Genomic DNA, 56,401 nt, shown 5'->3' with positions numbered 1-56,401 from the left:
GCGCAGCCGGTCGCCGTCCACCCCGGGCCGGACCCTGGCGGTGCAGGTGGCGAGGATGCCGCGCGACATCGGGGCGAGGGTCGGGGTGAAGGAGACGGTGACCGGCTCGCCCGCCACGGCCGAGAGGTTCTGCACCATCTCGGGGGTGTGCCGGTGGACGCCGCCGACGCCGTACGGGCTCATCGAGCCCATCACCTCGCTGCCCAGCAGGTGGGGCTTGGGCGCCTTGCCCGCGCCGGAGGTGCCGCTGGCGGCGACGACCACCACGTCGGGCTCGGCCAGTCCGGCCGCGTACGCCGGGAACAGCGCCAGCGACACGGCCGTCGGGTAACAGCCGGGGACCGCGACGCGCCGGGACCCCGACAGCGCCTCGCGGGCCCCCGGCAGCTCGGGGAGGCCGTACGGCCAGGTGCCGGCGTGCTCGCTGCCGTAGAACCGCTTCCAGGCGGACGCGTCCTCCAGCCGGAAGTCGGCGCCGCAGTCGATGACCAGCGCCTCGTCCCCGAGCTGCTCGGCGACGGCCGCGGACTGGCCGTGCGGCAGGGCGAGGAAGACCACGTCGTGCCCGGCCAGCGCCTCGGCGGTCGTCGGCTCCAGCACTCGGTCGGCCAGGGGCGCCAGGTGCGGCTGGAGCGCTCCCAGGCGCTGTCCCGCGTTGGAGTTGCCCGTCAGGGTGCCGATCTCGACCTCGGGATGCCCGGCCAGCAGACGCAGGATCTCTCCGCCCGCGTATCCGCTCGCCCCGGCCACCGCCGCTCGTACCGCCATCGATTCCCTCCTCGCCGATGGCATGACTATACGCAGGTCGGCAGCTTTATGCAATCAAGTATGCAGAGGACCGCATAGGAATGCTGTGGCCGAGAGTTTCAGTCGGGGGACGAGCACGCTCGCCGGCGGATCCTGGTCCCGTAACGCCGTGTTGTGATCAGTTCCGAAACAGGGCCCCGGTTGCCAGTCGGGTGGTGCTGCTGTGCGAATGAGCGCTTCCGCCGGCGAGCGGACCGATCCCGCCCCCGGCGCACAAGCTCTCGCTGCCCGAATCGGCCGAGACGCCGCAGCCCGGCCCACCCGGGGCCATGGCGCAGAGCGCGCAAGGCCCCGGGTGCCAGGGGTGTCGTTGAGGCTCCGCGCGTCAGGACGGCGTCAGGACGGGGCGAGGACGCAGAACTCGTGGCCCTCCGGGTCGGCCAGGCACGTCCACGGGACGTCGCCCTGGCCGAGGTCGAGGTCGGTGGCGCCGAGGGCCCGCAGCCGGGCCACCTCCGCCGCTTTGTCGTCACCGGGGTACGGCAGCAGGTCGAGATGGACGCGGTCCGGCACGGTCTTCACGCCGGGCGTGCGGAGGAACTCGAGATACGGGCCGACCCCCTTGGGGGAGCGCAACACCGCATGGTCGTCGGTCACCTCGTGCAGGGTCCAGTCCGTCGCCTCGCCCCAGAACCGGGCCATGGCCCGCGGATCCGCGCAGTCGACCACCACCACGGCGATCGGCCCGGTGTCCCGGTGGACCTCCCGGGGCTCCAGCACGCAGAACTCGTTGCCCTCGGGGTCGGCGAGGACCGTCCACGGCACGTCGCCCTGGCCCACGTCGGCGGGCGTCGCACCGAGAGCCTTCAGGCGCGCGACCAACTCCGCCTGATGGGCCGCAGAGGTGGTGGCGAGATCGAGGTGCACACGGTTCTTTGCCGTCGTCTTGGGTTCCGGGACGGGAACGACGTCGATGCCGACGACGACCGGGTCCGGCCAGACCAGGCCGCCGACGGGTCCGACGTAGGTGGTCACGCCGGGGCTGTAGGCACTCCAGCCGAGCGCCTCCGCCCAGAACCGGCCGACCGCCGAGGCGTCGAGGGCCTTTATGTTCACCTGCACAGGTCGCAGTGTCATGCCGGCGATCCTATGCACCCGCTCCGCAACGACATCCGCACCGCCGCCGAGCGGAGATCGACTCTCCGACCGACGCAATGGCCGGCTCGCCGACCGGAGCGCTCGGCCCCGCCAGGTGAACCGCTCACTCGCCGGATGAAGCGCCGGGTCGCACTGGCCCCGGCCCCTTGCGGCCACTCCTGCTGACGTCGGGCCGCCTCGCCACGGCACTCACGCACGGTGAACGTCCACCGTCACGACCCGCCGGCCGAAGGCCTCGGTCACGGATGCCGTGCCGGAGCGCCCGGTCGGCCGACCCGACCCGGTGCCGCCGGCCGGTGCGGTTCCGCGGTGCCCTTCGGCCCGCCGCGGCCGGACGCCGGGCACCGGCCCACCGGCAGGTCCTCCCGGTGGGCCGGTCGCCGGTCCCGGAGCCTTCCGGTCACCGGCTCCCTGAGCCGCCGCCGGGCCGGTGAGGCGGCGACGGTGGCGGGTCAGCCCACGGACCCTCGCCTCCGGCGCCCGGCCGGTCCCGATCCCGGCGATGGCCGCGGCGAACTCCTCCGCCAGGTGGCGAGGAGGCCGGTGGTGCGGGCCAGGGGCACCCCGCCCTCGGCCAGGGCGCGCGGTGGAGGAACGGGTTCGCCCGTTGACGTCGTGGAGACGTCCCGGCGGGGGCTGCCGCGTGGGGCGTGGAGTGGTGTTCATGGGCCGATGGTCCGACCCTGACGCAGGGGCGGGGTCAAGCCGGGGCCCGGCGGCACCTCCCGGGAGGCCCCGGAGGGCGGGGGCGGAAAGCGGGTTGAAGTTGACGTTGCGTAAACCCCTAGCGTCGTCATCGCCGACGGATCGGAGGCCCACGGCGATGGAATGGTCGATTCAGGAGATCGCCCGCTCGGCCGGGACCACCAGCCGCACCCTGCGTCACTACGACGCCATCGGGCTGCTGCGTCCCAGCCGGACCGGGCACGGCGGACACCGCTACTACGACGAGCGCGCGCTGGTGCGGCTCCAGCGGATCCTGCTGCTGCGCGAGCTGGGCCTGGGGCTGGCCGCCATCTCCGACGCCCTCGACGGACAGCGGGACGAGGCCGCCGCGCTGCGGACCCATCTGAAGCTGCTCGAACAGGAGCGGGAGCGGCTGGAGCGGCAGATCGAGTCGGTACGGACGACACTGGCCAAGTTGGAAGGAGGCGAACCTCTGATGCCGGATGAGGTTCTCGACGGTTTCGACCACACCCGCTACCGGGACGAGGTGATCGAACGCTGGGGGCGCGAGGCCTACGAGCGGGGCGACCGCTGGTGGCGGTCGCTGTCGGAGGACGACAAGAAGGAGTTCCAGCAGCGGCAGCTCGACATCGCCACCGACTTCGCCCGCGCCCACCGCGCCGGTCTCGCGCCGGACAGCGACGAGGTGCAGGCGATCGCGCGGCGGCACTACGAGTGGGTCGCCATCGGCTGGCAGGGCAGGCGCCCGACCGCCGAGCAGTTCGCCGGGCTCGGGCAGATGTACGTCGACGACCCGCGCTTCACCGCCGCCTACGACCGGCACGGCGAGGGCACGGCGGCCTTCGTCCGGGACGCGATGAAGGCCTACGCCGAGCGCAGCCTGTGATCCCGGTGGGGGGCGCGGCGCGGGTCGCCGCGCCCCCCACCGCCGTCCTCAGGGATCCATGCTGAGCGTCCAGTCCCCCGCCCACCCGGTCAGGGTGATCGCCGACAGCGGGTGGGCGTCGACGCGCCAGTACGTGTGCGGGGGTGCCTTCAGGGCGTAGACCGCGGCCGCGCGGAGCACCGTGGGTTCGACGACCGCGGCGATCAGGACGTCGTGGTCGTCGCCGCCGTCGCAGCCCGGCCGGGTGTCCAGCCAGCCGCCGATCCGCACGATGAAGGAGAGCAGCGACTCGCCGCCGTGCGGGGTCGCGTAGGGGTCGGCGAGCCAGGCGTCCACGGCCCGCGGCTCGCGCGCGGCCACCTCCCTGAACGTGCGGCCGCGCCAGCGGCCCATGTCGCACTCGCGCAGCGCGGGCTGGGCGATCGGCCGCAGGCCCAGCACCTCACCGGTCTCCCGGCACCGCATGGTCGGCGAGCAGTAGCGCAGCTCGGCGCCCGCCAGGTGCGCGTACACCGGGATGGCCCGCTCGGCCTCCCGCCATCCGGCGGCGTCCAGGGGCCGGTCGTCCTCGAACCGCACGTCCAGCAGGGAGGAGCTGCGAGCGGCGGCGAGCAGCGTGATCCGGAGGTGCATTACCGGATGGTAGAACCGTGAACCGGATTGTTCGACGGTCGATCGGCGGTCTTTTCCGGCCATACCTTTCCGGTCACCGGAGCCTCTCGGGCCACCTGGGCCGCAGGGGTCACTGCAGTCCCAGGGTCATCCACCGCCCGGGGTCCTCCAGCGTGCGGAACCCGACCTTCTCGTACAGGCCGTGCGCGTCGTCGGTCGCCAGCATGACGCGGCGCAGCCCGTACGGCTTCAGGTGGTCGCGGACGGCCTCGACCAGCGCCGTCCCCAGGCCCCGGCCGCGGGCGGCGGGGGCGACGTAGACGTCGCAGAGCCAGGCGAAGGTGGCGCGGTCGGTGACCACGCGCGCGTAGCCGGCCTGCTCGCCGGTGACGGTGTCGTACGCCCCGAAGTTGAGCGATCCGGCAATGGCCAGGTCCTGCTTCTCGCGGCTGCGGCCGAGTGCCCAGTAGGCGTCGGTGGACAGCCAGTGGTGGACGCGGGCGGCGTCGAGGCGGGCGGGGTCGGCGGAGATCTCGTACGGCACGTCCATGGCGGGAGCCTGGCAGCCGGGCCGGACGGCCGTCGACCGGTTTTCGCCGGGCGGGAGCCGCCGCGCGGCGGAATCAGCGTGCCGGGTCCGGCGCGGCGGGTTCAGCACGACGGGTTCAGCGCAGCACCTCCTCGCACGCCGCCCGCAGCCGGCGCACGCCCTCGTCGATCTCCGCCTCGCCCGCGGCCGGGGCGAAGCTCAGCCGGAGGTGCGGGGCGGCGGACTCCGCCGCGAAGTACGGCCGGCCGGAGGCCACCGACACCCCGGCGCGCAGGGCGGCGGACGCCAGGGCGGTCTCGTCGGTGCCGTCGGGGAGGCGCAGCCACAGGTGGTACCCGCCCCGGGGCGCCCGCGGCGGCGCGAGCGCGGGGAGTTCGCGGGCCAGCGCGGCGAGCATGGTCTCGCGGCGGCGCCGCAGCTCGCCCGCCACCGTGCGCAGATGGCGGTCCCAGGCGGGGGTGCCGACCAGTTCGAGCGCCGCCTCCTGCAGGGGGCGCGGCACGAAGAAGCTGTCGACGACCTGGATGGCCCGCAGCCGCTCCAGCACCGGGCCGCGCGCGGCGAGGGCCCCGACGCGCAGATTGGGTGAGGCGATCTTGGTGAGGGAGCAGACGTGGACGACCGTGCCGTCGGGGTCGTCGGCGCGGAGCGTGGGCGGCAGCGGGCCCGCGTCCTCGTGCGCGAGGTGGCGGGCGAAGTCGTCCTCGACCACGAAGGCCCCGGCCGCCCGGGCGACCCGCACGGTCTCGCGGCGACGGTCGGCGGAGAGGACGGTCCCGGTCGGGTTCTGGAACAGCGGCTGGCAGACGAAGGCCCGGGCGCCGCTGGCGCGGAACGCCTCGGCCAGCAGGTGCGGCCGGACGCCCTCGCCGTCGACCGGGACGGGCACCGGGCGCAGTCCGGAGGCCCGGGCGGCGGCGAGGATGCCGGGGTAGGTCGGGGACTCCACGAGCACCGGGGCGCCCGGCGGGGCCAGGGCGCGCAGCGCGGTGGTCAGGGCGCTCTGGCCGCCGGCGGTGATCAGCACCTCGGCGGCGGTGACGGCTCCGTCCGGTCCGCCGATCTGCCGGGCGAACCAGGCCCGCAGCGCATCCACTCCCTCCAGCGGCGGACGGTCCCAGGCGCCCGGCCGCCGCCCGGCGCGGGCGAGGGCGGCGGCCAGGGCGCGTTCGGGCCGCAGGGATGCGGGCAGGTAGCCGCCGCTGAGTTCGATGACGCCGGGCGGCGGGACGGTGAGGGTGGCGAGCACACCGCTGGCGTCCGCCCCGCGCGGGACCTGGTCGGGGGACGCCTCGGCGCTGAGGGCGATCTCCTGCCAGGAGGTGTCACCGCTGCGGGGGGACACCGCGCGCGGCCGTGCGCGGAAGGCGCCGGCGCCGGGCCTGGTGACCACCAGGCCCTCGGCGGCGAGGACGGCCAGGGCGCGGGAGACGGTGACGGGGCTGACGCGGTAGCGGCCGACGAGTTCCCTGCTCGGCGGCAGCTTCTCACCCGGAGAGTAGCGGTCCAGTTCTTTACGCAGGGAAGTGACCAGCTCGTCGACACTGCTACGCTGATACATGAAAGCAAACGATAGCGCTACTCTTACCGGCTCGATAGCGGTCCCCGCCGCGGAGACGACCGCGTCCGGCGGGGACGGTGCCGGGCGGGACGCGCGCCGGGGCGGGGGCGACACCAAAGGCATCGCCCTGGCCGCCCTCGGCGTCGCCGCCTTCTCCCTCACCTTCCCGGCCACCGTCTGGGGCCTGGAGGGCCTGGGTCCGTGGACGGTGACCAGCGCCCGCGTCGCGCTGAGCGCCCTGCTCGCGGGCGTCGCGCTGGCCCTCGCCCGGGTGCCGGTGCCCGCGCGCCGCCACTGGCCCGGCCTGGCCGTCGTGGCCGGAGGATGCGTACTCGGCTTCCCGCTGCTGACCACGCTGGCGCTGCAGACCTCCTCCACCGCCCACGCCGCGGTGGTCGTCGGCCTGCTGCCGATGACCACCGCGGTCTACGCGGTGCTGCGGACCGGCAGCCGCCCCTCCCCCGCCTTCTGGGCCGCCGCCGTGGCGGGGGCCGCCGTCGTGGTCGCCTTCACCCTGCGGGAGAGCGGCGGCGCCCTCTCCACCGGGGACCTCTTCCTCTTCGCCGCCCTGCTGGTGTGCGCCGCCGGCTACGGCGAGGGCGGACGCCTCGCGCGCGAGATGCCGGGCTGGCACGTGATCTCCTGGGCGCTGGTGCTCTGCCTGCCGCTCTCGGTGGTCGGCACGGCCGTCGCGGTGTCCGCCGAACCCGTACGGCTCACCGCGCACGCCGTGGCCGGGCTGCTGTGGCTGGCGGTCGGCTCGCAGTTCCTGGGGCTGGTGGTCTGGTACCGGGGGCTGGCGCGCGCGGGCGTCGCCCGGGCCAGCCAGTTGCAGCTCGCCCAGCCCCTGCTGACGCTGGTGTGGGCCGTGGTGCTGCTGGGCGAGGACCTCTCCCCCGCCGCTCCCCTGACGGCCCTGGCCGTCCTGGTCTGCATCGCGGTCACCCAGCGGGCCCGCGGCTGAGCCGGCCGCGCGGGGCCGCGTCCGGGAGGTCGGCCGCCCTCGTCGCGCCTAGAATCGTACCCATCCAGGAAAAATGCCCCGTAAATCTACAGAAGGGACTACTGATGCAGGCGAACGAGGGCGACCTGCTGGTGGTGCACGGCAGGATCGTGGGGCAGCACGACAGGGTCGCGGAAATCGTCGAGGTGCTGGGAACGAACGGCGAGCCTCCGTACCGGGTGCGGTTCGAGGACGGGCACGAGACCGTGATGTCTCCGGGGCCCGACTCCGTGGTGCGGCACCACGCCGAGCCCCGGTGACACCGGCCGGGACGGGAACCGGCGGAAAGCCGGGAGACTAACGGGGCGGCCGGACCCGGCAGCGGTAGTGGTCCTCGACCACCTTGCTCATCGCACCGATCGGGTCCGCCGCCACGTGCTTCGCCGAGAAGTAGACGTTCCCGCGCACCTCGGGGTGGTCCCGGCAGAACGTCAGGTGGCGGGAGAGCTCGGCCGGGTCGTGCCAGGCCGGGCCCTGGGCCGGGTCGGCCACCTTGTACAGCGCCTCCCCGATGTAGAGGTCGACGCCGGTGCCCCGCACCACGTCCGCCCACCAGGGCACCAGCTTGGCGTAGTCGGCGGCGGAGAAGCCGATGTTCCAGTAGACCTGCGGCACGACGTGGTCCACCCAGCGCTCGCGCACCCACGTGCGGGTGTCGGCGTACAGGTCGTCGTACGTCTCCACCCCCGCCCGGGTGTCGGAGCCCTGCGGGTCGGTGGCCTTGTTGCGCCACACGGCGAAGGGGCTGACCCCGAAGCGCACGCGCGGCTTGGTGCGCTTCAGGCGCTGTGACATCTCGCGCACCAGCAGGTCGATGTTGTTCCGCCGCCAGGCGGCCCGGTCCGCGAAGCCGCCGCCGTACCGCTCGTAGGCCGCGTCGTCGTCGAAGACCGCGCCCGCCACCGGGTACGGGTAGAAGTAGTCGTCCCAGTGCACGGCGTCGACGTCGTAGCGCTCCACCGCGTCGAACATCGCGTCCTGCACGAAGCGGCGGACCTCGGGCAGCCCCGGGTTGTAGTAGAGCTTCCCGCCGTAGGCCACCACCCAGTCCGGGTGCCGCCGCGCCGGGTGGTCCGCGACCAGCCGCCCCGGGTCGGCGTGGTTGGCCACGCGGTACGGGTTGAACCAGGCGTGCAGTTCCAGCCCGCGCCGGTGCGCCTCGCGCACGGCGAAGCCCAGGGGGTCCCAGCCGGGGTCCCTGCCCTGGGTGCCGGTGAGGTACTGCGACCACGGCTCGTGGGGCGAGGGCCACAGCGCGTCCGCCGTGGGCCGCACCTGGAGGATCACCGCGTTGAGGCGGCGCTCGACCGCCGTGTCCAGGTGGGCCAGCAACTGGGCCTGCTGCTCGGATGCGGTCAGCCCCGGCCTGGCCGGCCAGTCGATGTTGGAGACCGTCGCCACCCACACGCCGCGCAGTTCGGGCTGCTGCCCCTGCCGGCCGCGGACGCCCAGGGGCTCCCGGGCCGCCGCGACCCCGGCTCCGGGTCCGGCTCCGGTCAGCAGCGCACCGGAGAGCACCCCGGCCGCCGCCGCGCTGAAGGTTCTTCGAGTGAAACGGCCCACTGTGCCTCCCGCTGACGACGCCTCACCCGATCATGCGGGCCGGATGCCGGGCGGGCAACCGCGCACACCGGGACGGCAAGCGCTTCACCATGCGCCCCCACCCGCTTGCGCCCCCCTTGACACCCTCCTTCCGCGGACGCCGTCCGGCCACCGGCACCGCACCACGCACCCCGGGGGCACTCCCCTCCACCGGCCCGTCCCCGTACCGCCCCGTGGCGGACCGGCGCGGGGAGGACGTGCCCCTGCGCGGAAGAGGACCGGTGGCCCGCCGACCGCCTCCGCGGCCCCCACCGCCGCCCCGACCGGTCCCCCGCGCCGCGCGGCGGGGTAACGTCGGTCGGCGAGGGAGGCGCCGTGGCCGGAACCACACGGAGGCGGCGTCCCGGACCAGTGGATGAGCGAAAGGCACGATGTGACCGACATCGAACGCGTCGGAGTGGTGGGCTGTGGCCAGATGGGCTCGGGTATCGCCGAGGTGTGCGCGCGGGCCGGCCTGGAGGTCAAGGTCGCCGAGACCACCGGCGAGGCCCTGGAGATCGGGCGCACCCGCCTGGTGAACTCCCTGGACAAGGCCGTGGCCCGCGGCAAGCTGGGCGAGGCGGAGCGCGACGCCACCCTGGAGCGGCTCTCCTTCACCACCGACCTTGGGGAGTTCGCCGACCGCGACCTGGTGATCGAGGCGGTGGTGGAGAACGAGCAGGTCAAGACCGAGATCTTCCAGATCCTGGACCAGGTGGTGACCCGCCCGGACGCCATCTTGGCCTCCAACACCTCCTCCATCCCGCTGGTGAAGCTGGCCGTGGCGACCACCCGCCCGGACCGGGTGATCGGCATCCACTTCTTCAACCCCGCGCCGGTGCAGAAGCTCGTCGAGCTGATCCCCGCGCTGACCACCTCCGACGACACCGTCGCCCGGGCCGAGGCCACGGTCGTCAAGGTGCTCGGCAAGCACGCCATCCGCGCCCAGGACCGCTCGGGGTTCGTGGTCAACGCGCTGCTGATCCCGTACCTGCTCTCCGCGATCCGGATGCTGGAGTCGGGCATCGCCAGCCGCGAGGACATCGACAACGGCATGGAGCTGGGCTGCGCCCACCCCATGGGCCCGCTCAGGCTCTCCGACCTCATCGGCCTGGACACCGTCGCCTCGGTCGCGCACTCGATGTACGAGGAGTACAAGGAGCCGCTGTACGCCGCCCCGCCGCTGCTGCTGCGGATGGTCGACGCGGGCCGGCTGGGCCGCAAGACGGGCGCGGGCTTCTACACCTACGGCTGAACGCGGCCGGCCGCCACGCGGACGACGGCGGGGCGCCCCCTCCCGGGGCGCCCCGCCGTCGTGCGTGCGGGCGTCGGCCGCGGGCGCTACGCGCCGCGCAGCACCGCGCCCGTGCGCTCGACCGCCGCCGCCACGGCCGCCTCGCGCGCGGCGGAGGCCTCCTCGGCGGTCAGCGTGCGGTCGGGGGCGCGGAAGCGCAGCGCGTACGCCAGGGACTTCTTCCCCTCGCCGAGCTGCTCGCCGGTGAAGACGTCGAACAGCCGCAGCGACTCCAGCAGGTCGCCCGCGCCCGCGCGCAGCGCCGCCTCGACCCGGGCGGCCGGCACGGAGGCGTCCACCACCAGCGCGACGTCCTGCGTGGCCACCGGGAAGGTGGACACCAGCGGGGCCTGCACGGGGCCGGAGGAGGCGCGCTCCAGCAGGTCGAGGTCGATCTCCATCGCGCAGGTGCGGGCGGGCAGGTGCATCGCCTTGATCACGCGCGGGTGGAGTTCGCCGGCGTGGCCGAGCAGCGTGCGCTCGCCGTCGATCTCGGCGCGGAGCGCGGCGCAGCGGCCGGGGTGCCAGGGGGCGTACCGGTCGGCCTCCACGATCAGCTCCACACCGGCCTCGCGGGCGACGGTGCGGGCCGCCTCGACGGCGTCCGCCCAGGTGGCCGGGCGGCCCTTGCCCCACCAGCCGTCCTGCTCGCGCGGGCCGGCCAGGACGACCGCGGCCCGGCGCGGCTGCCGCGGCAGCGCGGCGCCCAGGGAGGCGAGCTCCTCGTCGGTCGGGCGCCGGTCGACCGGCAGCCGGACGGCGGGGGCCTCCTCGCCGGTGGGCAGGAAGACCAGACCGGTCTCGAACAGCGCCAGCCCCGCCTGGCCGCCCTGGGAGCCGCGGCCGTCGTTGCGCCGCAGCGCGGCGAGCAGGCCCGGCAGCAGCGTGGTGCGCAGCGCCGGCTCCTCGTCGGAGAGCGGGTTGACCAGCCGTACGGTGCGGCGGCGGGGGTCGTCCGGCTCCAGGCCGAGCTGGTCGAGGACGGCGTCGCCGACGAACGGGTAGGTCGGCGTCTCGACGTAGCCCGCCCCGGCCAGCGCGCGGCCGACCCGGCGGCGCAGGCGCTGCCGTTCGGTCAGGCCCCGGCCGGACGGCAGGCGCGGCAGGGTGGAGGGCAGGTTCTCGTAGCCCTCCAGCCGCATGACCTCCTCGGCCAGGTCGTTGGGGTCGGTGAGGTCCGGCCGCCAGGACGGCACGGTCACCGTCAGCTCGTCGGAGCCGTAGACGTCGCAGCCCACCTGCAGCAGGCGGCGTACGACGGTCTCCCGGCCGTAGGTGACGCCCGCGACCCGGTCCGGGTGGTCGGCGCGCATCTTGATGGTGTGCGGGCCGCCGGGCGAGACGATCTCGGTGACGCCCGCCTCGGCGGTGCCGCCCGCCAGCAGCACCAGCAGGTCGACGGTGCGCTGGGCGGCCGCGGAGGTGGCCTGCGGGTCCACGCCGCGCTCGAAGCGGCGGGACGCCTCGGAGGACAGCTTGTGGCGGCGGGCGGTGCGGGCGATGGAGACCGGGTCGAAGTGCGCGGCCTCGATGACGATCTCGGTGGTGCCCGCCGTGCCCTGGGCGTCGGCGATCTCGGTGTCGGCGCCGCCCATCACCCCGGCCAGGCCGATCGGCCCGCTGTCGTCGGTGATCACCAGGTCCTCGGGGTCCAGCTCGCGCTTGGTGCCGTCGAGGGTGGTGAGCTTCTCGCCCGGCCGGGCGCGGCGCACGCCGATCGTCCCGTTGACGCGGGAGCGGTCGTAGGCGTGCAGCGGCTGGCCGAGTTCGAGCATCACGTAGTTGGTGATGTCCACCGCCAGCGAGATCGGGCGCATCCCGGCCTTCTGCAGCCGCCGCTGGAGCCAGATCGGGGAGCGCGCGTCGGGGCGCACCCCGGTGACCGTGCGGGCGGTGAAGCGGTCGCAGCCCCGCCGGTCCTCGATCGTCACCGGGTGGCCGTGGGCGTTGGGGGCGGGCACGTCCAGCAGCGCCGGGTCGCGCAGCGGCAGGCCGTAGGCGATGGCCGTCTCCCGGGCGATGCCGCGCATGGACAGGCAGTAGCCGCGGTCGGGCGTGACGGCGATGTCGAGCACCTCGTCGACCAGCTCCAGCAGCTCGATCGCGTCGGTGCCGACCTCGTGCTCCGGCGGGAGCACGATGATGCCCGAGTGGTCGTCGCCCATGCCCAGCTCGCTGGCCGAGCAGATCATGCCCTCCGACAGCTTGCCGTAGGTCTTGCGGGCGCTGATCCGGAACCCGCCGGGCAGGCTGCCGCCGGGCAGGATCACCACGACCTTGTCGCCCACGGCGAAGTTGGTGGCGCCGCAGACGATGTTCTGCGGCTCGCCCGTGCCGTTGGCGTCGCCGACGTCGACCTGGCAGTACCGGATCGGCTTCTTGAACCCCGTCAGCTCCTCGATCGCCAGGACCTGGCCGACGACGATCGGCCCCTGGAGCCCGGCGCCGAGCTGTTCGACGGTCTCGACCTCCAGTCCGGCGGCGATCAGCTTCGCCGCGACGTCGCGGCCGGTCTCACCGGCCGGCAGGTCGACGTACTCCCGCAGCCACGAAAGCGGGGCCCGCATCAGATCTCCATCCCGAACGGCCGGGTGAACCGGACGTCACCTTCGACCATGTCTCGCATGTCCTCGACGTTGTGGCGGAACATCAGCATCCGCTCGATGCCGAACCCGAAGGCGAAGCCGCTGTAGCGCTCCGGGTCCACACCGCACGCGGTCAGCACCCGCGGGTTGACCATGCCGCAGCCGCCCAGCTCGATCCAGCCCTCGGAGGAGCAGGTGCGGCAGGGACGGTCGGGGTTGCCGACGGACGCCCCGCGGCAGGCGAAGCACACCATGTCCATCTCGGCGGACGGCTCGGTGAACGGGAAGTACGACGGGCGCAGCCGGGTGCCCAGGCCCTCGCCGAACAGGGACCGGACCATGTGGTCGAGGGTGCCCTTGAGGTCGGCCATGGTCAGCCCCTCGTCCACGGCGAGCAGCTCGACCTGGGAGAAGACCGGGGTGTGGGTGGCGTCCAGCTCGTCGGTGCGGTAGACGCGGCCGGGGCAGATCACGTACACCGGCAGGTCGCGCTCCAGCAGGGAGCGGATCTGCACCGGCGAGGTGTGGGTGCGCAGCACCACGCCGGACTCCCCGGACCCGCCGTCCTTCCCCTCCGGCCCCTGCACGAAGAAGGTGTCCTGCATCGTGCGGGCCGGGTGGTCCGGGGCGATGTTGAGGGCGTCGAAGTTGAACCACTCGGCCTCGACCTCGGGCCCCTCGGCGACCTCGTAGCCCATCGCGACGAAGACGTCCTCGATGCGCTCCGACAGCGTGGTCAGCGGGTGGCGGGCACCGGCGGGCACGCGGTCGAAGGGCAGCGTGACGTCCACCGCCTCCTCGACCAGGACGCGCTCGTCGCGTTCGGCCTCCAGCTCCTCCTGGCGCCGCTTGAGGGCCTGGCTCACCGCCCCGCGGGCCTGGCCCACGCGCTTGCCCGCCTCGGCCCTGGCGTGCGGCGGCAGGGCACCGATCTCGCGGTTGGCCAGGGCCAGCGGCGAGCGGTCGCCGGCGTGGGCGGCCTTCACCTCGCGCAGCGCTTCCAGATCGCCCGCGGCGGCGATCGCGGCGATCGCCGCGTCCCGTGCCCGGTCGATCTCTTCCGGTTTCAGTGCATCGACCTCGACAGGGTCGTACGACTTGTTGGGTGCCGACATCTCTTCCCGTGCTTTTCGGTTGGCCCGTGCTTTCGGTTGGCTGCTTTCGCTCCGCCTCGGCGCTCCGGCACCTCGTATCGGCGGAGCCGGGCCCCGGGCCGCTCGAAGGTGCCGGTTGTCGAGTCTACGGCGCGTACACGATCGCGATGACGCCAAGGAGCCCGTGGGAGCCGCTCAGGCCAGGAAGGCCGGGGCGCCCACGGGCAGGGTAAATCGGAACTCGGCGCCGCCCGCGGGCGAGCGGCCGACCGTGATCGTCCCGCCGTGGGCCTCGACGATGCCCTTGACGATGTACAGGCCCAGCCCGGTGCCGCCGCGCTTGCTGCCGCGCCAGAAGCGGGTGAAGACGCGGCTCATCGACTCCTCGGGGATGCCGGGGCCCTCGTCGCTCACCGTGACCGCCGTTCCTTCGTCGCCCGTCTTCGTCCGTGCCGGTGCCACCTCTATGGTGATGGTTCCCGCGCCGTGGCGCACGGCGTTTTCCAGCAGGTTGCCGAGGACCTGGTCGATCTTGTCCGGGTCCGCCCAGAGGGCCGGCAGCGGCCGGGTGATCCGGCACGCGAACCGGCCGGGGTCCTGGCCGGCGGCGACGTGCGCCCGCAGGTGGCGGTCGACGGCGGCGGCCATGTCCACCGGCTGGCGGCGGATCTCCAGCCGCCCGGAGTCGATGCGCGAGATGTCCAGCAGCTCGGTGATCAGCCGCGTGACGCGGTCGGCGTCGGCGTCCACGGTCTCCAGCATCAGCCGCTTCTGGTCGTCGGTGAACCGCTCCCACTTGGCGAGGAGGGTCGCGGTGAAGCCCTTGACGGAGGTGAGCGGCGAGCGCAGTTCGTGCGCGACGGTGGCGATCAGCTCGGCGTGGCTGCGCTCCGTGCGCCGCCGGGCCTCGGTGCCGCGCAGGGTGACCACCAGCCGGTGGACCGGGCCGGTGCGGTGGCGGCGGACGTACCGCGCGGAGACCAGCACCTCCCGGCCCCCGGGGAGCAGGAGGTTGCGCTCGGGCTGGCCGGTGCGGATCGCCAGGCCGCCGTAGGGGTCGGTGAGCTTCCACCAGCGGCGCCCGTCGAGGTCCTCCAGGGGCAGGACGTGTTCGACGGGGCGGCCCAGCGCCTCGGCCCGGGGCAGCGCGGTGATCCGGACGGCGGCGGCGTTGAAGCAGACGACCCGGCCCCGGGCGTCGGCGACGACCAGCCCGTCGGGGAGGTCGTCGGGGTGCAGCCCGAGGGCGTCCGGCGGCGGGACGGAGCACCGGGCCGGCGCGGAGGAGGGGCTCTGCGGGGCCTCACCGGAGGCGGCGCGGGACACACCGCCGTCCTGGCCGCCGGAAGTCCTCACGTCCATCCCCGCTCACCCCCTTTCGGGCTCCGGGCACGCCACCCTACTAGCTCGGCGTGACGGAGCGGCACCCTCCGGCAGCGCGCTGCGCACGGGCCGACGCATAGAGGCACACGGCGGCGGCGGTGGCGAGGTTCAGGCTCTCCGCGCGCCCGTGGATGGGGACGCGCACCACCTCGTCGGCGAGTGCGCGGGTCTCCTCCGGCAGCCCCCACGCCTCGTTGCCGAAGACCCAGGCGGTGGGGCCGCCCATGCGTCCCTCGTCCAGTTCGGTGTCCAGGTCGCGGTCGCCCGCGCCGTCGGCGGCCAGCACCCGCACCCCGGCCGCGCGCAGCCCGGTCACGGCCCGTTCGACGGGCACGCCGACGGCGACGGGGAGGTGGAAGATGCTGCCGACGGAGGCGCGTACGGCCTTGGGGTTGTACAGGTCCACCGAGGCGTCGGTGAGCACCACGGCGTCGGCGCCCGCCGCGTCCGCGCAGCGCAGCACGGTCCCGGCGTTCCCGGGGTCGCGGACGTGGGCGAGGACGGCCACCAGGCGGGGGCGGGAGGCCAGTACGCGCTCGAAGGGCAGGTCGAGGAAGCGGCAGACGCCGACCAGGCCCTGCGGCGTGACGGTCTGGGAGAGCTCCGCGATCACCTCGTCGGAGGCGGTGCGCACCCGGGCGCCCGCGGCCCGGGCGGCGGCGACGATGTCGGCGTGCCGCTCGGCGGCCTCCAGGGTGGTGAACAGCTCGGTGAGCGTGGGCTCGCCGCCGCTGCGGTGGCCGATCGCCTCGCGCACGGCCTGGGGGCCCTCGGCGAGGAAGCGGCGCTCCCGGCCGCGGGTGTTGCGGCGGGCCAGCCGCCGGACGGCGGTGACGCGCGGGGAGCGCGGGGAGGTCAGTTCCGGGGCGGCGGCCATGGCGCGGCGTTCTCGCTTCTCGGGCTTCTTCTGCGGGCGGGGCGGGGCTTCCACGGGGCGGGGCGGGTCAGGGCGTACGGGGCCGGGGCGGGCGGATGCGGGGGAAACGACCGGACCCGCGGGCGCGGGGCCCGCGGGTCCGGTGGCGTCCTGCTGCCGTCGTCAGGCGGCCTTCGGAGCGTTGACGTCGCTCGGCAGCGCCTTCTGGGCCACCTCGACCAGCGCGGCGAACGCGTTCGGGTCGTTGACCGCGAGGTCGGCCAGGATCTTGCGGTCCACCTCGACCTCGGCGGCCTTCAGACCCTGGATGAAGCGGTTGTAGGTGATGCCGTTGGCGCGGGCGGCGGCGTTGATGCGCTGGATCCAGAGCTGCCGGAAGTCGCCCTTGCGGCGCTTGCGGTCGTTGTAGTTGTAGACGAGGGAGTGGGTGACCTGCTCCTTCGCCTTGCGGTACAGGCGGGAACGCTGACCGCGGTAGCCGCTGGCCTGCTCGAGGATCGCCCGGCGCTTCTTGTGGGCGTTGACCGCCCGCTTGACGCGTGCCACGTTTCTACTCCTTGTCGCGGGGCCGGCGCGGTGCTCCGGTCGCCGTTGCCACGGCGCCGCCGGCCCGGAAATTCGATGGGGTCCCGGTCTTCGAGGTCCTTCGCCCGGCCGATCGGGGGATCAGCGGGCGGCGGGGCTCACTTGCCGAGAAGCTTCTTGACCTTCTTGGCGTCGGCCGGAGCCATCTCGGTCTTGCCGGCGAGGCGGCGCGTCAGCGTGGACGGCTTGTGCTCGAGAAGGTGGCGGCGGCCGGCGCGCTGGCGCATCACCTTGCCGGAGCCGGTGATCTTGAAGCGCTTGCGTGCACCACTGTGCGTCTTGTTCTTCGGCATGTCGCCGTTCTCTCCTCGTCGGTGCCTCCCCCAGGGCCTCTGGCCTGGGAGGCGCCCCCGGCAGCACCGACCGTAAATCGGCGTGCGGAAGCGTCAGCTGTTTCGGTTGCTGTACGGAGTCCGGGGACCCCGCGGTGGTCCGGCGGCCGGCGGGCCGGCCGCCGGATCATGCCTCGGCGCGCTCCTCGGCGGGGGCCTTGTCCCCCCGCTGGCGGCCGGCCTTGCGGGCGGCCTGCGCCTCGCGGGCTTCGGCCATCGCCTCGGTCTTCTTCTTGTGCGGGCCGAGGACCATGATCATGTTTCGGCCGTCCTGTTTGGGGCTGGACTCCACGAAGCCCAGGTCCTGGACGTCCTCCGCGAGCCGCTGGAGCAGCCGGTAGCCCAGCTCGGGACGGGACTGCTCACGGCCGCGGAACATGATCGTGATCTTGACCTTGTCCCCCTGCTTGAGGAACCGGACGACGTGACCCTTCTTGGTGTCGTAGTCGTGCGGATCGATCTTCGGCCGGAGCTTCATCTCCTTGATGACCGTGTGCGCCTGGTTCTTGCGCGCCTCACGGGCCTTCATGGCCGACTCGTACTTGAACTTCCCGTAGTCCATGAGCTTGCACACCGGCGGACGGGCGTTCGCCGCGACCTCGACCAGGTCGAGGTCGTACTCCTGCGCAAGCTCCAGGGCCTTGGCAAGCGGCACGATGCCGACCTGCTCGCCACTGGGACCGACGAGTCGCACCTCGGGGACGCGAATCCGGTCGTTGATGCGGGGCTCGGCGCTGATGGGGCCTCCTCGGTTGCACCACGCGGTTGCCTGGCGGACAGCCGCGCACGGTTTGCGTTTCGGTATGACCACCGGACCAAGACGCGGAAAACGCCCCGGACGGGACGCAGGCGGGGCTCCTCGATCGAGCGGGAGCACCGCCGCGGTACACCGCGGGGCGCAGCCTGACCTCTTGACCCGCCGACCCGGAGGTCGGTCAGGTGGGAGCTTCGGAGCCTCCACTTGCGGGCCGGATCGCGCTCCTGCCGCGGTGTGCGGCGGTGGACACGGTCCGACCGGTCGATTTCCCAGCATAGCAGGGTCGCGGGCGTGCGCTGCCGCGGGTGCGGTGCGGGCGCCCGGCGGCCGGGACCTAGGCTGGGGCGCACCGTCCAGCAGGGAGCGAAGAGCAACGATGAGCGACACCAGCGACGTCCCGTCCCCCTCCGGGTCCGGCCGTCCGCCGGCGGCCGACCGGTCGCCCGACTTCGAGACGATGACCCGCGACATCGCGGACGTGCCCGCGGTCGAGGTGATCACCACGGTCGCGGTGCACCTGATGAGTTCGGCCGCGGTCAACCTCGGCCTGGCCGAGGGCGGCGAGGAGCACAAGGACCTGGACGAGGCCCGCAAGCTGATCAACGCGCTGGCCGGGCTGGTCACCGCCGCCGCGCCCGACATCGGCACCTACCACGCGGCGCCGCTGCGCGACGGGCTCAAGTCGCTCCAGCTCGCCTTCCGCGAGGCGTCGGTGGTGCCGGACGAGCCGGGCCAGGGGCCGGGCGAGAAGTTCACCGGCCCGGTCCTCGGCCGGTAGCCGGAGCCGGCGGCCGGGGGCGTGCGGCACGCCCCCGGTTCAGTCGCGGTCGTACAGCGGCCTGCCCGGCAGCGCGCCCTCCGGCGGCAGCAGGGCCAGGTCCAGGCCGCGCAGCAGACGGGCGCGCAGCGTCTCGTCCGCCGCCAGACGGGCCGCGATCCGTCCGGCGACCTCGCGGACCGGCGCGCCGGGGTCCAGGCGCAGGGCCAGCACGCCGTCGGTGTCGCCGCCGGGGGCCAGCCGGGCGGCGCGCACGGCGGGCTCGGCGGCCAGCGCCCCGCGCAGCGCCTCGACGACGGCCGGATCCGCCAGGGGGTCGGCGACCTCGGTGCGGCCCTCGGCCAGGGCGCGCAGCGCGGGGCCGGTGAGCTGGTAGGTGACCGGCCCGGCGAGGTCCAGGACGAGGGTGTCGGCGCCCTCCTGGGCGACGGCCCGGAGCGCCTGGTGCAGCGGGACGGCGACCGGGCGGGCGTCGGGGCGCCAGCGGGCGAGGCTGTCGGTGGAGGTGAAGGCGGGCAGGGCCTTCCGGCCGCCGGGCGCGTTGAGCGTGGGCACCGCCATGTCGCTGGTCTTCTCGCGGCGCAGGCCGTCCTCGCCCTCCTCCACCTCGCCGAGCACGGCGACCACCGGCACCAGCAGCCGGGCCTTGGCCAGCGCGGCCAGGACCTCCGGTTCGGCGGTGCGGTCCCGGGCCCAGGCGGCCAGGGCCCGGCTGAGGTCGGGGTCGGCGGAGCCGTCGTCGCCGGCGAAACCCGGATCGGGGATGTTCTTGAGCGCCACACGACGAGGGTAGCCCCGTCATCCGACGGGCCGGCCCCCGGTCCGCCGGGACGTGCGGGCCCCCCGGTACAGCAGCACGGCGCACCCCACCAGCAGGGCGCCCGCGGCCGCGGCGGCGGGCGCCAGCCAGCCGCCGGGTCCGCGCTCGGGCGCCGGGCCCGGGCCGAAGTACTTCCCGGGGTAGGACTCGGCCGCGGGCCGCTGCCGGCGCGGTTCGACGTTCGCGCCCAGCTCGATGGCGGCGGCCGGGTCGACGATGCCGGTGCCCAGGTCGTCGCTGCGCCCGCCGGGCGGGGTGTCGCGGGCGGTCTCGGCGATCAGTTCCTTCACCTGGGCCGGGCTGAGGTCCGGGTGGGCGGCCCGGACCAGGGCCACGCAGCCGGAGACGAAGGCGGCGGCGGCGCTGGTGCCCCAGCCCTCGTAGTACCTGCGGTCGGGGTAGGTGATGACCACGTCGTCGCCGGGGGCGCTGACGGTGGCGTACCAGCGGCGGGTGGAGAAGGGGGCGCGGGCGCCGGTGCGGTCCACGGCGGTCACGGCGATCACGCCGGGGTAGGCCGCCGGGTAGGAGGCCCGGTCGCCGTTCTCCCCGCCGTTGCCCGCGGAGGCGACCACCACGGCGCCCTTGCCCAGCGCGTAGCGCACGGCGGCGTCCTCGGCCGGGTCGGGGTGGGCGGAGGCGCTGTCGTCGCCGAGCGAGAGGTTGATGACGTCGGCGCCGTGGTCGGCGGCCCAGCGGATGCCCTCGGCCAGGGCGCCGCCCCGTTCCTCACGGGCCTTCTTCCGCTGCGGGTCGCCGTCCTCCAGCAGCACCCGTACGGGCAGGATCCTCGCCTCGGGGGCGACGCCGAGGACGCCCTGGCCGTCGCCGGGGCCGTGGCCGCGCCCGGCGATGATCCCGGCCATCGCGGTGCCGTGCCGGGCCCAGTGGCGGTCCCCCTCGCGGGCGCCGAAGCCGATGAGGTCCCTGCCCTCCAGCACCCGGCCCCTGAGGTCGGGGTGCCCGGCGTCGACGCCGGTGTCGAGGACCGCGACGGTGATGCCCTCGCCCTTGGTGGTCTTCCACGCCTCGCGGGCGCCCACCGCGTCCAGGCCCCACTGCCGGTCGCGGATCTCGTCGGCGCGGGCGGCGGGCGCGGCGGCCAGGAGGGACGCGCAGAGTACGCAGAGCACCGAGAGCACCGAGAGCAGTACCGGCAGTACGGCGGTGCGGCGGGCACGGGCGGAGGCACGGGCGGGGACGGGGTGCGGGGGGTTCACGGAGATCTTCACCGGAGGGTTCACGGGGACGTGCGGGGCGGTCATCGGTCCTGTCCGGTCCCCTCGGCGGCTCCCTCGGCGACGATGCGGCGCAGGCCGCGCTCGACGCGGTCGGCGATGCCGCGGGCGTCGTGGCCGAGGCCCGCCTGGGCGGGTGCGGTGGTCTGGCCGTCGATGACGGCCTCGTCCGCCGGCTGCGGGTCGCCGGCGGTGCGGCCGTCGGCGAAGCCGGAGACGGCGTAGACCACGACGGGTGCGTCGGTGAGCGGCCGGACCGTCCAGCTCGCGCGCTGGGCGTCGCCGAAGCGGGCGGCGGCGGTCCCGCGCGCGGCGTACGGGCGGGGCATCAGGTCGGTGCGCCGCTGGAGGTCCTCGCGGTCGAACCGCTCGTGCAGGGCGCGCATGCCGGCGGCGTCCGCCTCGGTGAACAGCAGTCCGACCGTGGTGACGCTGCTGCTGGTCTCGTCCACGTAGGTGGCGCGCAGCAGCCGGGCGCAGCCGACCGGTGAGAGCGCCTTGGCCAGCAGCGGGTCGAAGGCGCCCGTGCAGTCGCCGTCGGGGGCGACCGCGACCCGGATCCAGTGCCGGTCGGCCCCGCCGGGTCCGGCGCCCTCGCCCCGCAGGGTGCGGGGGAACAGGGTGTCGACGGGTATCTCGTGCCACAGCGAGCGCGCCCCGGCGTAGCCGACCGCGGCGGGTTCGCCGGGGTCCCCGGTGAGCCAGGTGCCGGCCGCGGCCCCGCCGAGCAGCCCGAGGCCCAGGACGAGGCAGACGGCCGCGGCGGCCGTACGGGCCGGTCCGCGGGCGGGGCGTCCCGGGGAGGGCGCGGCGTGCGGCGCGACGGCCGGCGCGGCCGGGAGGACGGGCGGCGGCCCGGTCGGTATGGAGGACGCGGTGGCCGCGGTCCGCGGTGGTACGACGGGTGGGAGCGGAGCCCGGACCGGGTCGGCCTCAGTGCTCACCAGCACCCCCTCGCGCTCTGTGCCGCCCCGTCGGCTCCCCTTGGGGGCAGGCCGGTTCGTATCCGGACATCACGCCGCCGACCAGCGGTCGGCGGCGGTGTGCGCGTCACTCTACGGGGAACGGGCATGGTCACGGCAACCCGCGTCCCGCGGCGCCCCTCGGCACGGGGCTGTCCCGGCCCGGCGGACTCTGGCAAGCTGCCGAAATGGCCTACGCGACCGCCGATCCCGCAACCGACCGGGCCCGTTACGACCGGGCCACCGCCCACCTCGACGCGCCGCTGGCGATCGTGGACCTGGCGGCGTTCGACGCCAACGCCGCCGACCTGGTGCGCCGCGCCGGCGGCAAGCCGGTCCGGGTGGCGAGCAAGTCCGTGCGCTGCCGGGCCCTGCTGGAACGCGTGCTGGAACGGGACGGGTTCGCCGGGGTCATGGGCTTCACGCTCGCCGAATCGCTGTGGCTGGCCCGCTCCGGGATCACCGACGTCCTGCTCGCCTACCCGTCCGTGGACCGGGCCGGGTACGCCGAGCTGGCCGCGGACCCCAAGCTGGCCGCGGCCGTGACGGTGATGGTCGACGACCCCGCGCACCTGGCCCTGATCGACGCCGCCCGCGGCGGCGGGCGGGAGGAGATCCGGGTCTGCCTGGAGCTGGACACCTCCCTGCGGCTGTTCGGCGGCCGGGTGCGGATCGGCGCCCGCCGCTCCCCGCTCCACTCCCCCGCCCGCCTGGCCGAGCTGGCCCGCTCGGTGGTGCGCCGCCCCGGGTTCCGGCTGGTGGGGCTGATGGCGTACGAGGGGCACATCGCGGGTGTGGGCGACGCGGTGGCCGACCGTCCGCTGCGGTCGCGGGCGGTGCGGCTGATGCAGTCGGCGGCGCGGCGCGAGCTGGCGGAGCGGCGCGCGGCGGCGGTGCGGGCGGTGCGCGCGATCGAGCCGGAGCTGGAGTTCGTCAACGGCGGCGGCACCGGGAGCGTGCAGCACACCGCCGCCGAGGAGGCGGTCACCGAGGTCGCGGCGGGTTCGGGCCTGCTGATGCCGCGGCTGTTCGACCACTACTCCTCCTTCTCCGGCCGCCCGGCGGCGCTGTTCGCCCAGCCGGTGGTGCGCCGGCCCGGGGTGGGCGTGGTGACGGTGCTCGGCGGCGGCTATCCGGCCTCCGGCCCCGCGGGCCGGGACCGGCTGCCGGTGCCGTACCTGCCGCCCGGGCTGCGCTACGACCCGCGGGAGGGGCCGGGCGAGGTGCAGACGCCGCTGCTCGGGCCGCCCGCGGACGACCTGCTGATCGGGGACAGGGTGTGGTTCCGGCACGCCAAGGCCGGTGAGCTGTGCGAGCGCTTCGAGGCGCTGCACCTGGTCGAGGGCGACCGGGTGGTGGCGACGGTGCCGACCTACCGCGGCGAGGGCCGTACCTTCCTGTGAGCCGCCCGTCCGGCTCACCGCGTCACGGCCTCCTCCACCTCCCTGAGCGTCCCGGGTTCCACCAGCCCGGTGTCCTCCAGGACCTCCATGTGGTCCAGGACGGTCTGGTTGGCCTGGCGTGCGTGGCGGCGGATCAGGTCGTTCCGCGTGGCGGCGCGCACCTCGCCGATGGTGGCGAAGATCTTGCCGTGCGAGGCGCGCAGCACGTTGGCGAAGAGGCGGTCGAACTCGGCGCCGCGGGCGTTCTCCATCTCCCGCACCCACCGCTGCTGTTCGGCGGTGGCCTCGTTGGGGATGGTGACGCCGAGGATCCTGGCGTCCTCGCGCACGAGCTGGTCGAGCTTGGCGTGGCCGTCGATCAGGTGCCGTCCCGCGCGTTTGACGGCCTCGCTGGAGGCATGGGTCCGAGCCAGTCTGCCGGCGGGGATCTCCCACAGTCCGGCCTGCCGGACCTTGACGAGGAAGTCCCTGTCCACGTCGGTGACCGGTCCCGCGCCGCCCGTGCCGTCCCCGCTGCCGTCCGAGCCGGGGGCGGCCGGGTGGTGGTTCTCCCCGGCCCGGCTGCTGCCCGTCTGCAGGGAGACCAGCACGGGGACCGCCACGAGCGCGAGCAGGGCCGCGACGGCGGTGGCGACCACGCGTGGCGGCACCCGGCGCATCGCGGCGGCACGGCGACTGGAACGGTTCGGGCGCATGGCTCCTCCTCGTGGCGCTGCTCGTCCACCGGCGGTACGGGAGGGCCGGGCGGGGCGTTCACCACCGCCGGAAAACACTCACGGAGGTGAGCGGAGAACGGGCGGGGACGGGCGCCGCGGGGGTGCGGACCGGGGGGTGAGCCGCCGTCAGACCTCCATGCCGGGGCCCCCGGTGGCCCTGACGCCCGCCACGATCCGGTCCATCTCGCCGACGTCGGGGGCCTCGGCGTGGATGTCGAAGCCCAGGCGCAGCAGCATCATCCGTCCGCTGCCGTCGGGGGCGGGGAAGACGACCGACTCCACGTACGCGTCGGGTTCGGACCCGTTGGTGATCCGCCAGCGGACCCGGTGGCCCTGCCGGCCCGCGACGGTGACCTCGCCGGAGGAGACGACCTCGTGGCTCCTGATCCCGCCGTAGGCGCGGGTGTCGTAGGACTCCTCGGCGTTGCGGGCGATGTCCTCCTCGGCCATCGCCTTGGCGTCGGTCCCCGTCAGGCCGGTGGCGGGACGCAGGGAGACCCCGCCGCGGACGCAGGTGAGGGTGGGGTCGCCCGGGCACCGGTAGGAGCCGGTCGACAGCCAGATGCCCTGGTCGGTCTCCGTCTCGCGCCAGCCCTCGGGCACGGGCACGCTGACGCCGTTGGCCCGGTCGACCGCGGTGTCCGGGGTGTCCGGGGTGCCGCTGCCCGGTCCGCCGTCCGGTTCGCCGTCGGACGGCCCGCCGTCGTCGGGCGTCCCCTCGGGCGTCCGGTCGGCGCCGGCGCCGGGCCCGGGCCGTGCCCGGCGGTCGCCGGACCCGTCGGAGCCGCCGAGCAGGAGCAGTGCTCCGGCGACGAGGGCGGTCACCACGACCGCGGCGGCGATGACGGCGGCCACCAGCGGGCCGCGCGGCGGCCGTCCCCCCGCGTCCGGGGGGAGGACCGCCGGTTCGTACGCGCCGGGAGGGACGCGGGTGTGCCCCGTCCAGGCGGAGCCGTCCCACCAGCGTTCCGGTGCCGGTCCGGGGCCCGGGTGCCCGGGGTCCGGGTACCAGCCGGGCGGTGTCGTCATGCTCACGCTGTGAACAGTACTGGCAACGGGTCCCGGGTAGGACAGGTGTGCTACAGCGGGGTCACGTAGGCGCCCGAGATGCCCCCGTCCACCAGGAATTCGGCGGCGTTGACGAAGGAGGAGTCGTCGCTGGCCAGGAAGGCGACGGCCGCGGCGATCTCCTCCGGCTCGGCGAAGCGGCCCACGGGGACGTGGACCAGGCGGCGCTGGGCGCGCTCGGGGTCCTTGGCGAACAGCTCCTTCAGCAGCGGGGTGTTGACCGGGCCGGGGCACAGGGCGTTGACCCGGATGCCCTCGCGGGCGAACTGCACGCCCAGCTCGCGCGACATCGCCAGCACCCCGCCCTTGGAGGCGGTGTAGCTGATCTGCGAGGTGGCGGCGCCCATGACGGCGACGAAGGAGGCGGTGTTGATGATGGACCCCCGGCCCTGGCGCCGCATGTGGGGCAGGGCGTACTTGCAGCACAGGTAGACCGAGGTGAGGTTGGTCTCCTGGACCCGCCGCCAGGCGTCCAGTCCGGTGGTGAGGATGGAGTCGTCGTCGGGCGGGGAGATGCCGGCGTTGTTGAAGGCGACGTCGACCGAGCCGTAGGTGTCGTACGCCGTGGCGAAGAGCGCCTCGACCTGTCCGGGGTCGGTGACGTCGGTGGGGACGTAGAGCCCGCCGGTCTCCTCGGCGGCGGCCTTGCCGCGCTCGGGGTCGATGTCGGCGCAGACCACGTGCGCGCCCTCGGCGGCCAGGCGGCGGGCGCTGGCCAGTCCGATGCCGCTGCCCGCCCCGGTGACGACGGCGGTGCGGCCCACCAGGCGGCGGCACACGGGGGCCGCCGCCCCGGGGGTGTTCTCCGGGGTCCCCGTCCCGGCTCCGGCTGTCTCGGTCACTGCTGCTCCTCGGTGCTGATGAAGACGTTCTTGGTCTCGGTGAAGGCGGCCAGCGCGTCCGGGCCCAGTTCGCGGCCGAGGCCGGACTGCTTGTAGCCCCCGAAGGGGGTCCAGTAGCGCACGCTGCTGTGGGAGTTGACGGAGAGGTTGCCCGCGGCGACGGCGCGCGCCACGCGCAGGGCGCGTCCGGCGTCGCGGGTCCACACCGAGCCGGACAGGCCGTAGTCGGTGGCGTTGGCCAGCCGTACGGCGTCGGCCTCGTCGTCGAAGGGGAGGACGACGGCGACGGGGCCGAAGATCTCCTCCACGGCGGTGCGGTCGTCCGGGCGGCCGGGGGTCAGGACGGTCGCCGGGTACCAGTAGCCCGGGCCGGAGGGCACCTCGCCGCGGATGGCGGCGGGGGCGTCCTCGGGGACGTAGGAGCGCACCCGTTCGCGCTGGGCGGCGGAGATCAGCGGGCCCATCAGGGTGGCGGGGTCGGCCGGGTCGCCGGCCGTGAACGCCTTGACGGCCGGCTCCAGCAGTTCCAGGAAGCGGTCGAGGACCGGGCGCTGGACGAGGATGCGGCTGCGGGCGCAGCAGTCCTGGCCGGTGTTGTCCAGGAAGGAGGCGGGGGCGGCGGCCGCGGCGCGCTCGATGTCGGCGTCGGCGAAGACGATGTTGGGGCTCTTGCCGCCGAGTTCGAGCGTCACCCGCTTCACCCGCGCCGCGCAGCGGGCCATGATCTCCTTGCCGACGGCCGTCGATCCGGTGAAGACGACCTTGGCGGTGCCCGGGTGGTCCACCAGCGCGGCGCCCGTGACCGGACCGGCGCCGGGCAGCACCTGGAACAGGTGCTCGGGCAGGCCGGCCTCCAGGGCGAGTTCGGCGAGTCTGAGGGCGGTGAGCGGGGTGGTCTCGGCGGGCTTGAGGAGGACGGCGTTGCCCGCGGCCAGCGCGGGGGCGGTGCCCCAGGCGGCGATGGGCATGGGGAAGTTCCAGGGGGCGATGACGGCGACGACCCCGAGCGGCTCGGCGAAGGTGACGTCGATGCCGCCCGCGACCGGGATCTGACGCCCCGTCAAGCGCTCCACTCCCCCGGCGGCGTACTCCAGCAGGTCGCGGACGTTGCCCGCCTCCCAGCGCGCGTTGCCGACCGGGTGGCCGGCCTCGCGGACCTCCAGGTCGGCGAGTTCGCCGAGGTGGTCGTCGACGGCGGCGGCGAAGCGGCGCAGCAGCCGGGCGCGGTCGCCGGGGGCGAGCGCCGCCCAGCGCTCCTGGGCGGCGGCGGCCCGGCGGACGGCCGTGTCGACGCCGGCGGGGTCGGTGGCGGGGACGGTGGCGATCACCTCCTCGGTCGCCGGGTTGACCACGTCGTGCTCGTGCGCGTGCTCGGCTCGGGTCACGGTCTCGGGCAAGGTCGTATCCCTTACATGCGTTCGAAGGAGCGGTAGCGCTCCCAGTCCGTGATGGCCGTGTCGTACGCCTCCTGCTCGACGCGGGCCATGTTCGCGTAGTGCTCGACCACCTCGTCGCCGAAGGCGTCCCGCGCCAGCCCGCTGGCCTCCCACAGTCCGGCGGCCTCGCGCAGTGTGGCCGGGACGCGTTCGGCGTCGCCGCGGTAGGCGTTGCCGGTGCAGGGCCCGGGGAGTTCCAGTGCGTGGTCGATGCCGTACAGGCCGGCCGCGATCATGCCCGCGACCGCCAGGTACGGGTTGACGTCCCCGCCCGGGAGGCGGTTCTCCAGCCGGTGGGAGGCGCCGTGGCCGATGACCCGCAGGGCGCAGGTGCGGTTGTCGGGCCCCCAGGCGACGGCGGTGGGTGCGAAGGAGCCGGGGCGGAAGCGCTTGTAGGAGTTGATGTTGGGGGCGTAGAGCAGGGTCAGTTCCCGCAGGGCGGCGAGCTGCCCGGCCAGGAAGTGCCGCATCAGCTCCGACATGCCGTACGGGGCGTCGTCGTCGGCGAGGACCGGCCGCCCGTCGGCGTCGCGCAGCGAGAGGTGGATGTGACAGGAGTTGCCCTCGCGCTCGTCGTACTTGGCCATGAAGGTGAGCGCCATGCCCTCCTGGGCGGCGATCTCCTTGGCCCCGGTCTTGTAGACGGAGTGCTGGTCGCAGGTGGTCAGCGCGTCGGTGTAGCGGAAGGCGATCTCGTGCTGGCCGAGGTTGCACTCGCCCTTGGCCGACTCCACCGTCATCCCGGCCGCGCCCATCTCGTTGCGCAGGCGGCGCAGCAGGGGTTCGACGCGGCCGGTGCCGAGGACGGAGTAGTCCACGTTGTACTGGTTGGCCGGGGTCAGTCCGCGGTAGCCGCGCTCCCAGGCCGCCTCGTAGGTGTCGCGGAAGACGATGAACTCCAGCTCGGTGCCCGCGTACGCCCGCCAGCCGCGCTCGGCGAGCCGGTCGAGCTGGCGGCGCAGCACCTGGCGCGGCGAGGCGGCCACGGGCGAGCCGTCGTGCCAGGCGAGGTCGGCGGTGATCAGCGCGGTGCCCGGGTTCCACGGCGTCAGCCGCAGGGTGCCGGGGTCGCCGCGCAGGACGAAGTCGCCGTAGCCGCGCTCCCAGGAGGACATGGCGTAGCCGTCGACGGTGTTCATGTCGGCGTCCACGGCGAGCAGGTAGTTGCAGCCCTCGGTGCCGTGTTCGAGCACCTCGTCGAGGAAGAACCGGGCGGCGAACCGCTTGCCCTGGAGCCTGCCCTGCATGTCGGTGAACGCCAGGACGACGGTGTCGACCTCCCCGGCGTCCACGCGCTGCCTCAGTTCCCCGACTGTGAGCGGGGGTCTGCGGTCTGCCAAGGTGAGGCCTCCTGTCGCTAGCCGGAGCCATAAGGTATTCACACAGACCTTTGAATGGGAAGTAGGTGCCCATGAACGAATCCCCGAGCGGCGCGGTCGGCGCACCGGGGCGGACCGCGGACGGCACGGCCCCGGACCGGCTGGCGCACGTCCTGCGCCCGGTGCGGGCGGGCAACGGCTTCGAGGAGGCGCTGGAGCAGATACTCCAGGTCATCCGGCTCGGCCTGGTGCCCTCCGGCGGACGCCTGCCCGCCGAACGGGAGCTGGCCGAACGGCTGGGCATCAGCCGGGTGACGCTGCGGGACGTGCTGCGGGTGCTCCAGGACGAGGGCCTGGTGGAGAGCAGGCGCGGCCGGTACGGCGGCACGTTCGTACGGCCCCCCGCCCCGGCGGACGCCACGGGCGGGCGACCGCGGCTGCCGGCCGGGGTGACCTGGGCGGAGGTGGAGGACACGCTGCGCTTCCGGGAGGTGCTGGAGGTGGGCGCGGCCGAACTGTGCGCCGCCGAGGGGCTGACCGGTGAGCGGGCGCGGCGGCTGCGCGACGCGCTGGCCGCCACCGGCGACGCGCCCCTGTCCGACTACCGGCGCCGGGACACGCTGCTGCACCTGACCCTGGCCGAGCTGTGCGGCTCGCCCTCGCTGGCGGCCCGGTACGCGGCGGTGCGGGCCTCCCTCAACGACCTGCTGGACCGCATCCCGCTGCTGGTGCGGAACCTGGAGCACTCCCAGCGGCAGCACACCGCGCTGGTCGAGGCGGTGCTGGAGGGCGACGCGGAGGGGGCGCGCGAGGTGATGCGCGAGCACTGCGCGGGGACGGCCGCGCTGCTGCGCGGCTTCCTGGCCTGAGCCGGCCCGGGGCGCGTACCGCCCGGCCGCACGCCCTGGCCCGCGCTCCCCACGCCGATCGCGGCGCCGTCTTCGCGCACGGGGCTTGCGCGGCACCCCGGGGAGACGCAAAGGTATGCGGCCACACCTTTGCCTCGCGCCCACGCGTCCACCCCCACCCACCCCCACGCCCCACGGCAGCCTCACGGCAGGAGCGGCCCATGACCGACGGCACCCGGCCCCGCACCGTACCGCCGACCACCGCCGGCCGGGAGCCCCCGCCCTCCCCCGGGGACGACTACCTGCGGCGCCGCTCGCTGCGCCGCGGCAGTGCGGGCCCGCTGCTGCTGACGGGACTGGGCGTGGCGTACGTCGTCTCCGGCGACTACGCGGGCTGGAACTACGGCCTGGCCGAGGGCGGCTTCGGCGGGCTGGCCGCCGCCACCGCCCTGATGGGCCTGATGTACGCCTGCCTGGTCTTCTCGCTCGCCGAGCTGTCCTCGGTGCTGCCGACCGCGGGCGGCGGCTACGGCTTCGCCCGGCGCGCGCTGGGCACCTGGGGCGGGTTCCTGACGGGGACGGCCATCCTCATCGAGTACGTCCTGGCGCCCGCCGCCATCGCGGTGTTCATCGGCGGCTACGTGGAGTCCCTGGGCCTGTTCGGCCTGACCTCCGGCTGGCCGGTCTACCTGGCCTGCTTCATCGTCTTCATCGGAGTGCACCTGTGGGGCGTCGGCGAGGCCCTGCGGTTCAGCTTCGTGGTGACGGGCATCGCGGTGGCCGCCCTGGCCGTCTTCGCCGTCGCCGCCTTCTCCGCCTTCGACGCGGGCTCCCTCACCGACATCGCGGGCGAGGGGGACGCCGTCGGCGCGAACTCCTGGCTGCCGTTCGGGCTGCTGGGCATCTGGGCGGCCTTCCCGTTCGGCATGTGGTTCTTCCTGGGCATCGAGGGGGTGCCGCTGGCCGCCGAGGAGACCCGCGACCCGGCCAGGACGCTGCCGAGGGCGATGGCCTGGGCCATCGGCGTCCTGGTGGTGCTGGCCGTGGTCACCCTGCTGGCCGCCGCCGGCGCCGCGGGCTCCGACGCGCTCAAGGACGCCGACAACCCGCTGGTCGCGGCCCTGGAGGCGGACGGCGGCGGGCCCACCACGCTCAGCCGGATCGTCAACTACGCCGGGCTGGCCGGGCTGGTGGCCTCCTTCTTCTCCCTGATCTACGCCGGGTCGCGGCAGCTCTTCGCCCTCTCCCGCGCCGGCTACCTGCCCCGCTTCCTCTCCCTGACCAGCCGCCGCAAGGCCCCCTGGCTCGCCCTGGTCGTGCCCGGGGCGCTGGGCTTCGGCCTGGCGGCGTACACCGGGGACGGCGCGCGGATGCTCAACATCGCGGTGTTCGGCGCCTCGGTGTCGTACGTGCTGATGGCGCTGTCGCACATCGTGCTGCGCCGCCGCGAGCCGGGGCTGCACCGGCCGTACCGCACGCCGGGCGGCGTCCTCACCTCCTCGGTGGCCTTCGTGCTGGCGTGCACCGCGGTGGTCGCCACGTTCCTGGTGGACCCCGGGGCGGCGGGCATCGCCCTGCTGCTGTACGCCGTGGCCGCCTGCTACTTCGGCCTCTACAGCCGCCACCGCCTGGTGGCGGCCGCGCCGGAGGAGGAGTTCGCGGCACTGGCCGCGGCGGAGGCTGAGTTGGACCGTGACTGACGTCGTACCGTGACCGACGCGGACCCGGCCGTCGCCGGGACGACCGGCGCAGACGGCCACCACAGCCGAACCGCGCAGACGACCGCCACGGACGTGGCCGACAGACACAGGAGACGCCCGTGCCCGCCCCGCTCATCGGTGTCAGCACCTACCTGGAGTCCTCGGTGCGGTGGGGGGTGTGGCGGCAGCCCGCCGCGCTGCTGCCCGCCGGGTACCACCGGCTGGTCCAGCGGGCCGGCGGGCTGGCCGCGCTGCTGCCGCCGGACGACGCCCCCGGGGCCGCCGCCGCGGCGGTGGCGCGGCTGGACGCCCTGGTGATCGCGGGCGGCCCGGACGTGGAGCCCGTGCGGTACGGGGCCGCCCCGGCACCGGAGACCGGGCCGCCCGCCCGGGAGCGGGACGCCTGGGAGCTCGCCCTGATCGACGCGGCGCTGGCCGCCGGGCTGCCGCTGCTGGGGATCTGCCGGGGGATGCAGCTCCTCAACGTCGCCCTGGGCGGCACGCTGGTGCAGCACCTGGAGGGCCACACCGGCCCGCCCGGGGTCTTCGGCGCGCACACCGTCACCGTGGTGCCGGGCACCGGGCTGGCCCGGGTGCTGTCGGGCCCCGGCGCGGCGGACGCGGTGGAGGTGTCGGTGCCGACCTACCACCACCAGGCCGTGGACCGGCTCGGGGAGGGCCTGGTGGCCTGCGCCCACGCCGGGGACGGCACGGTCGAGGCGGTCGAGCTGCCCGGCGCGGCGGCCTGGACGCTGGGGGTGCAGTGGCATCCGGAGGCGGACACCGGTGAGGACGTGCGGGTGATGCGCGCGCTGGTCAGCGCGGCGGAGCGGACAGCGCGGCGGCCAGTGCCGCGCTGAGCACCCCGGGCGCCTCGGCCAGCGAGGGCCCGTACCACGTCAGGTGCCGTCCGCTGACGAGCGCCGCGGGCAGCCCGGGGAAGGCCTCGGGGCCGTCGCCGGCGGTGAAGCGGTACGGCTCGTCGGGGAGCACGACGAGGTCGGCCCGCCCCGGCTCGTTCAGCTCCCCGACGTCCACGCGGGGGTAGCGCTCGGGGTGCCCGGCGTAGGCGTTGCGCACCCCGAGGCGGGCCAGCACGTCGCCCGCGAAGGTGTCCCGGCCGAGCACCATCCACGGCCGCCGCCACACGGGCACCACGGCGGTGGCGTCGAACCGCGGCCGCACCGCGCGCCAGGCGGCCTCGGCCGCGTCCAGCCAGTCCGGCCGGGGCAGCCCGCAGCCGGCGGTGAGCACCCGGTCCAGCTCGGCGAACGCCTGCGGGAGCGTGCGGACCTCGGTGACCAGCACCGCCACCCCGGCGTCCCGCAGGGCGGCGAGGTCGGCCGGGCGGTTCTCCTCCTCGTTGGCGATGACGAGGTCGGGGGCCAGGGCGGTGATCCGCTCCAGGTCGGGGTTCTTGGTGCCCCGGACGCGGACGACGTCCAGGTCCGGCGGATGGCTGCACCAGTCGGTGGCCCCGACCAGCAGCTCCGGCGCGGTGGCGGCGACGGCCTCGGTCAGGGAGGGGACGAGCGAGACGACGCGGCGGACGGTGGTCACCGCGCCACCGTACCGGGGCCGCCGGGCAGGGGCGGCCCCGGAGGGCCGGTCGGGCCGGGCGGGCGGCCCGGCCGGGGGCTCAGCAGAACCAGCCGTCCTGCACCCAGCCCCTGCGGTTGACGTCGCCGTAGGCGAAGCCGTAGACGTAGTTGCCGTCCTTGGCCTCGACCAGGAACGTCTGGCCCCGGTACAGGGTGCCCATCCAGGCGCCGTCGTTCGGGGCGACGCGGACGTAGAGGTCCTGGGCGCAGACGGTCTCGCGGACGCCGATGGTGCCGTTGGCGGCGTGGGCGGGAACCGCGCTCAGGGCGACCAGGGCGGCGGCGCCGAGGACGGCGCCCACCGCGGTGTGCGGGGAACGGCGGGTGCGGGACACGGGACTCCTCTCCTGTCGGTGCGGAAGCGGGGTGCGGGTCGAGCGGGGGCCGGCCGGCGTCACCAGGAGCCGTAGCCGCCGATGCACTCGTAGCGGAGGTAGCCCCAGTCGTTGGGGCCGTAGTCGAAGGAGGCGGCCCAGCCGTTGTAGACGGGGTGGGCGCCGCGGGTGTGGCCGATCTTGTCGCCGTACGTCAGCGTCCGTTTGAAGCCGGTGGGGCCGCTGGCGCTGTCGTAGTTGGCGTAGAAGCTCGCGGTCTGGCAGACCACGATCGCGTGCTCGGGCGGTACGGGATCGGCGTGGGCGGGCGGGGCGGCCGGCAGCGCCGCCGCGAGGACGGCGGCGGCGACGGCGGGGACACGGCGGCGCAGGGCCATCTCTCACCTCACGGGGATCGAAGTGGTGGGACGTGATCAGTTTTAAAGCATGCCCATGTCAAAGGGAAGAGGGCGTCCCGGCCGCGTGCCCGTCGGCCATGATGGACCCCATGACCACGCCGCGAAAGTGCCTCCTGCTCGACACCGCCTCCCTGTACTACCGCGCCTACTTCGGGGTTCCGGAGTCGGTGAGGGCGCCCGACGGCACCCCGGTCAACGCGGTGCGCGGACTCCTGGACTTCGTCGCCCGCCTGGTGCGCGACCACCGCCCGGACGACCTGGTGGCGTGCCTGGACCACGACTGGCGGCCCGCGTGGCGGGTCGAGCTGATCCCCTCGTACAAGGCCCACCGGGTGGCCGAGGAGGCCGCCGGGGCACCGGATCTGGAGGAGACCCCCGACACCCTGGCCCCGCAGATCCCGGTGATCGACGCGGTGCTGGACGCGGTGGGCATCGCCCGGGTGGGTGCGGACGGCTACGAGGCCGACGACGTCATCGGCACCCTCGCCCGCCGGGCCGCCGGACCGGTGGACGTCGTCACCGGCGACCGCGACCTGTTCCAGCTCGTGGACGACGCGCGCGGGGTGCGGGTGCTCTACCCCGTCAAGGGCATGGGCGACCCCATGGTCGTCGACGAGGCCGCCCTGCGCGAGAAGTACGGCGTGGCGAGCGGGGCGGCGTACGCGGACCTGGCGCTGCTGCGCGGCGACCCGAGCGACGGCCTGCCGGGAGTCCCCGGCGTCGGCGAGAAGACCGCCGCCAGGCTGCTGGAGGCGTACGGGGACCTCGACGGCGTCCTGGCCGCGGTCGACGACCCCTCCTCCGGCCTCACCCCCGCGCAGCGCAGGAAGCTGGACGCGGCGCGGGACTACCTGGCCGTGGCCCCGAAGGTGGTGCGGGTCGCGGACGACGTGCCGCTGCCGGACTTCGATCCGGCGCTCCCCACCGAGCCGCTGCACGCACAGGAGCTGGAGGAGCTGGCCGGGCGGTGGGGGCTGGGCGGCTCGCTGCGGCGGCTGCTGGACGCCTTGGCGGGGTGAACCACCGCGCCCGGACCGGGCCCGGGCGGTGCGCAGGCAGCGGCCGGCCCCGCGGACGTCCCGTGCGGTGCCCGGCGCCGAGGGCGTGCGGCGCCCCGAACCGTTCGACCGCGCCGGCATCCGCGCGCCCGCCGCGCGAGCTGCTGCCCGTCCCGGGCCACCGGCGCCCGGGCCACGGCGAGGGCGGCCGGCAGTCGCCGGAGCGGCAGGGGGACGCGCGGGCGGCGGTGGAGCAGGAGGGGCGCGGGCCGCCCCCCGGCGTCAGCGCTCCAGCCGCCCCGACGGACAGCGCGGCGGGGCACTGACCGGGTTGCAGCGCACGGTGAGGCCGCCCGGCAGCGCCGCGGTGTAGTCGGAGCCGTACCGCGCCGCCAGGCCGGGGACGGGGAAGTCGGTGCTCACCATCTGGGCGCCGGAGTCCAGCGCCGCCCGCAACCGGCTCGTGTCCCCCGAGGCCGCCTCGGTCAGCGGGACGTCGGAGCGGGTCCGGACGAAGTAGCCGCGCTCCACCAGGTCCGCGATCACGGCCCGGTTGTCGCCGGTGGGGTCGTTCCACTTCACGAAGGCGGCGTCCGGGCGCCCGGGCCGCGAGTCGGTGAACAGCACCCGCCCCTGGAGGCTCTCGCGGCCCCCGGCCCGGTAGGCGTCCTGGATCGCGGCGTCGTCGTTGTCCATCAGGAACATCACCTTTCCGCGGGAGGCGGCCACCGTGGGCCAGCCGTGGCGGAGGACGGACTGCTCCAGGGTCTCGCCCCGCCGGCGGACGTCGTCGGGCGTGACGGTCCTCCGGTCGCCGAAGACGGTGCGGATCTCCGCGTCCAGCGCGTCGAGCATCGCGGTGTCCCAGGGCGGGCTCTTGACGCCGCCCATCTCCTCCAGGCGCGGATCGGTGCGCTTGAGCTCCAGCAGGATCGGCACGGTGACGTGGCCGGGGTTCCGCCGGGACCAGTCCCTGACCTGGGTGAGGCACCCGCGCAGGGTGACGCAGTTGGTGCGGTGGTCGAAGTCGGCCCAGTGCAGCACCTTGAATCCGGGCCTGCGCCAGTCCGGGTCGGCGGGCGCGGGCAGGCCCGCGGCCCTGCGGATCAGGGGATCGGCGTAGAGGCCGCCGTCGGGGTCGGGGAAGACGTCCAGTTCGATGCCGCGGACGCGCTGGTCGGCGAACTGCACGGGCAGGGAGGCGTGGCTGTAGAGCAGGTTGGCGAAGTTCGGGTCATGCCGCTCCATCACCTTCTGTTCGGCGAAGGAGACTTCCCGGTGGTAGCTGTTGTGCGTGGCCATCACCTGGATCTGGTTGAGCCTCAGCCCCCGGGCCGGATCGCCGGGCCGGGCCTGGGCCGCCGACGACAGCGTCGCGACGGCCGCGACCGCGGTCGCGGCGGCGGCCCAGCGGCGGATCCGGAGTCTGCTCTCGGTGCGCACATCGACCTCCCGGTGCGGCGGGCACGGGCCCGCGGGGAACGTGGCGGAACACGGTGGGGCGCGGCGGAACACGGTGGGGCGCGGCGGACCGCGGGACCCGCGGGGAACCCTGCCGGGGGCCGACGACCCGCGCGTGCCCGGCAGGTGACGCACGCTTGAACATGCCCGCGGCCCGGCACGCGGTCAACACCGCGTGCCGGGCCGGAGACGGAAGACGCCCGGGGAGGGCCGGTCAGCCGACGGAGCTGTACGCCACCACGCCGCGCAGCAGCTTGTCGACCGCCCTGCGCGCGTTGCGCGCGACCGTGCCGCCCTCCGGTGCCGCCGCGGCGATCTGGCCCAGGACGTCGACGAGCTGCTTGCACCAGCGCACGAAGTCACCGGCGGGCATGTCGGTGTCCCGCAGCACCGCGTCCAGGCCGTCGCCCTCGGCCCAGCGGTAGGCGGCCCAGGCGAAGCCGAGGTCGGGCTCGCGCTGGCCGACGCCCTCGGTCTGGTTGATCCGGTGCTCCTCCTCCAGGGCGTCCAGCCTGCCCCAGATGCGGACCATCTCGCCGAGGGCGTGCTTGGCCCGGCCGCCGGGCAGCGTGGGCGGCAGCGCGTCGTCGGCGGTGCGGGACTCGTAGACCAGGGCCGAGGCGCAGGCGGCCAGCTCGGTCGGGGACAGGCCCTCCCAGACCCCCTCCCGCAGGCACTCGCTCGCCAGCAGGTCCAGCTCGCCGTAGAGCCGCGCCAGCCGCCGGCCGTCCTCGGTCACCTCGTCGCCGCGCAGGTAGCCCAGGTCGGACAGCAGCGCGTACACCCGGTCGAAGGTGCGGGCGATGGTGTTCGTCCGGCCCTCGATGCGGCGCTCGAGCTGACGGGTGTCCCGCTTGAGGCGGTGGTAGCGCTCGGCCCAGCGGGCGTGGTCCTCGCGCTGGTCGCACCCGTGGCAGGGGTGGGCGCGGATGGCCTTGCGCAGCCGGGCGATCTCGGCGTCGTCGGCCGCCGCCGCGCGCTGCCTGCGGCGGTTGCGCACCGGCTCGTGGTGGCCGGCCTTGGTCCGCAGCGCGGAGGCCAGGTCGCGGCGGGACTGCGGGCTGCGCGGGTTGAAGGACTTGGGGATCCGCATCCGGTCCAGCGGCTCCACCGGTACGGGGAAGTCGACGGACGCCAGCCGCTTCACCTGCCGTTCGGCGGTCAGCACCAGCGGGCGCGGTCCGTCGTGGTGCTCCCAGCCGCGGTGGCCCGGGCTGCGCCCCGCCGGAACCCCCGGGTCCAGCACCAGCGCCAGCCCGGCGAACTTGCCGCTGGGCACGTGGATCACATCGCCCGGACGGAGCTTCTCCAGCGAGTCGGCCGCCGCCGCGCGCCGCTGGAGCACGCCCTGCCGGGCCAGTTCGGTCTCCCGGTCCTTCAGCTCGCGCCGCAGCCGCGCGTACTCCTCGAAGTCGCCGAGGTGGCAGGTCATGGCCTTGCGGTAGCCCTCCAGGCCCTCCTCGTTGCGCTGCACCCGGCGGGAGATCCCGACGACCGCGCGGTCGGCCTGGAACTGGGCGAAGGACGTCTCCAGCAACTCGCGCGAGCGGTGCCGGCCGAACTGCGAGACCAGGTTGACCGCCATGTTGTACGACGGGCGGAAGGAGGACCGCAGCGGGTAGGTGCGGGTGCCGGCCAGCCCGGCCAGGGCGCCCGGGTCCATGCCGCGCTGCCACAGCACCACCGCGTGCCCCTCGACGTCGATGCCGCGCCGCCCGGCGCGCCCGGTGAGCTGGGTGTACTCGCCGGGGGTGATGTCGGCGTGCTGCTCGCCGTTCCACTTGACCAGCTTCTCCAGCACCACCGACCGGGCGGGCATGTTGATGCCCAGCGCCAGGGTCTCGGTGGCGAAGACGGCCTTGACCAGGCCGCGGACGAACAGCTCCTCGACGACCTCCTTGAAGGTGGGCAGCATGCCCGCGTGGTGCGCGGCGATGCCCCGCTCCAGGCCCTCCAGCCACTCGAAGTAGCCCAGGACGTGCAGGTCCTCGTCGGGGATGGAGGCGGTGCGCTCCTCCACGATCTCGCGCACCCGCGCCCGCTGCGCCGCGTCGTTCAGCCGCAGCCCGGCGTACAGGCACTGCTGTACGGCCGCCTCGCAGCCGGCGCGGCTGAAGATGAAGGTGATCGCGGGCAGCAGCCCCTCGGCGTCCAGCCGCTCGATCACCTCGGGGCGGCTGGGCGTCCAGATCCGGCTGCGCTGACGCCGCTCCCGCTCCCGGTCGGCCTCGCGCACCAGCTTGCCCCGGCGGCGGTCGCGGAAGGCCGGCAGGCGGCTGTTCTCCAACTGGGCCATGCGCACCAGGTCCGGGTTGACCTCGCGCCGGCCGTCCTTCTCCTCGAACAGGTCGTACATCCGCCGCCCGGCCAGCACGTGCTGCCACAGCGGCACGGGCCGGTGCTCGGAGACGATCACCTCGGTGTCGCCGCGGACGGTGTCCAGCCAGTCGCCGAACTCCTCGGCGTTGGAGACGGTCGCGGAGAGCGACACCAGGGTCACCGAGTCGGGGAGGTGGATGATGACCTCCTCCCAGACGGCGCCGCGGAAGCGGTCGGAGAGGTAGTGCACCTCGTCCATCACCACGTATCCCAGCCCGGCCAGCGCCTGCGACCCGGCGTAGAGCATGTTCCGCAGCACCTCGGTGGTCATCACGACCACCGGTGCCTCGGCGTTGATGCTGTTGTCGCCCGTCAGCAGGCCGACCCTGTCCGCGCCGTAGCGTTTGACCAGGTCGTTGTACTTCTGGTTGGACAGCGCCTTGATGGGGGTGGTGTAGAAGCACTTGCGGCCCCGGCTGAGGGCCAGGTGGACGGCGAACTCGCCCACGATCGTCTTGCCGGAGCCGGTGGGCGCCGCCACCAGCACGCCCTTCCCCGCCTCCAGGGCCTGGCACGCCTCGATCTGGAACGGGTCCAGCTCGAAGTCGTACATCTCACGGAAGGGAGCCAGAGCGGTGGCCTGCTCGGCGGCGCGTCGCCGGGCGGCGGCGTAACGCTCTGCGGGGGACATGTCCTCGGTCATCGTACGTACGAGCCTACCGGCCGCCACCGACGGAACACCTGATCTTTACGGGGTGGTGGACGGGGTGGTGGGCGAGGTGGTGGGCGGGGTGGCGGGCGCCGGGGCGGTGAGCACCCGCACCGCCCGGGGGACCGCCTCGGCCGTCAGCGGCAGGGAGCCCAGCGGCTCGCCGTCGGCGTAGCCGGTCACCCCGCGCGCCTCCAGGGTGACCCTCGCCGCCCGGTGCACGGTCACCGCGGGGTGGCCGAGGTGGGTGCCCCGGTAGACGCGCGGGAAGACCCGCAGCAGGGTGGTGCGGCTGCACTCCCCCACCACGGTGACGTCCAGCAGGCCGTCGTCCAGCCGGGCGCCGGAGCAGATCCGCATCCCACCGCCGTAGGAGGGGCCGTTGCCGACCGCGACCAGCGTCGCCTCGGTCTCCAGCGCCGGGCCGTCGTCGAGCGTGATGCGGTACGGGACGGTGCGCAGCCCGGCCAGTTCGGCGAGCATCGCGATGTCGTAGCGCAGCCGTCCGGCGGGCCACCGCATGCGGTTGCCGCGGTCGTTCACGCGGGAGTCGAAGCCCGAGGCCAGCACGCTGCCGAACCAGCGCCCGCCGACCCGGCCGAGGTCGACGGTCCGGCCGTGCCCCGCCTTGAGGGCCTCGGCGATCACCCGTCCGGCCCCGGCCGGGTCGCGGACGGGCAGTTCCAGGGCGCGGGCGATGTCGTTGCCGGTGCCGACGGCGACGACGCCCAGCGGGGTGCCGGTCCCCGCCACCGCCTGGAGGGCGAGGGAGGCCATGCCGTCCCCGCCGACGGCGACCAGGGCGCCGGTGCCGCCGGCGACGGCCTCGCGCGCCCGCGCGAGCGCGTCACCGGCGTCGGTGCCGACGACCGTGCGCACGGCGAAGCCCGCCTCCCGCAGGACGCGGGCGGCGGGCTGGGCGGCGTGCGCACCGCGGCCACGGCCGGCGGTGGGGTTGACGAAGAGGGTGATCTCGCTGGTCACGCGCGGACGATACCGGCTCAGGTGGCGTCGTCGTACCCGTTCCGCCTGGTGGAGCCGTCATCGGCGGCGCCCTCGGGCAGCGCGGCGGGGGCCTCGACGGGCTCGACGGCGCCGACCGCCTCCGGCGTGTGGTCGAGCGGGGACGCCTCGTCGTCGCTCAGCCCGGCGTAGGGGTCCTTGCGCCGGCGGCGGCGGTCGTTGAGGAGGCAGACCCCGACGGCGGCGAAGTACAGCAGCACGATCGGCAGGGCCAGCGCCCCCATGGTCAGCGGGTCGCCGGTCGGGGTGGCGACGGCGGCGAAGAGCGTGATGGAGACCACCATGATCCGCCACCAGCCCAGCAGCTTGCGACCGGTGACGATGCCGCCGAAGTTCAGCATCACCAGCAGCAGGGGCAGCTCGAAGGCGAGCCCGAAGACGATCACCAGCCGGGTGACGATGTCGAGGAAGTCGTCCAGCGGGATGAAGTTGCCCGTCTCGTCGGGGGTGAACTCGATCAGGGTCCTGGCGGCGGCGGGCAGCGTGACGTATGCCAGGTAGGCGCCGCCGAGGAAGAGCGGCACGCCGGCCCCGACGAAGGCGCGCGCGTACTTCTTCTCGTGGTTGTGCAGCCCCGGGGCCAGGAAGGCCCACAGTTGGTAGAGCCAGACCGGGCAGGCGAGCACCACGCCGGCGGTGAGCGCCACCTTGAGCATGATCGTGAGGGGGGCGACCAGACCGTTGACGGTGATCTCGGCACAGGCCTCGCCGTCCTCGGCCGCCTCGCCGAAGCCCTTGGTGCAGCCGATGGAGTCGCGGACGGGCTCGGTGATGAAGTCGGCGATCTGCTTGTAGTAGAACATCGCCACGACGGTGACGGCCAGGATGGCCAGCACCGACTTCATCAGGCGGTTGCGCAGTTCCCGCAGGTGCTCCGCGAGCGGCATGCGCCCTTCCGGATCCCTCTGCGGCTTCCCCTGTTTACGGGCGGACTTGAGCAACCCACGTCCTCGGTGTCAGTGGTCTTGGGGGGTGTGAGCGGTGCCGGTACCGGGCCGGGTCAGTTCTTGGTGGTCTGCTGGCCCGGCTCGGTCACCGGCCGGGAGCTGGTCACGTCGCCGGGAGCGGCCTGGATGGTCTTGGGGGCGGACTGCTGGGCCGAGGTGTCCTGCCGGGCGGCCGCCTCGTCCTCGCTCTCCTTCTTCATCGCCTTGGCCTCGCTCTTGAGGATGCGGGCCGACTTGCCGAGCGAACGGGCCATGTCGGGGAGCTTCTTGGCGCCGAACAGCAGCAGGATGACAAGGAGAATCAGAACGATCTCCATGGGCCTCAGGTTGCCGATCATGTGCCACTACCTTCTCGCCGGGGCGGCGGTGTCTGTGCCTGCCTACTGGTGGGGACGGGCTTCCTCGTGCTGGTGCGCTGGCAGCGATCGTAACCCTGGGGGGTGAACAGGGGGCAATGCCTCTGCGTCATCCCGGTACGGCGACCGCAGGTCGCCGCCCGCGCACTCTACGAAGAGTACCGTTCCCGCGTCCGGGCTTGGAGAGCGCACGGCGCGGTGCCGCCGGGAGGCCGCCGGCGCTCAGCGTTCGGACCGGGCCCGGGCCGCCAGGGGGGTCGCGGCCCGCTCCAGGTCCTCGGCGGCGCGGGCGAGGCGCTCGCAGCCGTCGCCGACCGCACGGGCCAGGCGCCGCACCTCCAGTCCGACCCGTACGGCGAGCACGCCGAGCACGGCGATCCCGCAGAAGGCGAGGGCGAGGAAGAACATCGGCCAGACCATGGGGGCGAGCGTAGTGGACGGCCCGGCTCCGCCGCCTTCCGGGCGGTCCCGGCCGCCCCGCTCAGTCCCCGTACGCCGCCAGCGCCGCCCGCGCCGCGTCCCGGGCGCTGTCGGCCAGTTCCTTGGGGGAGACGATCCGGCCGTCGCGGCCCAGCCGCAGGGCGAGGCGGCGCAGGGAGGCCGGGTCGGGGGTGCGCAGGGTGATGCGCAGCCCGCCCTCGGGCAGCTCCTCGGCGCTGTCGTGCGGGTAGTACTCGGCGACCCAGCGGCCGCCCGGCCCCACCTCGACGACCACCTCGGGGTCCTCGGCGGAGGGCTGCACCAGCCCCTCGGACAGGTCGCGCAGCTCGATGGGCGGCGGGTCGGACGGCTCGTCGAGCAGTTTGATCTCGGCCACCCGGTCCAGCCGGAAGGTGCGGCGCGCCTCGGACAGGCGGCACCAGGCCTCGACGTAGGTGTGGCCGACGGCGAACAGCCGGATCGGGTCGATCTCGCGCTCGGTGAGCTCGTCGCGCGCCGGCGAGTAGTAGCGGATCCACAGCCGCCGCCGCTCGGCGATGGCCCGGTCCACGTCCGCGAAGACCCCGCCCTCGGACTCGAAGGTGACCGACAGCCGGGAGCTGGCCCCGGCGCTCTCCCCCGCCGCCGCCTCGATCTTGGCGGTGGCGCGCTGGAGGGCGTCGCGGTCGCTCTCGCGCAGTCCCGGCAGGGTGGCGACGGCCCGCGCGGCGACCAGCAGGGCGGTGGCCTCGTCCGCGGCGAGCCGCAGCGGCTCGCCGGTGCCGGAGCCGACCGCGTCGGCGTTGTGCCACCAGATGCGCTCGCCGTCGGTGTCGATGTCGAGCAGGTCGCCGCCGCGGAAGCTGGTGCCGCACATCGGCAGGACGTGGAGGTCGGAGATCAGCTCGTCGGTGGTGATGCCGAAGGCGCGGGCGACGTCCTCCACACGGGCGCCGGGGCGCTCGCGCAGGTAGGTCACCAGGGACAGCATCCGGCGGGTCTGGTCGATGGCGTTGGTTGCCATGTCGGCGGCGTCCCTTCCTCAGCCCTTGGCGACGGCGCGCAGCCGGTCGATCACATCGGCCCGCAGCTCGGCCGGTTCCAGCACGACCACGTCCGGCCCGAACTCCACCAGCCAGGCGTCCAGCCCGTGGCCGTAGGGGATCTCCAGCTCGTCCCAGCCGTCCCCGGCGTCCCGTACCTCGACGGCCCTGGCCCGCAGCGGGTAGCCCGCGCCCTGCCGCAGCCTGATGCGGGCGGTGGCGGTGGCGATCTCCCCGGCCCAGCGCTCGACGGTCTCGCGCACGGTGACGTGGTCGGGGACCTCGGCGGTGTAGGCCCCGGCGCGGGAGCGGACCGGCCCGGTGATGCGGGACAGGCGGAAGACCCGCTCGGCCCCCCGGTCGCGGTCGAAGCCCGCCAGGTACCAGTGGCCGCGCCAGCACTCCAGGGTCCACGGCTCGACGTGCCGGGTCTCGGAGCGGGCGGCGTTGGACTTGCGGTACGCGAAGGTGACCGGCCGCCGGTCGCGGCAGGCGAGCATCAGGGGTTCGAAGGCGGCCTCGTGGACGGGGATGCGCGGCTCCAGGGCGCTGTGGCCGCCGTACGGGTCCCCCTCGTCGGCGTCGGCCAGCGGCATCCCGGCGGCGCGCAGCTTCTGCAGGGCGCCGCTGGCGGCCCCGGCGAGACGGGCCTGCTGCCAGACCTTGGCGGCCAGGGTGAGGGCGGCGGCCTCCTCGGCGTCCAGGGTGATGGGCGGCAGGCGGTTGCTGTCGCGGCGGGCCTGGTAGGCGATCTCGCCGTCCAGGTTCTCCACGGTCTCGATGACCATGCCCAGCTCGCGCAGGTCGTCCTTGTCCCGCTCGAACATCCGGTTGAAGGCGTCCTCGCTCCCGGCCCGGCCCGGTCCTCCGCCGACCTCCAGGTACGCCTCGATCGACGCCCGCAGCTCGCGCTTGGTCAGCGGACGCCGGGCCCCCAGCAGGCACAGCGCCAGATTCATCAGCCGCTCGGCCTTGGCAATGGCCATCGACGCCCTCTCTCGTGCTTCTCCCGATCGTCGACCGTACCGCTCCGGGGACGCCCGGTACAAAGCCGGGGCCCGTGCCGTACGGCACGGGCCCCGGCGTCGTCCGCCCTGCCCCGGGTCCGGGGTGTTCCCGCCCCCTTCTCCCGGGCCGGGACCTCACCGGTGGTCTCAGACGGAGACCAGGTCGCAGACGAAGATGAGCGTCTCGCCCGGCTTGATCCGGCCGCCGGCGCCCCGGTCGCCGTACGCCAGGTGCGGCGGGATGATCAGCTGGCGGCGGCCGCCGACCTTCATCCCCTGGACGCCCTGGTCCCAGCCGGGGATGACCTGGCCGACCCCGAGCTGGAACTGCAGCGGGGTGCCGCGGTTCCAGCTCGCGTCGAACTCCTCGCCGGTGGAGAAGGCGACGCCCACGTAGTGCACGGAGACGTGGTCCCCCGCCTTGGCGACCGGTCCGTCGCCCTCCCAGATGTCCTTGATCTCCAGGTCCGCCGGGGGCTCGCCGCCCGGGAAGTCGATCTCGGGCTTGTCGATGCTCACGAAATTGCTCCTACGAACGTTTTTTCACAACAACCGTGCCAGTCTCGCAGACCCGGCTCCGGCCGCCGGAAGGCGTCAGACCTTACCGACGATGTCCACGACGAACACCAGGGTGTTCTTGGCCAGCTCCGACTGCGGGTTGCTGCCGTAGGCCAGCTCCGGCGGGATGACGAGGAGCACGCGGTCGCCGACCCGCTTGCCGACCAGGCCCTGGTCCCAGCCCTTGACGACCGACCCCGTGCCGATCTGGAAGGCGGTGGCGCCCCCGTGGTCCCAGGAGGAGTCGAACTTCTTGCCGTCCTCCCACTTGACCCCGGTGTACTGCGCGATCAGGCCGTCACCGGCCTTGACCTCGGGTCCGTCGCCCTTGACCAGCACCTGCTGCCTGAGCTCCTTGGGGGCCTTCCCGCCCTTGGGGACGGTGATGGTGGCGGCCTTCTGCTTGTTGACCCTCACCTCGGGCATGCCCTCCTCGGCGGGGGCCTGCTCGCCGCTGACCTCGGCCTTGGCGTCGGTCTTGGCGGTGGCGACGGGGTCGACCACCCAGACCATGCCGTCGGTCTCGTTGATCCCGGCCTGCGGGTTGAGCCGGTCGCCGATGATCGCCTTGGCGGTGCCCTCGACGAGCACGCGGCCGCCGGTCCGCTCGCCCACCAGGGCGTCCATGACCGACGTGGGCAGCATCTGCTGCTCCTCGCCGAGCCGGACGACCATCTGGGTGTGGGCGCCGCCCTTGGCACCGCTCGACTGCTGTTTCCAGGTGTTGATCAGTTCCTGGTCGTTGCCGGTCATCCGGGCGAAGACGTCCATGCGGACGAAGTCGCCCTTGGCCATCTTGTCGCCCTTGCCCTCGGCGATGGTCCGCACGGCGGCCTTGTCGGGGGCCTCCGCGTCCTCGGGCACGGTGACCTTCGGCTTCTCGCCGACCCGGCCGGAGACCTTCGTGGCGGACTCGGAGGAGCCGTCGGAGCCGTCGGAGCCGCACGCCGCGGTGAACAGCAGGGCGGGAACGACCAGGACCGCGGCCACGCGGCGGCCGGCCGCCGCGAGGGGACGGGGGTGTGGGGGGCGTACCCCGGGAGTTTGCAGCATCAGTCCAACTCGTGGTGTAGGAGGTGTCCGGGCGTTCCGGCCACTCTACGGGCCACCCGGTCCACCTCCCACAACTGGCGGAAGAACCGATTTCGTTCCCGGCTCCGGAGGACGTGTCCCTGCGCTGCGGACACGCCCCTCCGGGGCCGGTCACATCCCCGCGATGAGCTTCTCCACCCTCTCGTCCACCGAGCGGAACGGGTCCTTGCACAGCACCGTGCGCTGGGCCTGGTCGTTCAGCTTCAGGTGCACCCAGTCCACGGTGAAGTCGCGGCGCTGCTCCTGCGCCCGGCGGATGAAGTCGCCGCGCAGCCGGGCGCGGGTGGTCTGCGGCGGCACGGACTTGCCCTCGAAGATCTTGACGTCGTTGCAGATCCGGGCCGCCTGCCCCTTGCGCTCCAGCAGGTAGTACAGGCCGCGGCGGCGGTGGATGTCGTGGTACGCGAGGTCTATCTGGGCGACCCTCGGGTGCGACATGGTGATGTTGTTCTTGGCCCGGTACCGCTCGATGAGCTGGTACTTCATCACCCAGTCGATCTCGGTGTTGACCTTGTCGAGCTCCTGGGTGCGGATCGCCTCCAGGGTGCGGCCCCACAGCTCCAGGACCCGGTCCACCACGCCCGTGCGGATGCCGCGGCGCTCGCAGAAGTCGGCCGCCTTCTCGTAGTACTCCTGCTGCACCTCCAGCGCCGACGCCTCGCGCCCGTTGGCTAGGCGGACCTTGCGCTGGCCGGTGGTGTCGTGGCTGACCTCGCGGATCGCCCGGATCGGGTTCTCCAGGGTGAGGTCGCGCATCACCGTGCCCGCCTCGATCATGCGCAGCACGAGGTCGGTGGCGCCGACCTTGAGCAGGTTGGTGGTCTCGGACATGTTGGAGTCGCCCACGATGACGTGCAGGCGCCGGTAGCGCTCGGCGTCGGCGTGCGGTTCGTCGCGGGTGTTGATGATCGGCCGGGAGCGGGTGGTCGCGGAGCTGACACCCTCCCAGATGTGCTCGGCGCGCTGGCTGACGCAGAAGACCGCGCCGCGCGGGGTCTGGAGCACCTTGCCGGCTCCGCAGATGAGCTGCCGGGTGACGAGGAACGGGATGAGGACGTCCGCCAGGCGTGAGAACTCCCCGTGCCGGGCCACCAGGTAGTTCTCGTGGCAGCCGTAGGAGTTGCCCGCCGAGTCGGTGTTGTTCTTGAACAGGTAGACGTCGCCCGCGATGCCCTCCTCGTGCAGGCGGCGCTCGGCGTCGACGAGGAGCCCTTCCAGGATGCGCTCGCCCGCCTTGTCGTGGGTGACCAGTTCGATCACGTTGTCACATTCCGGAGTGGCGTACTCCGGATGGGAGCCCACATCGAGGTAGAGGCGGGCGCCGTTGCGGAGGAATACGTTGCTGCTGCGGCCCCATGACACGACACGGCGGAAGAGGTACCGCGCCACCTCGTCAGGAGACAGGCGTCGCTGTCCCCGGAACGTACATGTGACGCCGTACTCGTTCTCCAGCCCGAAGATTCGGCGGTCCATGAGTGAACATTACGCCCGATGCCCGGTTTTGAAACCGGCTTCGGTGGACCCGTTCCGATCACTTTCCCCCCGGGTGGCGGACCCCGGCGCGGTGTCGGGAACCGCCAGGACACGGCGGGTGGCGAGGAGGACGAGCAGCGCGGCGAGGCCGCCCGCGCCCGCGACGGAGAAGCCCGCCGCCGGGCCGCCCCGCTCGATGACCGGCCCCACCGCGGCCGTGCCCGCCGCGGCGCCGACACCGAAGGAGGTCACCAGCCAGGAGAACGCCTCGGTGACCGTGCCCGTCGGCGCGTGCCGGTCCACCACGACGAAGGCGCAGGCGAGGGAGGGGGCCAGGAAGACGCCGGAGACCCCGGCCAGGAGGGTCATCGCCACGGGGGCGGGGGTCAGCGCCAGCGGCAGGTAGCCGGCCGCCAGGGCCGCCACCAGGGCGCGCAGCCGCGGCTCGGGCTCCCCGGCCCACGTCCGGCCCCCGTAGACCACGCCGCCGACGAGGGCGCCCGCCCCGAGCGCCGAGAGCAGGTAGGTGGAGATCAGGCTGTCGCCGTGGGTGTCGGCGTAGGCGACCGCGGCGACCGCGATCGAGCCGAGGGCGAGGCCGACGAAGAAGAAGGCGCCGAGCAGGGCCAGCAGCCCGCCGGAGCGCAGGGCGCCCAGCCAGTGCGCCTCGCGCGGGGCGGAGCGCCACCGGCGGGAGGGCGGCGAGAGCACCACGGACAGGGCGCCGAGGACGCCCAGCGCGTTGACGACCAGCAGGGCGGCGGCCTCGTTCCAGAAGGCCACCAGCACGGTGACGGCCAGCGGGCCGAGGGTGAACATCACCTCCTGGGCGACCGCGTCGAGGGCGTAGGCGGCGTGCACCCGGTCGGGCCGCCCCAGGACGCTGGGCCACAGGGCGCGCAGGGCGCCTTCCAGGGGCGGGGTGAACAGCCCGGCGGCGGCCGCCGCGGCGTAGGCGAGCGGCAGCGGGGCGATCCCGGCGAGGGCGAGGACGGCCATGCCGAGCCCGGAGAGCAGCGCGGCGGGCAGCATCACCCGCGGCTGGCCCCACAGGTCCACCGCGCGGCCCAGCAGCGGCTGGCCGACGGCGTTGGACAGGCCGTAGACGGCGGACAGCGCGCCCGCCAGCGCGTAGCTGCCGCCCTCGGCCCGGGTGAACAGCACGATGGCCAGGGGGGCGGTGGCGTTCGGCAGCCGGCCGACCAGGGTGCCGGCGAGCAGCCGCATCGCGTGTCTGGCGCGCAGCAGGTCGGCGTAGCCCGTCGCCATGCGTCGGCTCCTCTCCTCCGGGTCCTCCCGGCGGCTTGGGACGTGATGGTGGAGTGTTACGTATAACGTGCTCCGTCATACGTACCATGAGGCAGCCTCCCGGGTCCATGCCGGATACCGGGACGGCACCCTCCGTCCACCGTCCGTCCGCCCCGGGAGCCAGCCAGTGACCACCGACCGTCCCCGGCCGACGAGCCGGGACGTGGCACGCGCCGCCGGGGTCTCGCAGGCGGCCGTCTCCCTGGTGCTGCGCGGCAAGTGGCGCGGCCGGGTCTCGCCGGGGAAGGCCGAGGCGGTGCGCGCGGCCGCGCGGGAGCTGGGCTACCGGCCGAACCTGGCCGCCCGCAACCTGCGCCTGGGGCGGACCCGGACGGCCCTGCTGGTCGTCCCGGCGCTCACCAACGAGTTCTTCGCCCGGCTGCACGCGGGGGCCGCCCGGGTGGCCGCCGAGCACGACTTCGGGGTGGTGCTCTACCCCTCGCCGGAGGGGGTCGGCCCCGCCCGGGACCCCTTCGACTCCGCCGGCGCCGCACTGGACGGGGTGATCGCCTCCTCGATGGCCTCCGAGGCGCTGGCCGCCCTGCGGGCCGACGGCGGGCTGCCGCTGGTCATGCTCGACAGCGAGCCGGAGCGGACCCAGGCCGCGGCGACCGTCAACCTCGACATCGCCGACGGCATGCGGCAGGTGGTGGCGCACCTGCTGGGGCTCGGCCACCGCCGGCTGGCCCACATCGCCGCCGCGGTGGACTCCTGGACCTTCCGGGTGCGGGCGGAGACCCTGGCCGAGGCGGTGCGCGCGGCCGGGTGCCGGCCGCCGCTCGTCCGGCCGGCCGCGCTGAGCGTGACGGACGGGACGCGCGCCGCCCTGGACGCGCTGACGGCCGACCCGCGCCCGACCGCGCTGATCTGCGACGACGACGTGCTGGCGGCGGGCGCCTGCAAGGCGGTGCGGCGTCTGGGGCTGCGGGTGCCGGAGGACGTCTCGGTCACCGGCTTCGACGACCTGGCGCTCGCCCGCGCGGTCGAGCCGGAGCTGACGACCGTGCGGCTGCCCGCCGAGGAGGCGGGGGCGGCCGGGATGCGGGCCCTGCTGGCCGTCCTGGACCGTGCGGAGGACGCGGACCGCGCGGAGGGCGCCGCGGACGCGGGGGACGGCCCGGCCGCCCCGGCGCGGGTCACCACCCTGCCGGTGGCGCTGGTCGTGCGGGGCTCGACCGCTCCGCCGCCGGATGTGCCCGCGCGCCCCGGCGGGCGCTGAGCGCCGGCCGGCGCACGCGGGCACGGAACCGCGGGATCCGCGGCATCACTTCCCGGAGGTGTCCGCCGGGCCGGAGGACTCCTCCTCGCCCTCCCCGGCGCCCTCCCCGGCGCCGGTGGCGGACGCTCCGCCCTCCTCCAGCAGCCGGGAGAGCCGGCGGCCCAGGATGCGCTTGAACTTGCGCTGCTGGGGCCGGGTGCGGTCCAGGACGGCGACCTCGAGCTGGTCGGCGGTGAGGGTGCGCTCAGTGCCGTTGTTGTCCCTGCTCAGGGACTCCACCGCGAGCTTCAGCGCCTCGCCGAGGGTCATCCCGTCCCGGTGGCGCTGGTCGAGGTAGCTGCTGATCTGGTCGGAGTTGCCGCCGACCGCCACCGAGCCGTGCTCGTCGACGATCGAGCCGTCGTGCGGCAGCCGGTAGATCTGGTCGTCCTCGGGGCCCTCCCCGACCTCGGCGACGATCAGCTCCACCTCGTACGGCTTCTCCGCCGCGCTGGAGAAGATGGTGCCCAGCGTCTGGGCGTACACGTTGGCCAGGCCCCGGGCGGTGACATCGGTCCGGGCGTAGGTGTAGCCCCGCAGATCGGCGTAGCGGACCCCGCCGATGCGCAGGTTCTCGAACTCGTTGTACTTGCCCACCGCCGCGAAGGCGATCCGGTCGTAGATCTCGCTGACCTTGTGCAGTGCGCGAGAGGGGTTCTCGGCGACGAACACGATGCCGTCGGCGTACTGCAACACGACCACGCTGCGGCCGCGCGCGATGCCCTTGCGGGCGTACTCGGCGCGGTCCGCCATGGCCTGCTGGGGTGAGACATAGAACGGCGTCGACACCGGCTATCCGTCCCTTCCTGATTCCTAGAGCACGGGGGCCTGCGGCCCGTTGGGCGACTGGAGCCGGCCGTCGTGCACCGAGCGGGCGACCTCGGCGACCTCGTCCTCGGTGAGCTTCCTGAAACCATCCTCCGTGATCACCGCGACGACGGGGTAGATGCGGCGGACGAGGTCGGGCCCGCCGGTCGCGGAGTCGTCCTCCGCGGCGTCGTAGAGGGCCTGGACGACCACCGTGGTCGCCTCCTGCTCGGTGAGGTCGTCGCGGTGCAGCTTCTTGAGCGAACCGCGCGCGAAGACCGAGCCGGAGCCCACGGCCGCGAAGCCCAGTTCCTCGGAGCGTCCGCCGGTGACGTCGTAGGAGAAGATGCGGCCCTTCTCACGGTCGATGTCGTACCCCGCGAACAGCGGGATCACCGCCAGACCCTGGAGGGCCATGCCCAGGTTGCTGCGGATCATCGTGGACAGGCGGTTGGCCTTGCCCTCCAGCGAGAGGGTGGTGCCCTCGACCTTCTCGAAGTGCTCCAGTTCGAGCTGGAAGAGCCTGACCATCTCCACGGCGAGCCCGGCCGTCCCGGCGATGCCGACCGCGCTGTACTCGTCGGCCGGGAAGACCTTCTCGATGGCGCGCTGCGCGATCATGCTGCCCATCGTCGCGCGCCGGTCACCCGCCAGCACCACGCCGCCGGGAAAGGTGACCGCGACGATCGTCGTGCCGTGCGGCGCCTCGACGGCGCCCTTCACGGGCGGCAGCGGACGGTTGCCGGGGAGCTGTTCGGGCGCGTACTCGGACAGGAAGTCCATGAACGAGGACGAGCCCGGCGTCAGGAAGGCAGCCGGCAGACGCCCTGAGCTACGAGTGTTGGCTTCCACACGTTTCCTTCCACCAGATCATGAGAACAGATCATCGATCACTGCACGGACCTTACCCCCGGCGACTGATGTCATCCGTCCCGCACCCCCGCCTGTGCGGGGGTGCGGGACGGGGGGACACGCCTTACTCTCCGCCCTTCTGCACGAAGGACCGCACGAAGTCCTCGGCGTTCTCCTCCAGCACGTCGTCGATCTCGTCCAGCACGGAGTCCACCTCGTCCGACAGCGCCTCGTGGCGCTCCTTGAGGTCCTCCGAGACCTGGGCGTCCTGCGCCTGCTCGTCGACCTCCTCGGTGGAGCGTGTCGCCCTCTGCTGGCCGCCGGTGTCCTTGGTCGCCATATACCTCACCCCGCTCGGTTGGACGGTACAAGATCGGACCCTACAAGCCGGGTCCGACATCGACCCTCTCCTGTCACTGACGAGTCACTGCCTACAACGTCCGGAAGCCACCTCCATGATTCCCCCATCCGGAGATGTTCAGCCGTCCGCCGCCCGCCGACTGCCCCGGTCCCCGCCCCGGCCTCAGCCTCCCGAGAGCGTCCGGACCAGCTCCTCCGCCGTGCGGCAGCGGTCCAGCAGGTCCTTGACGTGGGCGCGCGTGCCGCGCAGCGGCTCCAGGGTGGGTACCCGCTGGAGCGAGTCCCGACCGGGCAGATCGAAGATCACCGAGTCCCAGGACGCGGCGGCCACGGCGTCGGCGTACTGCTCCAGGCAGCGGCCGCGGAAGTAGGCCCTGGTGTCCTCCGGAGGCTTGCTGCGGGCCCGCTCCACCTCGGCCTCGTCCAGCAGCCGCTTCATCCGGCCGCGGGCCACCAGACGGTTGTACAGGCCCTTGTCGGGGCGTACGTCGGCGTACTGCAGGTCCACCAGGTGCAGCCGGGCGGCGTCCCAGTCCAGGCCGTCGCGGCGGCGGTAGCCCTCCATCAGCTCCTTCTTGGCCACCCAGTCCAGCTCGCCCGCCAGGCTCATCGGGTCCGTCTCCAGGCGTCCCAGGACGTCCTCCCAGCGGGCCAGCACGTCCCTGGTCTGCTCGTCGGCGTCCGCGCCCCAGCGCTCCTCCACGTACTTGCGGGCCAGCTCGTAGTACTCCATCTGGAGCTGGACCGCGGTCAGCTTCCGCCCGCTGCGCAGCGTGACCAGCCGGCGCAGCGACGGGTCGTGGCTGACCTGGTGCAGGGTGCGCACGGGCTGGTCCACGGCGAGGTCGACGGCGATGAAGCCGTCCTCGATCATGGACAGCACCAGGGAGGTGGTGCCGAGCTTGAGGTAGGTGGAGATCTCCGACAGGTTGGCGTCGCCGACGATCACGTGCAGCCGGCGGTACTTCTCCGCGTCGGCGTGCGGCTCGTCGCGGGTGTTGATGATGGGCCGCTTGAGCGTGGTCTCCAGACCGACCTCGACCTCGAAGTAGTCGGCGCGCTGACTGATCTGGAAGCCGTGCTCGGAGCCGTCCTGGCCGATCCCGACCCGTCCGGCGCCGGTGACGACCTGGCGGGAGACGAAGAAGGGCGTCAGGTGGCGCACGATGTCCGAGAAGGGGGTCTCCCGCTTCATCAGGTAGTTCTCGTGCGTCCCGTAGGAGGCGCCCTTGTTGTCGGTGTTGTTCTTGTAGAGGTGGATCGGCTGGGCGCCGGGCACCTCGGCGGCACGGCGGGCGGCCTCGGCCATGATCCGCTCGCCCGCCTTGTCCCACAGCACGGCGTCGCGCGGGTTGGTGACCTCGGGCGCGCTGTACTCGGGGTGCGCGTGGTCCACGTACAGTCGCGCACCGTTGGTGAGGATCACGTTCGCCAGGCCGATGTCCTCGTCCGTGAGCTGGCTGGCATCGGCGGCCTCGCGCGCGAGATCGAATCCCCGGGCGTCCCGCAGCGGGTTCTCCTCCTCGAAGTCCCAGCGGGCGCGGCGCGCCCGGTGCATCGCCGCCGCGTAGGCGTTGACGACCTGGGATGAGGTGAGCATGGCATTGGCGTTCGGGTGGCCGGGGACGGAGATCCCGTACTCCGTCTCGATGCCCATTACTCGCCGTACGGTCATGCGGCCCTCCTTGCCCGGCGGCGGCCCGCCGTTGGGCCGCCGCTCAAGTCCCGCTGCGCATCCGGCCCGTATGCGGTCCCCGGTCCCGCACTGCGCGAGGCGTCAGTACGGACGAGCCTAGGACGGACGGGCCGCGGTTGGGAGATCACTGCGGACTTCACCGCTTTTCCTTGGAAAAGATCCGGCTGCGGATGCCTTTCCCCTCCCGGCGGGAGGGGAATCCAGGCATCCGCAGCCGGACGGTGTCTTGTTACAGGTACTGGCCGGTGTTGGCCACCGTGTCGATGGAGCGTCCGGTGTCCGCGCCCTGCTTCCCGGTGACGAGGGTGCGGATGAAGACGATCCGCTCGCCCTTCTTGCCGGAGATGCGGGCCCAGTCGTCGGGGTTGGTGGTGTTGGGCAGGTCCTCGTTCTCCTTGAACTCGTCCACGCAGGCGGCGAGCAGGTGGGAGACCCTGAGGCCCTTCTGGTTGTGGTCGAGGTAGGCCTTGATCGCCATCTTCTTGGCCCGGTCGACGATGTTCTGGATCATCGCGCCGGAGTTGAAGTCCTTGAAGTACAGGACCTCCTTGTCACCGTTGGCGTAGGTGACCTCCAGGAAGCGGTTCTCCTCCGACTCCGCGTACATGTGCTCGACGACCGTCTGGATCATCGCGGCGACGGTGGCCTCGGGGTCGTTGTTGTGCTCCGCGAGGTCCTCCGGGTGCAGCGGGAGGTTCGGCGTCAGGTACTTCGAGAAGATGTCCTTGGCGGCCTCGGCGTCCGGACGCTCGATCTTGATCTTCACATCGAGGCGGCCGGGACGCAGGATCGCCGGGTCGATCATGTCCTCGCGGTTGGAGGCGCCGATGACGATGACGTTCTCCAGGCCCTCCACACCGTCGATCTCCGACAGCAGCTGCGGGACGATGGTGTTCTCCACGTCCGAGCTGACCCCGGAGCCGCGGGTGCGGAAGAGGGAGTCCATCTCGTCGAAGAAGACGATGACGGGCGTGCCCTCGCTCGCCTTCTCCCGGGCCCGCTGGAAGACCAGCCGGATGTGCCGCTCGGTCTCGCCGACGTACTTGTTGAGCAGCTCGGGGCCCTTGATGTTGAGGAAGTAGCTCTTCCCCTGGGGCCGCCCGGTCACCTCGGCGACCTTCTTGGCAAGGGAGTTGGCGACGGCCTTGGCGATCAGTGTCTTGCCGCAGCCGGGCGGGCCGTACAGCAGCACGCCCTTGGGGGGACGGAGTTCGTGCTCCTTGAACAGGTCCGGGTAGAGGTAGGGCAGCTCCACCGCGTCGCGGATCAGCTCGATCTGCCCGCCCAGGCCACCGATCTTGGTGTAGTCGATGTCCGGGACCTCTTCGAGGACGAGCTCCTCGACCTCGCTCTTGGGGACGACCTCGTAGACGTACCCCGAGCGCGGTTCCAGCAGCAGGGCGTCACCGGCACGCAGCGTGACGTCCATCAGCGGCTCGGCGAGCCGCACCACACGCTCCTCGTCGGTGTGCCCTATGACCAGGGCGCGCTCGCCGTCCTCCAGGACCTCCTTGAGGGTGACGATGTCCCCGGCGCGTTCGAAGTCCATGGCCTCGACCACGTTGAGCGCCTCGTTGAGCATGACCTCCTGGCCACGCTTGAGCTCATCGAGGTCGATGCTGGGGCTGACGTTCACCCGGAGCTTGCGCCCGCCGGTGAAGATGTCGGCCGTACCGTCCTCGTTCGCCTGCAGAAAGACCCCGAAGCCGGCCGGTGGCTGAGCCAGCCGGTCGACCTCCTCCTTGAGGGCCACGATCTGGTCGCGGGCCTCACGGAGGGTGTTGGCGAGCCGCTCGTTCTGTGCGGACACGCCGGCCAGGTTCGTCTGCAGCTCGACGATCCGCTCCTCGAGAATCCGAGTGTGGCGCGGAGAGTCGGCGAGCTTGCGGCGCAGGACGGCGATCTCCTGCTCGAGATGGGCAACCTGGCCGGCCGGGTCGTCGGACCCCCGTTCGGGCCGGATGCCGCGGTTGATGTCGTCGTCGTGGGCTGCCACGGTCCTCACCTCCTCCAAGGGGAGCTGGACGCTTCCTGACCCTACCTGGACCGGTGGGGGTTGAAACCCCTAGATCACAAAGACGGTCGGGGTGTGTCCGATCTTCACCCTTGCGCACTCCCTTACCCCGGGTGAATACCCACCCAACACCGCCGGAAAGCGGCCGGTTGTATCGTCAAGACCGTCAACCCCCGCCATGGGTGGCTCTATTCCGCCGAAGTCATATCAACATTCCGTCACACGGTCCGGTCACGAGCGCAGGAACGGCAGGCAACAGCATGGGCGCGCGAAACGAGCAGCTCACCGACATGGAAGTCTGGATCGACCAGGATCTCTGCACCGGGGACGGCATCTGCGCGCAGTACGCGCCGGACGTCTTCGAGCTGGACGTCGACGGGCTCGCCTACGTCAAGGCGCCCGCTCCCGAGGGCGGGGAGGCGGAGTTGCTGACGGAGCCGGGGGCGACCGCCCCCGTACCGCTGCCGCTGCTGAACGACGTGGTGGATTCGGCCAGGGAGTGCCCGGGCGAGTGCATCCACGTGCGGCGGGTCTCGGACAAGGTCGAGGTGTACGGCCCCGACGCACCGTGACGGATCACACACCGCGCGCCGTCGGCGCGGCCCTGAGCACGAACTTCCCGCCCCGCCAGTTCCATTCGACGTCCCGCGCCATGTCGGGGCAGCAGCGGGGCACCTCGTCCGAGGAGTAGCCGAGCAGCCGGGCGAAGACCGTGCCGCCGCGGACGGTGAGGTCCTGGACGGCCATCCCCTCCTCGGGGTCCACCAGGGTCTCGGCGACCCGCGGCCGGCCGCCCTCGCGCTCCGGGTGCGCCAGGACGTACATCCCGCTGGGCGGGGTGCCGATGCCCGCGGCGCAGCGGACCACCGCGACGGTCTCGGCCCGCCCGTCGCCGTCGAAGTCCACCGCGGCCCTGTCGGTCACCTCGGGCTCCGACGGGCCGCAGTCCAGCGGGTAACGGGCCGTGTCCGCGTCCGGGCCGGGGGTCACCGCGGCGGTGTCCGGCGCCGGGGTGGCAGTGGCGCCGGCGGGCCTCAGGAGCGCGGAGCCGCCCAGCACGGCGCCCAGCGCCGCGGCCGTGACGATCCAGTGCACCGCACGCGTGCGGGTGTGGGGCGGCGCGGGCCGGGAAGGCGGCGGGGTGGACGGGCGGGAGGGCTGGGGAGGGACGACCGGGGAGGTGGTGGAGTGGACGGTCTGGGAGGAGACCTGGGAGGAGACAGAGCCTGCCGGAAGCTGCACGCGGGACGACTCCTGTGAATGCGAGGCGGCCGGGGGTGCCCAGCATCGTGCCACACGTCACACCGCGGCGGAACGGCCGGGTTCCCCTTCGCGCGTACGGACCGCCGACGGGGTGCCGGACGCGCCACCGCCGCCGGGTTCCGTGCGGAACCCGGCGGCGGTGGCGTGCCGTTGTGCGGGGGTCTCCGGGGGCGGCCCGGACCGGTCAGCCCCGGCCCGAGCCGCCGTCCGCGGCCGGAGCGCCGCCGCTCCCGCCGCCCGGCCCGGTGTAGTCCTCCCCGTAGGCGCCCTTCGCCGGACGG

The 56,401-nt window shown here is 73.9% G+C and carries 54 protein-coding genes (1 of these 54 cut by a window edge); 12 read left to right on the top strand and 42 right to left on the bottom strand.

Features of this window, described 5'->3' with window-relative positions; genetic code table 11:
• Positions 1–768: the 5' portion of an N-acetyl-gamma-glutamyl-phosphate reductase gene (gene argC, locus VE546_RS12720; RefSeq protein ID WP_324921712.1), read on the bottom strand. The gene continues 261 nt to the left of window position 1, outside the view; only the first 768 of its 1,029 coding nucleotides appear in the window; its start codon is at positions 766–768; its stop codon lies off the left edge, out of view.
• A 375-nt stretch (positions 769–1,143) separates the two neighbouring features.
• Positions 1,144–1,884: a VOC family protein gene (locus tag VE546_RS12715; protein WP_324921710.1), complete on the bottom strand. Its 741-nt coding sequence runs from the start codon at positions 1,882–1,884 to the stop codon at positions 1,144–1,146.
• Between the two features lie 844 nt (positions 1,885–2,728).
• Between VE546_RS12715 and VE546_RS12710 the strand changes: the two genes are divergently transcribed.
• A complete protein-coding gene (locus tag VE546_RS12710) occupies positions 2,729–3,478 on the top strand; it encodes a MerR family transcriptional regulator (RefSeq protein WP_324921708.1) in 750 nt (249 codons plus the stop codon).
• Between the two features lie 48 nt (positions 3,479–3,526).
• On the opposite strand, the gene VE546_RS12705 is transcribed toward VE546_RS12710, so the two are convergent.
• The 3 genes from VE546_RS12705 to VE546_RS12695 all read right to left on the bottom strand — a co-directional run bounded on the left by VE546_RS12705 (position 3,527) and on the right by VE546_RS12695 (position 6,201).
• The gene (locus VE546_RS12705; protein ID WP_324921706.1) at positions 3,527–4,111 is read right to left on the bottom strand and encodes a histidine phosphatase family protein; all 585 of its coding nucleotides are present in this window, start codon (positions 4,109–4,111) and stop codon (positions 3,527–3,529) included.
• Positions 4,112–4,220: 109 nt separating this feature from the next.
• A complete protein-coding gene (locus tag VE546_RS12700; RefSeq protein WP_324921704.1) occupies positions 4,221–4,640 on the bottom strand; it encodes a GNAT family N-acetyltransferase in 420 nt (139 codons plus the stop codon).
• A gap of 115 nt (positions 4,641–4,755) precedes the next feature.
• Positions 4,756–6,201: a PLP-dependent aminotransferase family protein gene (locus tag VE546_RS12695; protein WP_324921702.1), complete on the bottom strand. Its 1,446-nt coding sequence runs from the start codon at positions 6,199–6,201 to the stop codon at positions 4,756–4,758.
• Here VE546_RS12695 and VE546_RS12690 point away from each other — a divergent pair.
• Together VE546_RS12690 and VE546_RS12685 are read left to right on the top strand one after the other, a co-directional pair.
• Entirely contained in the window at positions 6,200–7,165 is a 966-nt protein-coding gene (locus tag VE546_RS12690; RefSeq protein ID WP_324921700.1) for a DMT family transporter, read from the top strand. The two genes, VE546_RS12695 and VE546_RS12690, sit on opposite strands and share 2 nt — an antisense overlap.
• Positions 7,166–7,269: 104 nt before the next feature.
• Entirely contained in the window at positions 7,270–7,464 is a 195-nt protein-coding gene (locus VE546_RS12685) for a DUF1918 domain-containing protein (RefSeq protein WP_324921698.1), read from the top strand.
• 37 nt (positions 7,465–7,501) lie between these two features.
• On the opposite strand, the gene VE546_RS12680 is transcribed toward VE546_RS12685, so the two are convergent.
• Positions 7,502–8,767, bottom strand: coding sequence for a glycoside hydrolase family 10 protein (locus VE546_RS12680; RefSeq protein WP_324921696.1), 1,266 nt, complete (start codon positions 8,765–8,767; stop codon positions 7,502–7,504).
• Positions 8,768–9,179: 412 nt separating this feature from the next.
• Between VE546_RS12680 and VE546_RS12675 the strand changes: the two genes are divergently transcribed.
• Entirely contained in the window at positions 9,180–10,040 is an 861-nt protein-coding gene (locus VE546_RS12675; protein ID WP_324921743.1) for a 3-hydroxybutyryl-CoA dehydrogenase, read from the top strand.
• A gap of 86 nt (positions 10,041–10,126) precedes the next feature.
• Here the strand turns inward: VE546_RS12675 and pheT are convergent, their stop codons facing one another.
• The 7 genes from pheT to infC all read right to left on the bottom strand — a co-directional run bounded on the left by pheT (position 10,127) and on the right by infC (position 17,740).
• Entirely contained in the window at positions 10,127–12,646 is a 2,520-nt protein-coding gene (gene pheT, locus VE546_RS12670; protein WP_324921694.1) for a phenylalanine--tRNA ligase subunit beta, read from the bottom strand.
• On the bottom strand, positions 12,646–13,779 hold the full coding sequence (gene pheS, locus VE546_RS12665; protein ID WP_324921692.1) for a phenylalanine--tRNA ligase subunit alpha: 1,134 nt from the start codon (positions 13,777–13,779) through the stop codon (positions 12,646–12,648). The genes pheT and pheS overlap by 1 nt, the downstream gene beginning before the upstream one ends.
• A 174-nt stretch (positions 13,780–13,953) precedes the next feature.
• Positions 13,954–15,120, bottom strand: coding sequence for a sensor histidine kinase (locus VE546_RS12660; protein WP_324921690.1), 1,167 nt, complete (start codon positions 15,118–15,120; stop codon positions 13,954–13,956).
• 40 nt (positions 15,121–15,160) lie between these two features.
• Positions 15,161–16,018, bottom strand: a complete 858-nt coding sequence (locus VE546_RS12655) for an RNA methyltransferase (RefSeq protein WP_324921741.1) — start codon at positions 16,016–16,018, stop codon at positions 15,161–15,163.
• 162 nt (positions 16,019–16,180) lie between these two features.
• Complete coding sequence (gene rplT / locus VE546_RS12650) at positions 16,181–16,564, bottom strand: 50S ribosomal protein L20 (protein ID WP_324921688.1); 384 nt, start codon at positions 16,562–16,564, stop codon at positions 16,181–16,183.
• 137 nt (positions 16,565–16,701) lie between these two features.
• Positions 16,702–16,896, bottom strand: a complete 195-nt coding sequence (gene rpmI, locus VE546_RS12645; protein WP_045865535.1) for a 50S ribosomal protein L35 — start codon at positions 16,894–16,896, stop codon at positions 16,702–16,704.
• A gap of 166 nt (positions 16,897–17,062) precedes the next feature.
• Positions 17,063–17,740, bottom strand: a complete 678-nt coding sequence (gene infC, locus VE546_RS12640) for a translation initiation factor IF-3 (RefSeq protein WP_324921739.1) — start codon at positions 17,738–17,740, stop codon at positions 17,063–17,065.
• 409 nt (positions 17,741–18,149) lie between these two features.
• Between infC and VE546_RS12635 the strand changes: the two genes are divergently transcribed.
• On the top strand, positions 18,150–18,470 hold the full coding sequence (locus VE546_RS12635; protein WP_324921736.1) for a DUF1844 domain-containing protein: 321 nt from the start codon (positions 18,150–18,152) through the stop codon (positions 18,468–18,470).
• Positions 18,471–18,509: 39 nt separating this feature from the next.
• Here the strand turns inward: VE546_RS12635 and VE546_RS12630 are convergent, their stop codons facing one another.
• From VE546_RS12630 to VE546_RS12620, 3 genes are read right to left on the bottom strand one after another with little or no spacing between them, the layout of a single operon-like run.
• The gene (locus tag VE546_RS12630) at positions 18,510–19,250 is read right to left on the bottom strand and encodes an SseB family protein (protein ID WP_324921683.1); all 741 of its coding nucleotides are present in this window, start codon (positions 19,248–19,250) and stop codon (positions 18,510–18,512) included.
• Positions 19,251–19,268: 18 nt separating this feature from the next.
• Complete coding sequence (gene mycP, locus VE546_RS12625; protein WP_414720470.1) at positions 19,269–20,555, bottom strand: type VII secretion-associated serine protease mycosin; 1,287 nt, start codon at positions 20,553–20,555, stop codon at positions 19,269–19,271.
• Positions 20,552–21,472 carry a hypothetical protein gene (locus VE546_RS12620; protein WP_324921679.1) on the bottom strand — a complete coding sequence of 307 codons (921 nt, stop codon included), beginning with the start codon at positions 21,470–21,472 and terminating at the stop codon, positions 20,552–20,554. The genes mycP and VE546_RS12620 overlap by 4 nt, the downstream gene beginning before the upstream one ends.
• A 206-nt stretch (positions 21,473–21,678) precedes the next feature.
• Here VE546_RS12620 and VE546_RS12615 point away from each other — a divergent pair, with 206 nt between their 5' ends.
• Positions 21,679–22,893, top strand: coding sequence for an amino acid deaminase/aldolase (locus VE546_RS12615; RefSeq protein WP_324921677.1), 1,215 nt, complete (start codon positions 21,679–21,681; stop codon positions 22,891–22,893).
• A gap of 14 nt (positions 22,894–22,907) precedes the next feature.
• On the opposite strand, the gene VE546_RS12610 is transcribed toward VE546_RS12615, so the two are convergent.
• From VE546_RS12610 to VE546_RS12590, 5 genes are all read right to left on the bottom strand, one after another.
• Entirely contained in the window at positions 22,908–23,588 is a 681-nt protein-coding gene (locus VE546_RS12610; protein ID WP_324921675.1) for a DUF4142 domain-containing protein, read from the bottom strand.
• A gap of 147 nt (positions 23,589–23,735) precedes the next feature.
• On the bottom strand, positions 23,736–24,638 hold the full coding sequence (locus tag VE546_RS12605) for a DUF2510 domain-containing protein (protein WP_324921734.1): 903 nt from the start codon (positions 24,636–24,638) through the stop codon (positions 23,736–23,738).
• Between the two features lie 50 nt (positions 24,639–24,688).
• Entirely contained in the window at positions 24,689–25,456 is a 768-nt protein-coding gene (locus VE546_RS12600; RefSeq protein WP_324921732.1) for a 3-oxoacyl-ACP reductase, read from the bottom strand.
• Between the two features lie 59 nt (positions 25,457–25,515).
• Positions 25,516–26,916 carry an aldehyde dehydrogenase family protein gene (locus VE546_RS12595; RefSeq protein ID WP_324921673.1) on the bottom strand — a complete coding sequence of 467 codons (1,401 nt, stop codon included), beginning with the start codon at positions 26,914–26,916 and terminating at the stop codon, positions 25,516–25,518.
• An 11-nt stretch (positions 26,917–26,927) separates the two neighbouring features.
• Complete coding sequence (locus VE546_RS12590; protein ID WP_324921671.1) at positions 26,928–28,295, bottom strand: glutamine synthetase family protein; 1,368 nt, start codon at positions 28,293–28,295, stop codon at positions 26,928–26,930.
• A gap of 71 nt (positions 28,296–28,366) precedes the next feature.
• Here VE546_RS12590 and VE546_RS12585 point away from each other — a divergent pair, with 71 nt between their 5' ends.
• The 3 genes from VE546_RS12585 (at position 28,367) to VE546_RS12575 (ending at position 31,682) form a co-directional block, all read left to right on the top strand.
• Complete coding sequence (locus tag VE546_RS12585; RefSeq protein WP_324921669.1) at positions 28,367–29,143, top strand: FadR/GntR family transcriptional regulator; 777 nt, start codon at positions 28,367–28,369, stop codon at positions 29,141–29,143.
• A gap of 200 nt (positions 29,144–29,343) precedes the next feature.
• Positions 29,344–30,822 (top strand): ethanolamine permease, encoded by a 1,479-nt coding sequence (gene eat, locus VE546_RS12580; RefSeq protein WP_324921667.1) that lies wholly within the window; start codon positions 29,344–29,346, stop codon positions 30,820–30,822.
• Positions 30,823–30,941: 119 nt separating this feature from the next.
• Positions 30,942–31,682: a gamma-glutamyl-gamma-aminobutyrate hydrolase family protein gene (locus tag VE546_RS12575; RefSeq protein ID WP_324921665.1), complete on the top strand. Its 741-nt coding sequence runs from the start codon at positions 30,942–30,944 to the stop codon at positions 31,680–31,682.
• Here the strand turns inward: VE546_RS12575 and VE546_RS12570 are convergent.
• From VE546_RS12570 to VE546_RS12560, 3 genes are all read right to left on the bottom strand, one after another.
• Positions 31,639–32,382, bottom strand: coding sequence for a helical backbone metal receptor (locus VE546_RS12570; RefSeq protein WP_324921663.1), 744 nt, complete (start codon positions 32,380–32,382; stop codon positions 31,639–31,641). The two genes, VE546_RS12575 and VE546_RS12570, sit on opposite strands and share 44 nt — an antisense overlap.
• Before the next feature lie 79 nt (positions 32,383–32,461).
• Complete coding sequence (locus VE546_RS12565; protein ID WP_324921661.1) at positions 32,462–32,758, bottom strand: hypothetical protein; 297 nt, start codon at positions 32,756–32,758, stop codon at positions 32,462–32,464.
• A 59-nt stretch (positions 32,759–32,817) separates the two neighbouring features.
• The gene (locus VE546_RS12560; RefSeq protein WP_324921659.1) at positions 32,818–33,135 is read right to left on the bottom strand and encodes a hypothetical protein; all 318 of its coding nucleotides are present in this window, start codon (positions 33,133–33,135) and stop codon (positions 32,818–32,820) included.
• Positions 33,136–33,245: 110 nt separating this feature from the next.
• Between VE546_RS12560 and VE546_RS12555 the strand changes: the two genes are divergently transcribed.
• On the top strand, positions 33,246–34,175 hold the full coding sequence (locus tag VE546_RS12555; RefSeq protein ID WP_324921656.1) for a 5'-3' exonuclease: 930 nt from the start codon (positions 33,246–33,248) through the stop codon (positions 34,173–34,175).
• A 261-nt stretch (positions 34,176–34,436) separates the two neighbouring features.
• On the opposite strand, the gene VE546_RS12550 is transcribed toward VE546_RS12555, so the two are convergent.
• The 12 genes from VE546_RS12550 to VE546_RS12495 form a co-directional block, all read right to left on the bottom strand.
• A complete protein-coding gene (locus tag VE546_RS12550) occupies positions 34,437–35,597 on the bottom strand; it encodes a phosphatidylinositol-specific phospholipase C1-like protein (RefSeq protein ID WP_324921654.1) in 1,161 nt (386 codons plus the stop codon).
• A gap of 232 nt (positions 35,598–35,829) precedes the next feature.
• The gene (locus VE546_RS12545; RefSeq protein WP_324921652.1) at positions 35,830–38,637 is read right to left on the bottom strand and encodes a DEAD/DEAH box helicase; all 2,808 of its coding nucleotides are present in this window, start codon (positions 38,635–38,637) and stop codon (positions 35,830–35,832) included.
• A gap of 45 nt (positions 38,638–38,682) precedes the next feature.
• A complete protein-coding gene (locus VE546_RS12540; protein WP_324921650.1) occupies positions 38,683–39,627 on the bottom strand; it encodes a diacylglycerol kinase in 945 nt (314 codons plus the stop codon).
• Positions 39,628–39,644: 17 nt separating this feature from the next.
• Complete coding sequence (gene tatC / locus VE546_RS12535) at positions 39,645–40,553, bottom strand: twin-arginine translocase subunit TatC (RefSeq protein ID WP_324921648.1); 909 nt, start codon at positions 40,551–40,553, stop codon at positions 39,645–39,647.
• Between the two features lie 113 nt (positions 40,554–40,666).
• A complete protein-coding gene (gene tatA, locus VE546_RS12530) occupies positions 40,667–40,951 on the bottom strand; it encodes a Sec-independent protein translocase subunit TatA (protein ID WP_324921646.1) in 285 nt (94 codons plus the stop codon).
• Between the two features lie 240 nt (positions 40,952–41,191).
• Entirely contained in the window at positions 41,192–41,389 is a 198-nt protein-coding gene (locus VE546_RS12525; protein WP_324921644.1) for a hypothetical protein, read from the bottom strand.
• 61 nt (positions 41,390–41,450) lie between these two features.
• Entirely contained in the window at positions 41,451–42,413 is a 963-nt protein-coding gene (locus VE546_RS12520; RefSeq protein ID WP_324921643.1) for a WYL domain-containing protein, read from the bottom strand.
• 18 nt (positions 42,414–42,431) lie between these two features.
• The gene (locus VE546_RS12515) at positions 42,432–43,418 is read right to left on the bottom strand and encodes a helix-turn-helix transcriptional regulator (protein WP_324921641.1); all 987 of its coding nucleotides are present in this window, start codon (positions 43,416–43,418) and stop codon (positions 42,432–42,434) included.
• A 168-nt stretch (positions 43,419–43,586) separates the two neighbouring features.
• A complete protein-coding gene (locus tag VE546_RS12510; RefSeq protein ID WP_324921639.1) occupies positions 43,587–43,958 on the bottom strand; it encodes an FKBP-type peptidyl-prolyl cis-trans isomerase in 372 nt (123 codons plus the stop codon).
• Between the two features lie 75 nt (positions 43,959–44,033).
• Complete coding sequence (locus tag VE546_RS12505) at positions 44,034–45,050, bottom strand: FKBP-type peptidyl-prolyl cis-trans isomerase (RefSeq protein ID WP_324921637.1); 1,017 nt, start codon at positions 45,048–45,050, stop codon at positions 44,034–44,036.
• A 150-nt stretch (positions 45,051–45,200) separates the two neighbouring features.
• Entirely contained in the window at positions 45,201–46,562 is a 1,362-nt protein-coding gene (gene pafA, locus VE546_RS12500; RefSeq protein WP_324921635.1) for a Pup--protein ligase, read from the bottom strand.
• Between the two features lie 9 nt (positions 46,563–46,571).
• On the bottom strand, positions 46,572–47,831 hold the full coding sequence (locus VE546_RS12495) for an MFS transporter (protein ID WP_324921634.1): 1,260 nt from the start codon (positions 47,829–47,831) through the stop codon (positions 46,572–46,574).
• A gap of 166 nt (positions 47,832–47,997) precedes the next feature.
• Here VE546_RS12495 and VE546_RS12490 point away from each other — a divergent pair, with 166 nt between their 5' ends.
• Entirely contained in the window at positions 47,998–49,089 is a 1,092-nt protein-coding gene (locus tag VE546_RS12490; protein ID WP_324921632.1) for a LacI family DNA-binding transcriptional regulator, read from the top strand.
• A 45-nt stretch (positions 49,090–49,134) separates the two neighbouring features.
• On the opposite strand, the gene prcA is transcribed toward VE546_RS12490, so the two are convergent.
• The 5 genes from prcA to arc all read right to left on the bottom strand — a co-directional run bounded on the left by prcA (position 49,135) and on the right by arc (position 54,839).
• The gene (gene prcA / locus VE546_RS12485; RefSeq protein ID WP_324921630.1) at positions 49,135–49,917 is read right to left on the bottom strand and encodes a proteasome subunit alpha; all 783 of its coding nucleotides are present in this window, start codon (positions 49,915–49,917) and stop codon (positions 49,135–49,137) included.
• A 24-nt stretch (positions 49,918–49,941) separates the two neighbouring features.
• Positions 49,942–50,787, bottom strand: coding sequence for a proteasome subunit beta (gene prcB / locus VE546_RS12480; protein ID WP_324921628.1), 846 nt, complete (start codon positions 50,785–50,787; stop codon positions 49,942–49,944).
• Between the two features lie 124 nt (positions 50,788–50,911).
• The gene (locus VE546_RS12475; RefSeq protein WP_324921626.1) at positions 50,912–51,127 is read right to left on the bottom strand and encodes a ubiquitin-like protein Pup; all 216 of its coding nucleotides are present in this window, start codon (positions 51,125–51,127) and stop codon (positions 50,912–50,914) included.
• Between the two features lie 183 nt (positions 51,128–51,310).
• A complete protein-coding gene (gene dop / locus VE546_RS12470; RefSeq protein WP_349256451.1) occupies positions 51,311–52,822 on the bottom strand; it encodes a depupylase/deamidase Dop in 1,512 nt (503 codons plus the stop codon).
• A gap of 250 nt (positions 52,823–53,072) precedes the next feature.
• Positions 53,073–54,839 carry a proteasome ATPase gene (gene arc, locus VE546_RS12465; RefSeq protein ID WP_324921624.1) on the bottom strand — a complete coding sequence of 589 codons (1,767 nt, stop codon included), beginning with the start codon at positions 54,837–54,839 and terminating at the stop codon, positions 53,073–53,075.
• A 278-nt stretch (positions 54,840–55,117) separates the two neighbouring features.
• Between arc and VE546_RS12460 the strand changes: the two genes are divergently transcribed.
• A complete protein-coding gene (locus VE546_RS12460; RefSeq protein WP_324921622.1) occupies positions 55,118–55,429 on the top strand; it encodes a ferredoxin in 312 nt (103 codons plus the stop codon).
• A 4-nt stretch (positions 55,430–55,433) separates the two neighbouring features.
• Here the strand turns inward: VE546_RS12460 and VE546_RS12455 are convergent, their stop codons facing one another.
• Entirely contained in the window at positions 55,434–56,099 is a 666-nt protein-coding gene (locus VE546_RS12455) for a hypothetical protein (RefSeq protein ID WP_324921620.1), read from the bottom strand.
• Between the last annotated feature and the right edge of the window lie 302 nt (positions 56,100–56,401).

The organism is Streptomyces sp., assembly GCF_035644915.1.
In the GTDB taxonomy this organism is placed as follows: Bacteria; Actinomycetota; Actinomycetes; order Streptomycetales; family Streptomycetaceae; genus Streptomyces.
Note: the sequence above shows the minus strand (reverse complement) of the source record. Positions and strands in the feature narration are given on the sequence as shown.

Coding starts and splice junctions, on each gene's coding strand:
- VE546_RS12715 (WP_324921710.1), bottom strand. CDS start 1,884: ATGACACTGCGACCTGTGCAGGTGAACATAAAGGCCCTCGACGCCTCG.
- VE546_RS12710 (WP_324921708.1), top strand. CDS start 2,729: ATGGAATGGTCGATTCAGGAGATCGCCCGCTCGGCCGGGACCACCAGC.
- VE546_RS12705 (WP_324921706.1), bottom strand. CDS start 4,111: ATGCACCTCCGGATCACGCTGCTCGCCGCCGCTCGCAGCTCCTCCCTG.
- VE546_RS12700 (WP_324921704.1), bottom strand. CDS start 4,640: ATGGACGTGCCGTACGAGATCTCCGCCGACCCCGCCCGCCTCGACGCC.
- VE546_RS12690 (WP_324921700.1), top strand. CDS start 6,200: ATGAAAGCAAACGATAGCGCTACTCTTACCGGCTCGATAGCGGTCCCC.
- VE546_RS12695 (WP_324921702.1), bottom strand. CDS start 6,201: ATGTATCAGCGTAGCAGTGTCGACGAGCTGGTCACTTCCCTGCGTAAA.
- VE546_RS12685 (WP_324921698.1), top strand. CDS start 7,270: ATGCAGGCGAACGAGGGCGACCTGCTGGTGGTGCACGGCAGGATCGTG.
- pheT (WP_324921694.1), bottom strand. CDS start 12,646: ATGCGGGCCCCGCTTTCGTGGCTGCGGGAGTACGTCGACCTGCCGGCC.
- pheS (WP_324921692.1), bottom strand. CDS start 13,779: ATGTCGGCACCCAACAAGTCGTACGACCCTGTCGAGGTCGATGCACTG.
- VE546_RS12660 (WP_324921690.1), bottom strand. CDS start 15,120: ATGGACGTGAGGACTTCCGGCGGCCAGGACGGCGGTGTGTCCCGCGCC.
- VE546_RS12655 (WP_324921741.1), bottom strand. CDS start 16,018: ATGGCCGCCGCCCCGGAACTGACCTCCCCGCGCTCCCCGCGCGTCACC.
- rpmI (WP_045865535.1), bottom strand. CDS start 16,896: ATGCCGAAGAACAAGACGCACAGTGGTGCACGCAAGCGCTTCAAGATC.
- VE546_RS12635 (WP_324921736.1), top strand. CDS start 18,150: ATGACCCGCGACATCGCGGACGTGCCCGCGGTCGAGGTGATCACCACG.
- mycP (WP_414720470.1), bottom strand. CDS start 20,555: ATGACCGCCCCGCACGTCCCCGTGAACCCTCCGGTGAAGATCTCCGTG.
- VE546_RS12615 (WP_324921677.1), top strand. CDS start 21,679: ATGGCCTACGCGACCGCCGATCCCGCAACCGACCGGGCCCGTTACGAC.
- VE546_RS12610 (WP_324921675.1), bottom strand. CDS start 23,588: ATGCGCCCGAACCGTTCCAGTCGCCGTGCCGCCGCGATGCGCCGGGTG.
- VE546_RS12605 (WP_324921734.1), bottom strand. CDS start 24,638: ATGACGACACCGCCCGGCTGGTACCCGGACCCCGGGCACCCGGGCCCC.
- VE546_RS12585 (WP_324921669.1), top strand. CDS start 28,367: ATGAACGAATCCCCGAGCGGCGCGGTCGGCGCACCGGGGCGGACCGCG.
- eat (WP_324921667.1), top strand. CDS start 29,344: ATGACCGACGGCACCCGGCCCCGCACCGTACCGCCGACCACCGCCGGC.
- VE546_RS12560 (WP_324921659.1), bottom strand. CDS start 33,135: ATGGCCCTGCGCCGCCGTGTCCCCGCCGTCGCCGCCGCCGTCCTCGCG.
- VE546_RS12555 (WP_324921656.1), top strand. CDS start 33,246: ATGACCACGCCGCGAAAGTGCCTCCTGCTCGACACCGCCTCCCTGTAC.
- VE546_RS12545 (WP_324921652.1), bottom strand. CDS start 38,637: ATGACCGAGGACATGTCCCCCGCAGAGCGTTACGCCGCCGCCCGGCGA.
- tatC (WP_324921648.1), bottom strand. CDS start 40,553: ATGCCGCTCGCGGAGCACCTGCGGGAACTGCGCAACCGCCTGATGAAG.
- tatA (WP_324921646.1), bottom strand. CDS start 40,951: ATGATCGGCAACCTGAGGCCCATGGAGATCGTTCTGATTCTCCTTGTC.
- VE546_RS12525 (WP_324921644.1), bottom strand. CDS start 41,389: ATGGTCTGGCCGATGTTCTTCCTCGCCCTCGCCTTCTGCGGGATCGCC.
- VE546_RS12520 (WP_324921643.1), bottom strand. CDS start 42,413: ATGGCAACCAACGCCATCGACCAGACCCGCCGGATGCTGTCCCTGGTG.
- VE546_RS12515 (WP_324921641.1), bottom strand. CDS start 43,418: ATGGCCATTGCCAAGGCCGAGCGGCTGATGAATCTGGCGCTGTGCCTG.
- VE546_RS12505 (WP_324921637.1), bottom strand. CDS start 45,050: ATGCTGCAAACTCCCGGGGTACGCCCCCCACACCCCCGTCCCCTCGCG.
- pafA (WP_324921635.1), bottom strand. CDS start 46,562: ATGGACCGCCGAATCTTCGGGCTGGAGAACGAGTACGGCGTCACATGT.
- VE546_RS12495 (WP_324921634.1), bottom strand. CDS start 47,831: ATGGCGACGGGCTACGCCGACCTGCTGCGCGCCAGACACGCGATGCGG.
- VE546_RS12475 (WP_324921626.1), bottom strand. CDS start 51,127: ATGGCGACCAAGGACACCGGCGGCCAGCAGAGGGCGACACGCTCCACC.
- dop (WP_349256451.1), bottom strand. CDS start 52,822: ATGACCGTACGGCGAGTAATGGGCATCGAGACGGAGTACGGGATCTCC.
- VE546_RS12460 (WP_324921622.1), top strand. CDS start 55,118: ATGGGCGCGCGAAACGAGCAGCTCACCGACATGGAAGTCTGGATCGAC.